The sequence below is a fragment of the Kiloniella sp. EL199 genome (assembly GCF_900313065.1).
Classification (GTDB): Bacteria; Pseudomonadota; Alphaproteobacteria; order Kiloniellales; family Kiloniellaceae; genus Kiloniella.
In genome coordinates this window covers 229,858-286,302 of the sequence record NZ_OMPU01000008.1, presented here as the reverse complement: position 1 = coordinate 286,302, position 56,445 = coordinate 229,858, and the positions used below count along the sequence as shown (strand labels likewise).

General features: G+C 43.0%; 61 protein-coding genes, 1 tRNA gene, 1 pseudogene and 1 riboswitch (2 of these 64 cut by a window edge). Of the genes and pseudogenes, 26 read left to right on the top strand and 37 right to left on the bottom strand.

Annotated features, from left to right (window positions below):
* The 4 genes and pseudogenes from D9A03_RS07940 to D9A03_RS07920 all read left to right on the top strand — a co-directional run.
* Window positions 1–537 carry the 3' portion of a response regulator transcription factor gene (locus D9A03_RS07940; protein ID WP_120496662.1) on the top strand. Its footprint begins 123 nt before the window's first position, so only the last 537 of its 660 coding nucleotides appear in the window; the start codon falls outside the window, past its left edge; it ends in the stop codon at window positions 535–537.
* On the top strand, window positions 534–1,952 hold the full coding sequence (locus D9A03_RS07935; protein ID WP_120496661.1) for a HAMP domain-containing sensor histidine kinase: 1,419 nt from the start codon (window positions 534–536) through the stop codon (window positions 1,950–1,952). Before D9A03_RS07940 ends, D9A03_RS07935 begins: the two co-directional genes overlap by 4 nt.
* A 175-nt stretch (window positions 1,953–2,127) precedes the next feature.
* A pseudogene (locus D9A03_RS20260) lies at window positions 2,128–2,876 on the top strand (IS5 family transposase).
* Between the two features lie 219 nt (window positions 2,877–3,095).
* On the top strand, window positions 3,096–8,561 hold the full coding sequence (locus D9A03_RS07920) for a DUF5801 repeats-in-toxin domain-containing protein (RefSeq protein ID WP_120496658.1): 5,466 nt from the start codon (window positions 3,096–3,098) through the stop codon (window positions 8,559–8,561).
* 81 nt (window positions 8,562–8,642) lie between these two features.
* Here the strand turns inward: D9A03_RS07920 and D9A03_RS07915 are convergent, their stop codons facing one another.
* Window positions 8,643–9,188, bottom strand: coding sequence for a gamma carbonic anhydrase family protein (locus D9A03_RS07915; protein ID WP_120496657.1), 546 nt, complete (start codon window positions 9,186–9,188; stop codon window positions 8,643–8,645).
* Window positions 9,189–9,358: 170 nt separating this feature from the next.
* Between D9A03_RS07915 and D9A03_RS07910 the strand changes: the two genes are divergently transcribed.
* A complete protein-coding gene (locus D9A03_RS07910; RefSeq protein WP_120496656.1) occupies window positions 9,359–9,706 on the top strand; it encodes a hypothetical protein in 348 nt (115 codons plus the stop codon).
* A 96-nt stretch (window positions 9,707–9,802) separates the two neighbouring features.
* Here the strand turns inward: D9A03_RS07910 and argC are convergent, their stop codons facing one another.
* From argC to D9A03_RS07895, 3 genes are all read right to left on the bottom strand, one after another.
* Window positions 9,803–10,750, bottom strand: a complete 948-nt coding sequence (gene argC / locus D9A03_RS07905; RefSeq protein WP_120496655.1) for an N-acetyl-gamma-glutamyl-phosphate reductase — start codon at window positions 10,748–10,750, stop codon at window positions 9,803–9,805.
* Between the two features lie 242 nt (window positions 10,751–10,992).
* Entirely contained in the window at window positions 10,993–11,478 is a 486-nt protein-coding gene (locus D9A03_RS07900) for a hypothetical protein (protein WP_120496654.1), read from the bottom strand.
* A gap of 63 nt (window positions 11,479–11,541) precedes the next feature.
* Window positions 11,542–12,468: a LysR substrate-binding domain-containing protein gene (locus D9A03_RS07895; RefSeq protein ID WP_120496653.1), complete on the bottom strand. Its 927-nt coding sequence runs from the start codon at window positions 12,466–12,468 to the stop codon at window positions 11,542–11,544.
* A gap of 149 nt (window positions 12,469–12,617) precedes the next feature.
* Between D9A03_RS07895 and D9A03_RS07890 the strand changes: the two genes are divergently transcribed.
* A complete protein-coding gene (locus D9A03_RS07890; protein ID WP_120496652.1) occupies window positions 12,618–13,529 on the top strand; it encodes a DMT family transporter in 912 nt (303 codons plus the stop codon).
* A gap of 46 nt (window positions 13,530–13,575) precedes the next feature.
* On the opposite strand, the gene D9A03_RS07885 is transcribed toward D9A03_RS07890, so the two are convergent.
* Window positions 13,576–14,490 carry a LysR family transcriptional regulator gene (locus D9A03_RS07885; protein ID WP_120496651.1) on the bottom strand — a complete coding sequence of 305 codons (915 nt, stop codon included), beginning with the start codon at window positions 14,488–14,490 and terminating at the stop codon, window positions 13,576–13,578.
* Window positions 14,491–14,603: 113 nt separating this feature from the next.
* Here D9A03_RS07885 and D9A03_RS07880 point away from each other — a divergent pair, with 113 nt between their 5' ends.
* A complete protein-coding gene (locus tag D9A03_RS07880) occupies window positions 14,604–15,203 on the top strand; it encodes a short chain dehydrogenase (RefSeq protein WP_120496650.1) in 600 nt (199 codons plus the stop codon).
* 212 nt (window positions 15,204–15,415) lie between these two features.
* Entirely contained in the window at window positions 15,416–16,000 is a 585-nt protein-coding gene (locus D9A03_RS07875) for a LysE family translocator (RefSeq protein ID WP_120496649.1), read from the top strand.
* Between the two features lie 40 nt (window positions 16,001–16,040).
* On the opposite strand, the gene D9A03_RS07870 is transcribed toward D9A03_RS07875, so the two are convergent.
* From D9A03_RS07870 to rplM, 4 genes are all read right to left on the bottom strand, one after another.
* A complete protein-coding gene (locus D9A03_RS07870; protein ID WP_162938029.1) occupies window positions 16,041–16,376 on the bottom strand; it encodes a hypothetical protein in 336 nt (111 codons plus the stop codon).
* Between the two features lie 73 nt (window positions 16,377–16,449).
* Complete coding sequence (gene mauJ / locus D9A03_RS07865) at window positions 16,450–17,862, bottom strand: methylamine utilization protein MauJ (protein ID WP_120496647.1); 1,413 nt, start codon at window positions 17,860–17,862, stop codon at window positions 16,450–16,452.
* 147 nt (window positions 17,863–18,009) lie between these two features.
* Window positions 18,010–18,495: a 30S ribosomal protein S9 gene (gene rpsI / locus D9A03_RS07860; RefSeq protein WP_120496646.1), complete on the bottom strand. Its 486-nt coding sequence runs from the start codon at window positions 18,493–18,495 to the stop codon at window positions 18,010–18,012.
* 2 nt (window positions 18,496–18,497) lie between these two features.
* Window positions 18,498–18,962, bottom strand: a complete 465-nt coding sequence (rplM, locus tag D9A03_RS07855) for a 50S ribosomal protein L13 (RefSeq protein ID WP_047765626.1) — start codon at window positions 18,960–18,962, stop codon at window positions 18,498–18,500.
* Window positions 18,963–19,248: 286 nt separating this feature from the next.
* Between rplM and D9A03_RS07850 the strand changes: the two genes are divergently transcribed.
* The 5 genes from D9A03_RS07850 (at window position 19,249) to D9A03_RS07835 (ending at window position 23,346) form a co-directional block, all read left to right on the top strand.
* On the top strand, window positions 19,249–20,457 hold the full coding sequence (locus D9A03_RS07850; RefSeq protein ID WP_120496645.1) for an FAD-binding oxidoreductase: 1,209 nt from the start codon (window positions 19,249–19,251) through the stop codon (window positions 20,455–20,457).
* Between the two features lie 202 nt (window positions 20,458–20,659).
* Entirely contained in the window at window positions 20,660–20,788 is a 129-nt protein-coding gene (locus D9A03_RS20195) for a hypothetical protein (RefSeq protein ID WP_256386291.1), read from the top strand.
* A gap of 57 nt (window positions 20,789–20,845) precedes the next feature.
* A complete protein-coding gene (locus D9A03_RS07845) occupies window positions 20,846–21,100 on the top strand; it encodes a hypothetical protein (protein ID WP_120496644.1) in 255 nt (84 codons plus the stop codon).
* 305 nt (window positions 21,101–21,405) lie between these two features.
* On the top strand, window positions 21,406–22,638 hold the full coding sequence (locus D9A03_RS07840; protein ID WP_120496643.1) for a polyhydroxyalkanoate depolymerase: 1,233 nt from the start codon (window positions 21,406–21,408) through the stop codon (window positions 22,636–22,638).
* 195 nt (window positions 22,639–22,833) lie between these two features.
* Entirely contained in the window at window positions 22,834–23,346 is a 513-nt protein-coding gene (locus D9A03_RS07835) for an SPOR domain-containing protein (RefSeq protein WP_162938028.1), read from the top strand.
* Window positions 23,347–23,368: 22 nt separating this feature from the next.
* Here D9A03_RS07835 and D9A03_RS07830 read toward each other — a convergent pair whose 3' ends face one another.
* Both D9A03_RS07830 and D9A03_RS07825 read right to left on the bottom strand, forming a co-directional pair.
* Window positions 23,369–24,145 (bottom strand): HpcH/HpaI aldolase/citrate lyase family protein, encoded by a 777-nt coding sequence (locus tag D9A03_RS07830; protein ID WP_120496641.1) that lies wholly within the window; start codon window positions 24,143–24,145, stop codon window positions 23,369–23,371.
* A 419-nt stretch (window positions 24,146–24,564) separates the two neighbouring features.
* Window positions 24,565–25,305, bottom strand: a complete 741-nt coding sequence (locus D9A03_RS07825; protein ID WP_162938027.1) for a cyclic nucleotide-binding domain-containing protein — start codon at window positions 25,303–25,305, stop codon at window positions 24,565–24,567.
* Between the two features lie 204 nt (window positions 25,306–25,509).
* Here D9A03_RS07825 and D9A03_RS07820 point away from each other — a divergent pair, with 204 nt between their 5' ends.
* From D9A03_RS07820 to ccoS, 9 genes are all read left to right on the top strand, one after another.
* Complete coding sequence (locus D9A03_RS07820; RefSeq protein ID WP_162938026.1) at window positions 25,510–25,995, top strand: hypothetical protein; 486 nt, start codon at window positions 25,510–25,512, stop codon at window positions 25,993–25,995.
* A gap of 161 nt (window positions 25,996–26,156) precedes the next feature.
* Entirely contained in the window at window positions 26,157–27,827 is a 1,671-nt protein-coding gene (gene ccoN, locus D9A03_RS07815) for a cytochrome-c oxidase, cbb3-type subunit I (RefSeq protein ID WP_120496639.1), read from the top strand.
* 15 nt (window positions 27,828–27,842) lie between these two features.
* Complete coding sequence (ccoO, locus tag D9A03_RS07810) at window positions 27,843–28,568, top strand: cytochrome-c oxidase, cbb3-type subunit II (RefSeq protein WP_085902223.1); 726 nt, start codon at window positions 27,843–27,845, stop codon at window positions 28,566–28,568.
* 10 nt (window positions 28,569–28,578) lie between these two features.
* Window positions 28,579–28,728: a cbb3-type cytochrome c oxidase subunit 3 gene (locus D9A03_RS07805; RefSeq protein ID WP_120496638.1), complete on the top strand. Its 150-nt coding sequence runs from the start codon at window positions 28,579–28,581 to the stop codon at window positions 28,726–28,728.
* Window positions 28,729–28,730: 2 nt separating this feature from the next.
* Window positions 28,731–29,600, top strand: coding sequence for a cytochrome-c oxidase, cbb3-type subunit III (gene ccoP, locus D9A03_RS07800; protein ID WP_120496637.1), 870 nt, complete (start codon window positions 28,731–28,733; stop codon window positions 29,598–29,600).
* Window positions 29,601–29,683: 83 nt separating this feature from the next.
* On the top strand, window positions 29,684–31,159 hold the full coding sequence (gene ccoG, locus D9A03_RS07795; RefSeq protein ID WP_120496636.1) for a cytochrome c oxidase accessory protein CcoG: 1,476 nt from the start codon (window positions 29,684–29,686) through the stop codon (window positions 31,157–31,159).
* On the top strand, window positions 31,156–31,686 hold the full coding sequence (locus D9A03_RS07790; protein ID WP_120496635.1) for a FixH family protein: 531 nt from the start codon (window positions 31,156–31,158) through the stop codon (window positions 31,684–31,686). The genes ccoG and D9A03_RS07790 overlap by 4 nt, the downstream gene beginning before the upstream one ends.
* Window positions 31,687–31,693: 7 nt before the next feature.
* The gene (locus tag D9A03_RS07785; RefSeq protein ID WP_120496634.1) at window positions 31,694–33,952 is read left to right on the top strand and encodes a heavy metal translocating P-type ATPase; all 2,259 of its coding nucleotides are present in this window, start codon (window positions 31,694–31,696) and stop codon (window positions 33,950–33,952) included.
* Window positions 33,953–33,955: 3 nt separating this feature from the next.
* The gene (gene ccoS, locus D9A03_RS07780) at window positions 33,956–34,231 is read left to right on the top strand and encodes a cbb3-type cytochrome oxidase assembly protein CcoS (protein WP_120496633.1); all 276 of its coding nucleotides are present in this window, start codon (window positions 33,956–33,958) and stop codon (window positions 34,229–34,231) included.
* A 52-nt stretch (window positions 34,232–34,283) separates the two neighbouring features.
* Here the strand turns inward: ccoS and D9A03_RS07775 are convergent, their stop codons facing one another.
* Both D9A03_RS07775 and D9A03_RS07770 read right to left on the bottom strand, forming a co-directional pair.
* Entirely contained in the window at window positions 34,284–34,781 is a 498-nt protein-coding gene (locus D9A03_RS07775; protein WP_120496632.1) for a GNAT family N-acetyltransferase, read from the bottom strand.
* 9 nt (window positions 34,782–34,790) lie between these two features.
* Window positions 34,791–35,252: an Lrp/AsnC family transcriptional regulator gene (locus D9A03_RS07770; RefSeq protein ID WP_120496631.1), complete on the bottom strand. Its 462-nt coding sequence runs from the start codon at window positions 35,250–35,252 to the stop codon at window positions 34,791–34,793.
* A 131-nt stretch (window positions 35,253–35,383) separates the two neighbouring features.
* On the opposite strand from D9A03_RS07770, the gene phhA reads away from it, so the two are divergent.
* Together phhA and D9A03_RS07760 are read left to right on the top strand one after the other, a co-directional pair.
* The gene (gene phhA / locus D9A03_RS07765; RefSeq protein WP_120496630.1) at window positions 35,384–36,187 is read left to right on the top strand and encodes a phenylalanine 4-monooxygenase; all 804 of its coding nucleotides are present in this window, start codon (window positions 35,384–35,386) and stop codon (window positions 36,185–36,187) included.
* A gap of 185 nt (window positions 36,188–36,372) precedes the next feature.
* The gene (locus D9A03_RS07760; protein ID WP_120496629.1) at window positions 36,373–36,642 is read left to right on the top strand and encodes a hypothetical protein; all 270 of its coding nucleotides are present in this window, start codon (window positions 36,373–36,375) and stop codon (window positions 36,640–36,642) included.
* Here D9A03_RS07760 and D9A03_RS07755 read toward each other — a convergent pair.
* The 10 genes from D9A03_RS07755 to D9A03_RS07710 all read right to left on the bottom strand — a co-directional run bounded on the left by D9A03_RS07755 (window position 36,629) and on the right by D9A03_RS07710 (window position 42,882).
* Window positions 36,629–37,192: a YigZ family protein gene (locus tag D9A03_RS07755; protein ID WP_120496628.1), complete on the bottom strand. Its 564-nt coding sequence runs from the start codon at window positions 37,190–37,192 to the stop codon at window positions 36,629–36,631. The two genes, D9A03_RS07760 and D9A03_RS07755, sit on opposite strands and share 14 nt — an antisense overlap.
* A complete protein-coding gene (locus D9A03_RS07750) occupies window positions 37,192–37,971 on the bottom strand; it encodes an ABC transporter ATP-binding protein (RefSeq protein WP_120496627.1) in 780 nt (259 codons plus the stop codon). The genes D9A03_RS07755 and D9A03_RS07750 overlap by 1 nt, the downstream gene beginning before the upstream one ends.
* Window positions 37,972–38,118: 147 nt before the next feature.
* A tRNA-Pro gene (locus D9A03_RS07745) sits at window positions 38,119–38,195 on the bottom strand.
* Window positions 38,196–38,296: 101 nt separating this feature from the next.
* Complete coding sequence (locus D9A03_RS07740) at window positions 38,297–38,734, bottom strand: MerR family transcriptional regulator (protein ID WP_120496626.1); 438 nt, start codon at window positions 38,732–38,734, stop codon at window positions 38,297–38,299.
* 76 nt (window positions 38,735–38,810) lie between these two features.
* Window positions 38,811–39,107 carry an integration host factor subunit alpha gene (locus D9A03_RS07735; RefSeq protein WP_371682945.1) on the bottom strand — a complete coding sequence of 99 codons (297 nt, stop codon included), beginning with the start codon at window positions 39,105–39,107 and terminating at the stop codon, window positions 38,811–38,813.
* Between the two features lie 154 nt (window positions 39,108–39,261).
* Window positions 39,262–40,236 (bottom strand): beta-ketoacyl-ACP synthase III, encoded by a 975-nt coding sequence (locus D9A03_RS07730; RefSeq protein ID WP_120496624.1) that lies wholly within the window; start codon window positions 40,234–40,236, stop codon window positions 39,262–39,264.
* Window positions 40,233–41,279 (bottom strand): phosphate acyltransferase PlsX, encoded by a 1,047-nt coding sequence (plsX, locus tag D9A03_RS07725; protein ID WP_120496623.1) that lies wholly within the window; start codon window positions 41,277–41,279, stop codon window positions 40,233–40,235. Before plsX ends, D9A03_RS07730 begins: the two co-directional genes overlap by 4 nt.
* Before the next feature lie 87 nt (window positions 41,280–41,366).
* Window positions 41,367–41,546 (bottom strand): 50S ribosomal protein L32, encoded by a 180-nt coding sequence (rpmF, locus tag D9A03_RS07720; RefSeq protein ID WP_120496622.1) that lies wholly within the window; start codon window positions 41,544–41,546, stop codon window positions 41,367–41,369.
* A 94-nt stretch (window positions 41,547–41,640) separates the two neighbouring features.
* The gene (locus D9A03_RS07715) at window positions 41,641–42,198 is read right to left on the bottom strand and encodes a DUF177 domain-containing protein (protein ID WP_162938025.1); all 558 of its coding nucleotides are present in this window, start codon (window positions 42,196–42,198) and stop codon (window positions 41,641–41,643) included.
* Between the two features lie 159 nt (window positions 42,199–42,357).
* On the bottom strand, window positions 42,358–42,882 hold the full coding sequence (locus tag D9A03_RS07710) for a ubiquinol-cytochrome C chaperone family protein (protein ID WP_120496620.1): 525 nt from the start codon (window positions 42,880–42,882) through the stop codon (window positions 42,358–42,360).
* Between the two features lie 157 nt (window positions 42,883–43,039).
* Here D9A03_RS07710 and D9A03_RS07705 point away from each other — a divergent pair, with 157 nt between their 5' ends.
* Entirely contained in the window at window positions 43,040–43,498 is a 459-nt protein-coding gene (locus D9A03_RS07705) for an outer membrane protein assembly factor BamE (protein ID WP_120496619.1), read from the top strand.
* A gap of 39 nt (window positions 43,499–43,537) precedes the next feature.
* On the opposite strand, the gene D9A03_RS07700 is transcribed toward D9A03_RS07705, so the two are convergent.
* The 13 genes from D9A03_RS07700 to D9A03_RS07640 form a co-directional block, all read right to left on the bottom strand.
* On the bottom strand, window positions 43,538–44,734 hold the full coding sequence (locus tag D9A03_RS07700; protein ID WP_120496618.1) for an MFS transporter: 1,197 nt from the start codon (window positions 44,732–44,734) through the stop codon (window positions 43,538–43,540).
* Window positions 44,735–44,840: 106 nt separating this feature from the next.
* A complete protein-coding gene (locus D9A03_RS07695) occupies window positions 44,841–45,290 on the bottom strand; it encodes a hypothetical protein (protein ID WP_120496617.1) in 450 nt (149 codons plus the stop codon).
* 93 nt (window positions 45,291–45,383) lie between these two features.
* Window positions 45,384–46,370, bottom strand: coding sequence for a thiamine-phosphate kinase (gene thiL, locus D9A03_RS07690; RefSeq protein ID WP_120496616.1), 987 nt, complete (start codon window positions 46,368–46,370; stop codon window positions 45,384–45,386).
* 25 nt (window positions 46,371–46,395) lie between these two features.
* Window positions 46,396–46,872: a transcription antitermination factor NusB gene (gene nusB, locus D9A03_RS07685; RefSeq protein ID WP_162938024.1), complete on the bottom strand. Its 477-nt coding sequence runs from the start codon at window positions 46,870–46,872 to the stop codon at window positions 46,396–46,398.
* Window positions 46,873–46,884: 12 nt separating this feature from the next.
* Window positions 46,885–47,331, bottom strand: coding sequence for a 6,7-dimethyl-8-ribityllumazine synthase (gene ribH, locus D9A03_RS07680; RefSeq protein ID WP_120496614.1), 447 nt, complete (start codon window positions 47,329–47,331; stop codon window positions 46,885–46,887).
* Between the two features lie 53 nt (window positions 47,332–47,384).
* Window positions 47,385–48,527 carry a 3,4-dihydroxy-2-butanone-4-phosphate synthase gene (gene ribB / locus D9A03_RS07675; RefSeq protein WP_120496613.1) on the bottom strand — a complete coding sequence of 381 codons (1,143 nt, stop codon included), beginning with the start codon at window positions 48,525–48,527 and terminating at the stop codon, window positions 47,385–47,387.
* Window positions 48,520–49,134 carry a riboflavin synthase gene (locus D9A03_RS07670; RefSeq protein ID WP_120496612.1) on the bottom strand — a complete coding sequence of 205 codons (615 nt, stop codon included), beginning with the start codon at window positions 49,132–49,134 and terminating at the stop codon, window positions 48,520–48,522. Before D9A03_RS07670 ends, ribB begins: the two co-directional genes overlap by 8 nt.
* A gap of 35 nt (window positions 49,135–49,169) precedes the next feature.
* On the bottom strand, window positions 49,170–50,285 hold the full coding sequence (gene ribD / locus D9A03_RS07665; RefSeq protein ID WP_254054991.1) for a bifunctional diaminohydroxyphosphoribosylaminopyrimidine deaminase/5-amino-6-(5-phosphoribosylamino)uracil reductase RibD: 1,116 nt from the start codon (window positions 50,283–50,285) through the stop codon (window positions 49,170–49,172).
* 63 nt (window positions 50,286–50,348) lie between these two features.
* The gene (nrdR, locus tag D9A03_RS07660; protein ID WP_120496611.1) at window positions 50,349–50,828 is read right to left on the bottom strand and encodes a transcriptional regulator NrdR; all 480 of its coding nucleotides are present in this window, start codon (window positions 50,826–50,828) and stop codon (window positions 50,349–50,351) included.
* Window positions 50,829–50,898: 70 nt separating this feature from the next.
* Window positions 50,899–52,191, bottom strand: coding sequence for a serine hydroxymethyltransferase (gene glyA / locus D9A03_RS07655; protein ID WP_120496610.1), 1,293 nt, complete (start codon window positions 52,189–52,191; stop codon window positions 50,899–50,901).
* Between the two features lie 30 nt (window positions 52,192–52,221).
* Window positions 52,222–52,656 (bottom strand): ribose 5-phosphate isomerase B, encoded by a 435-nt coding sequence (gene rpiB, locus D9A03_RS07650; protein WP_120496609.1) that lies wholly within the window; start codon window positions 52,654–52,656, stop codon window positions 52,222–52,224.
* A gap of 518 nt (window positions 52,657–53,174) precedes the next feature.
* Window positions 53,175–53,417 carry a hypothetical protein gene (locus D9A03_RS07645; protein ID WP_120496608.1) on the bottom strand — a complete coding sequence of 81 codons (243 nt, stop codon included), beginning with the start codon at window positions 53,415–53,417 and terminating at the stop codon, window positions 53,175–53,177.
* A 110-nt stretch (window positions 53,418–53,527) separates the two neighbouring features.
* The gene (locus D9A03_RS07640; RefSeq protein ID WP_046509100.1) at window positions 53,528–53,998 is read right to left on the bottom strand and encodes a MarR family winged helix-turn-helix transcriptional regulator; all 471 of its coding nucleotides are present in this window, start codon (window positions 53,996–53,998) and stop codon (window positions 53,528–53,530) included.
* Between the two features lie 201 nt (window positions 53,999–54,199).
* Window positions 54,200–54,273: riboswitch (SAM riboswitch) on the top strand.
* A gap of 85 nt (window positions 54,274–54,358) precedes the next feature.
* On the opposite strand from D9A03_RS07640, the gene D9A03_RS07635 reads away from it, so the two are divergent.
* The gene (locus D9A03_RS07635; protein ID WP_120496607.1) at window positions 54,359–55,657 is read left to right on the top strand and encodes an O-acetylhomoserine aminocarboxypropyltransferase/cysteine synthase family protein; all 1,299 of its coding nucleotides are present in this window, start codon (window positions 54,359–54,361) and stop codon (window positions 55,655–55,657) included.
* A 72-nt stretch (window positions 55,658–55,729) separates the two neighbouring features.
* Here D9A03_RS07635 and groL read toward each other — a convergent pair whose 3' ends face one another.
* Window positions 55,730–56,445: the 3' portion of a chaperonin GroEL gene (gene groL, locus D9A03_RS07630; protein WP_120496606.1), read on the bottom strand. 943 nt of this gene lie beyond the right edge of the window; 716 of the gene's 1,659 nt are visible here — the last part of the coding sequence; its start codon lies off the right edge, out of view; its stop codon occupies window positions 55,730–55,732.

The following is a 56,445-nucleotide window of genomic DNA, read 5'->3' as shown; positions in this document are numbered from 1 at the left end:
GTTAGTGTTTTTGACCTGATTATTCTTGATTGGATGCTGCCTGATCAACAGGGCATTGATTTTCTGAAAGAAGCAAGGAACAAAGGTATTACACTACCAGTACTTATGTTAACGGCGCGAACCGCGACTTCGGAAAAAATTGAAGGTCTTGATAGTGGCGCAGATGATTACCTGACCAAACCCTTTGATCTGGACGAGCTTTTTGCGCGACTTCGTTCTTTAGGACGGCGACGGGAAGTTCGTGTGTCAAGTATAATCACCATAGGTCAATTAAGCTTGTGTCCAGATCGGCACGAAGTCAAACTAAACGACACAGAAATTCAATTGTCTAAGACCGAGTTTATTATTCTGAAAAAGCTAATGGAAAACGCCGGGCGTTACGTCTCTAAATCTCAATTGGAAGAATACGCCTATACTTGGGATAACTGTGTTACACCCAATGCAATCGAGGCTCAAATATCGAGATTAAGGAAGCGACTTGGGTCGGATATAATTTCTACTCTGCGTGGTGTGGGATATAAGGTTGAAAGTGTATGAAGCTTTTTTCTGTCAAAGGGCGGCTGTATTTTTTTACATTTTCAATTACGTCATTAACTTGGGCACTGGTTTTTGCCACGGTTATCTTTGGCTTAAAAGGTCTTATTATTAGCTTGACTGAAGACGCCCTTGAAATCAGAAGTGAGATTTTGGCAAGTGCCCTTCCCTTAAGTTATTTTCATGAATCTGATCCTGCCTTAACAAAATGGCTGGAACAGGTTGCCCAAACACCACCAAATTTTGTTGATGCTGGATTTGATTCCGATAGTAGTTATCAAATTTGGTATAACGGTAAGGTTATTATCAAATCCTATATCAGTCCCATGATGCCCGAACCAACACAGGAAGGGGCAAGTTCTTTCTTTGATCAAGAGCAGGATGATGACATTGTATGGTTGACTTATGCCACCAAAATTAAAGGAAAAAATGCCTGGGCTGTTGCGACCGAAGACATGGAACTTGCCTTTGAAGGTATCTTTCCTTTTACTTTGGTTATCTTCATTTTTATTAGTGAAAATTTTCCTTATATTTTTGTCATTCTTCCTCTGAGCTTTATTGGTCTTTTCTTTGGAATCAAAAAAAGTATTGCCCCGATTATTGAAACTTCTGATAAAATTGAAGTTAAAGAAGATAGAGATAATTCAACTATTAAGTTTGATAAAAACCCGATAGAAATCAAACCATTAATAGACAGAATTAATTTATGTTATGAGATTATTCGTCAAAATGAAAATGAATTGAACACATCGCTTGAAAGTGAAAAAAAGTTCACGGCGAATGCTGCTCATGAACTTCTAACCCCTTTGGCAGCGATTAAGTCTGAAGCACAGTTAAGAGAACGCCAAACGAATGATCCTGTTCAAAAAGAAGGTCTTGCAGCCATTTCTCTCAGAGTTGACAGGGCTACACATACCGTCGAGCAACTAGTAACGCTTGCGCGACTTGATCCGAAAACAGCGCAAGAAAAACTTAAGGATGTCAATTTGTGCCATGTTATCCAGAATATTTCTGCAGAACTTGGCAATAAAATAAGTGAAAAAGATATTGATTTCAGGGTATCCCTTCCCGAGCAGTGCAATCTAAGAGGACTTTCGTCAGCAATTGGTGTCTTGTGCCGCAACCTGATAGATAATGCAGTGCGGTATTGTTCTGAAAATGGTGTAATCTCCATTGAGGTATTTTCTGATACTTCAAAATTGACATTACGGATTAAAAATACCGGACGCCCGATACCTGATTATATGCGGGATTATATCTTTGATCGGTTTGTTCGTGGTGCCGGAGAAGAAGAAACAGGCTCTGGTCTTGGTATGTCAATTGTCAAACGTGTTGCTGAAATTCATAGAGCCGAGGTGTTGTTAAGCGACCCAGAGGACATAACAGGTGTGCAAGTAGATGTTGTTTTTCCTGTTTAGTATTTATTGTACTTGATATTATATTCCCTGTTACTGAATTTTTAGAATGCCCGGCATTTTTTGAGTTGAGCGAACATTTCAACCTATAACTTTTTAATTAGGGTGTGAACCCATTTTAATGTCTTGCAGAATATAACTTTTTGTGATTCATAGCTCTCGTTTTAGGGAGTTTTACATGGCCCGATTTGATTTAAGTGATGAAGAGTGGCAGGTTATTGAGCCTTTACTACCGAAGAAAGGTCGCGGGCCAGCCCGTCGTGATGACCGTGTTATTCTGAATGGTATCTTCTATATCTTGCGCACAGGTGCACCCTGGCGTGGTCTTCCGGAACGTTATGGCCCTCACACAACGGTTTACAATCGTTATGTTCGTTGGGGTGAGCGTGGTATCTGGAAAGGTATCTTTGATGCGCTGGCAACAGAATGTGAAGACGCTTTGATTTTTATAGATGGCTCCATTGTAAAGGCTCACCGCGCAGCGGCCGGGTCAAAAAAGGGGAACTGGCGGAAGGTATTGGCCGCTCACGCGGAGGTCGCACAAGCAAAGTTCACGTGGCTGTAGATCAGAAAGGCCGCCCGGTCCGTCTTGCCATTAGTGGTGGTCATGTTCACGATAGTAAATTAATGCCTGAATTTCTGGACTGGGAGGTACCGCCTCTGGCTATTGTTGCCGACAAAGCCTACAGCAGTGGTAAAATCAGACAGGATATCGCTGATGAAGGTGCTTTGGCGGTTATCCCCTCAAAACGAAATGCCAAAAATCCCGTTCCCCATGATAAAAATCTCTATGCTATGAGAAATATTGTTGAACGGTTCTTCTGTAAAATGAAAGATATGAGGCGGCTGGCAACACGATTTGAGAAAAAGGGAGCAAACTTTTTAAATATGCTATACCTCTTTTCAATGAAATTATGGATCAATTGAGTCCACACCCTAAAAATTTCTGTACTTTAGAGTGGATTGCCCTCTCTACACCATAAATTACAGGCAATGATTCAATCTTTTTAAAAAAATTTTGAACCATTCGTTTTAACCCTGCGACTGATTTCCAAGTTAATCGCGCTTGGGGTCAATTCAGTCACTAGATCCTGAGACATTTTAAAACATCTGCACACATGATCATGTGCTAATAAGGGGTTTAAGATGACTGAAAATTATATTGATAGAACAAATGCTAACGACATTCTGATTACTAAACAATCAGACGTTCTGCGAGATGAATCAGCACAAAACATTCTTGTGGGACAGGCTTCTCAAAGAACGATTAATGTTCTGGAACCCACAAGAGGTGAAGTCAGATTAATTACAACCAATCAAGGTGATGTTTTTGACCTTCAGTTCGACCCTGGCCTCGCAAGTTCAATTATTCAGGAAAACGATTTTATTCTTGAATTTGATACAAACGATGATGGAACGTCCGATGCACAATTGATTTTCAGAAATCTTGTTATACAGGCAAATACAGATAATAGCCCGACGTTAATTATTGGCGGTATCGAGGTATCAGCTGATCAGCTTTTATCCAGAATTGTTGCTCTATCTCAAGATGAAGCAACACTTGAGACGGCTGCAGGTACTGATAGCGATATCTCTGGCGGAGGAAATAGTCTTTATAGTGATAATCTCGGAAATATTATTGACCTGTTGATTGCACAGGGAGTGATTGATCCCACTGAGTTGGCTTTTGGACTGTTCAGTTCAATTGACGAGAATACAGATCCCGCCCGAGGTTCTTTCTCATTAAGCTTTAACACACCTGGGTTCGAACTGGTTGGCGGATTTGAAGATACTCTTCCAAATCAACACCTTGTTGGTGGCGACGTAGGATATGATGATAGCCCATTTACGCCAGGAGAAACAGAAGCTGCTCCTCTACAGCTACTATTTAATTTCGTGCCACAAGATAACGAAGTGCTTCAATCGGTTTCGATTGATCCCTTTCCAATTGCTGTAAAGCTTTTTGTTGGTGGTTTTTCTCCGGTTAATGAAGTGCCTGGGCCATTCCCGGTTGTTATTGCACCGGAAAACTTTGACAAGGTCTTCCTTTTACCCCCGGCTGACAGCGACCAGGATTTTATCGTAGCTGGTTCCGCAACGATTGTTGATCCCGATACCAATCAAGCTTCTGTTATTCCATTTGCTGAAGAAGCGATCATTGATGCAGTAGCTGATGTTCCTGAGCTTATAATCAAAAACCTGCCGGAGGAAGACTTTATTATTAAGGATGAGGAGGATTCATTATCACTTCGTATACAAGCTTCATTAAGAGATACGGATGGATCAGAAGCGCTTTCTCTTGAAATATCCGGTGTCCCGGAAGAAGCAACAGTTAATCTCCTTGTACAGCCAAATGTCTGGGACCTCGTACCCGGAGATCCTGTCGATGGTTTTATTACATATAGCGTTATTTATACAGGTAACGGCCCAGCACCAACATCTATTTTTGGTACTGCTGAAATAAAATTTAATGATTATACAACTCACAACGCGAGTTCTGGAGCTGGCCGTGATGCTGACGGTACCGCCAATAGTGATGGTCCACTACATATTACAGTGAGTGCTGTTGCTACAGAACTTGAAACCGATCTTGGAACAGATGAATTAACACTGGAAAACAATGTTGCGATTGCCAGTGAGACCGTTGTCGTTCATATCCATGAAGATGTTCCGACAGTGGAAAAAACAGTCAAAATATGGGTTGATGAAACTGAGGGAGATCAAGGCGGCGCAGAAATTCATGTCACAAACAATGTGGCAGGTGTTGCAGATGCTATTGATGCTGTGGATGCTGCTCTCAATACAGATGGATTGACCGTTGATCGTGACAATGCACTTACACAGGGATTTGTTAAAAGGAATGCATCTGTAGATCTGTATAGTGACGGGAAAGATGATGAACTGGACCTATCGGATGTAAATCCGGTTAACAATGATGATCTGAGTGGGCCGCAAAATAATACCGATGATCAGGAAGGTATAGAGTTTGTTTCCTATAATGGCGATCCGGCGGTGAGTAATGGTCCTGCAAACCACATGCATACAACGGGCGGTGAGCCAATTTATCTTTATTCTTCGAGTGAAAATCCCAGTGTGGTTTACGGTGTTTTCGGAGATGATGCCGCCAATAACCTTGATGGGACAACGGTCGCATTCATTGCTTACATAACAAGTGATCTGAATAATGGCCTGAACGCTGTCGAAGTTTATCTGGAACAGTTTGTTTCACTGGACCATCCTAATCCGTGGATTGATTTTGAACACATTCGTCTAGACCTCGAATTCGTCGTTGTTGATGACGAAGGTGATATCAGTGATCCAGGTACACTTAATCTATATTTTGCTGACGATGGCCCCTTTGTCGAAGTTGAGAATGTTGTCGATGCCGATGGGAATATTCTCGGTGTTTCTTTCCCGAATATGGACGAAACTTTATACGACGTACCCGGTGATTTAAACGCGACAGACGATAATGTCGTTCCCAATATTCTTTCAGATCCTACAGGTGTTCATCCTATTGGACGTATTTCAACCCTGGAAGATACAGGGGCGTTAGGGGACCTGTTCAATATTGACATCAATGTTGGCGCGGATGAAGACGGTGCAACTGTTGAACATATTTTTGAGTTGACGCTAGACGGCCTGACAGAAGACCTGGTTGGTGAACCTACCTTGGCAAAGGGTATCGAAACCATGCTTTCTGTCACCCAGGGCACCAGTGGTGCAGATTATGAGGATACGACAATATTCCTCTTTCTGGAGGATGGACAGATTGTTGGACGGTTCGATCAATTTGCAGATCAGGACGATATCCTTGAAGGCATCGCATTCCGCATCTTTGTTGATGATGTGAATGATCCTGATAATACTGACTTGGTATTTGAGCAGTACATGGCACTGGATCATCCGGATAAGACAGATACTGACGAAGCACTTTCTCTTCTGACAGAGGACGATGTTGAAGTCGGTTTGAAGCTCACTGTAAAAGTGACTGACGGCGATGACGATACAGCAGAAAGCAGTGCATCAATTTTATTATTTGATGACAAAACCAGTGTCTTTACAATTGAGGACGATGCACCACGTTTTACACCTGTTCAGAATGAAGAACTCATTATTAATGGCAGCTTTGAAACCAACCCGCTAAATGGAAATGGCTGGGATACTTTTGATGTTATTGAGGGATGGGGCAGCGGATCTGGCAATCAGTTTGAAGTTCAAAAAGGTAATATTGGGGGTATTGCCCCCAAAGAGGGTAACAGTAAAATTGAACTGGACGGCCATAATGGACCCGAGAGTAACGCAACTCTGGAGCAAACAGTCGAAGGGACAAATGTTGGTGAAAATTATGTATTAACCTTCTGGTATGCTCCGCGCCCTAATGATGGGCAATCTGATAGCAGTAGCTTCAAGGTTCTTTGGGGTGATCAAGAGGTTATTGTCAAGAATTCTACCAATGCCAATGAGGGTTGGCAAAAGGTCACCGTTGTCGTGTCTGGTACAGGTGAACCTACGAACCTGACATTCCTCGGCACAGGGCAGGAAAATACGCTCGGTGCCTACATTGATGGTGTAAGCCTGATGGCAGCACATGTGGTGGATGAGGATGATTTGCCAAATGGTAGTGACCCTGAAAAAGAAAGTTTGGTTGCTTCTGGCGATCTGAACGTGAATTTTGGTACTGATGAGGCTGGTTCGGTTTATGTTTCGGATGAACAGCTTGCCGATTTACTTCAACTTGGATTGAAATCCGGTGGTGTTGATCTGGATGATTACAGTTTTAATGCCAACACGGGGGTTTTAACCGCCAGCGCAAATGGGGAAGCTGTCTTTACCGTAGAATTTAATGCAGAAGAAGGTACCTTTGAATTTACCTTGATCAAAGCTTTGGATCACGCCGATATTGCTGGTGAGAACATCTTGTCCCTTACCATACCTTTCACAGCAACGGATGGTGATGATGACCCTGTCGAAGGCTATATTGATCTTAAGATTGTTGATGACGTTCCTGCGGCAGTTGACGATGCAGATCTTGTTTTGATTGACGATGGACAAGCCCGTTATAACATTGCATTTGCACTGGATGAAAGCGGGAGCGTCGGTCAGGAACAATGGGATCTACAAAAAGATGCCGTTAAGAATGCTGCAAAGCAGTATTACGATAATGGCATTACCAAGATATCAATTTTCACCTTCTCTTCTGATGCAGAATTTGACGGGATTTTTGATAATTATTCTGATTTTGAAACCTTCATCAATGCGCTTGCTTATGAAGCAGGATCAACAGATTATGTTGATGCTTTGAACGTTATTCAGAATGATTTTAACGTTGATCCCAACGCAGTCAATCGTATCTATTTCCTAAGTGATGGTGAACCTTGGGGAGAAAACAATACACCATCAGACCAACAATATGATGACTGGAATGATTATCTCAGCACCAACAACATTGATATTGTTGGTGTCGGTATCGGCGATGATCTTGACCACATCAAAAAGGTTGATACAGGAGAAGACGAAGAGGCCCCTATCATAATTAACAGTTACGATGACCTCAATGCAGCACTGATTAATAATCAGCAAGATGGAGGGAATGCAAATGGTAACCTTTTTGCCAATGATTTTATCAGTGCGGATGAACCTCTGATCATTACCGAAGTTGTTTATAATGGTCAGGCTTACACAGATGAGAATGATGATGGGCAGGAAGATGATAACATCATAACAATTCTGACCGATAAAGATGCAAAGCTGGAGGTCAATACACTGACCGGTGAATACTTCTATAATGTTGAAGAGTTTACAGAGGCATTTACTGAAAGTTTTGTTTATACGGTTCAGGATTTTGATGGTGATACATCACAAGCAGTCTTGAACATTGATGGTAAAACCTGGATTGCTTCTGATGACAAAGTCATTACCAATATCACTGACGAGATTGTTATTCCCGATAGTGTCCTGTTACATAATGATGGACTGAAATCTGGTCATGAAATTACCAGTGCTGATAATGCACAGGGTGGTGATGTTAATCATGATGAACAAACCGAAAGCATTTTGTTTTCCATGGACGATTCCGGCAATCTGCCTTCTTTCGAATATGAAGTGACAAATGGAGAACAGACAGAAAATGCGTCCGTTGAGATCACGATCCAGGAAGGTTCTGATCTGACAGGATCAAATCAAAACGATATCCTTATTGCCGGTGATGGAGATGATACCCTTATCGGTAATGCCGGGGATGATATTTTCATCGGTGGCGGAGGTAGTGATGTTTTCATTTTCACGACAGAAGATCTTGGCTTTGATAATACTATAACAGACTTTAATCCAAATGAAGGTGACAGAATTGATCTGACAGATTTATTTGAAAATGCCCCTTTGGGTAATGGATTGGAGAATGACGATCTGGCCGCGCTTTTGAATGACTATCTGGATATCAGTTATGATGGCAATGATACTTTGATTAAAATCGATCCTGACCAGTTTGGTGAAGGTATGGAAACAACAACTTCTATCGCACTGGAAGGAATTGATCTGCTAAATGGTTTTTCAGATAGCCAAGAACTGGTTAACTCATTGCTTGATAATGATAACTTGATCATTCAATAGCCTTTGTTACTCATCAACGGTTACAAATGTTTGTAACCGTTGTTTTAGGTAACACCTAGCGAAAGCTACTCTATTTAATTATCATGAGTAGCTTTCACTCAATTTTTTATAGTTTGCTGCGGAGTATTTTATTTCTTCGAGTTCGGCTGGTTTTAAAACGCGGAATTTTTTTGCGGGTGAACCGGACCAGAGCTCTCCTGTTGGCACAACTTTACCCGGGGTAACCAACGCCCCCGCAGCGACCATGGCGTTTGTTTCGACAATAGCCTTGTCCATGACGACGGACCGCATACCGATAAAGGCATCATCTTCAATTTCACAGGCATGTAGTAACGCCATATGACCAACGGTAACGCCGCTTCCAATGCGTGTTGAAATGCCGCCACCTGTTTCCCGGTAATCACCGCCAGTCCGGTCGTGATTGACGTGTATGATTGTGCCATCCTGTATATTGGTGTTTTCACCGATGGTAATAGAATTGACGTCACCGCGCAGAACACAGTTGTACCAAATTGACGTCCCTGCCCCGATTTCAACATCGCCAATAATAACTGCGTTCTCTGCTATGAATGCATCTTTGGATATTCTGGGTGATATGCCGCGATAGGATTTTATAAGGCCAGACACGTTATTTTCGCTTTCTATAGAGATGTTTGCGCAAAATATTTAGTTAACAAAAACAAAAAAGTGCGATATAAAAAAATTTCTTTGTCTCATCTTTACCATTTTTAAATCACCTGGAAACCATATATAAGATCTCGTGATCAAGTTTTTACCTTTGCTGGAGAGCAGAAAATATGCCTAAAGGCACCAGATGTATTGTTACTTTTGCACTTGTTGCCGCTATTGGCATTAGTACGCTTTTTGTTTCTACACCAAGTCATGCACAGTTTAACGAGCCACGTTGGTATCAACAGCAAGTATGTCTTGCCAAAGCTTATACCAAGGTGAATCAACTTCAAAAATCTGCGGCTCATAAAGAAAGGGCAAAAAAATCCCGCTCTAAATTAAGTCGTGCAGGTGTTCCGGAATCTCATATTCGTGAACTGGCAAACAGAACATTGAAGATGCTGCAGTTTGGTATCAATGGTAATAAAGAAGCCCGTGGCCCTCGTCTTTGCCAACAATGGTACCCTGTCGGGTAAGAGCGAAGAACGATTATCAATCGGATAAATAAAAGGACGGTTTCCCGTCCTTTTTTATTGTCTTCAATTTGTCAAAACTCTAAAGGCTCTTAATCTCTATAGACCGGCATCTTCTGCCAGACCAAGCATCAAGTTAAGGTTTTGTACCGCGGCCCCTGATGCGCCTTTACCCAAATTATCAAGACGCGCGATCAGAAGCGCTTGCTCTGCGGTATCATTCGCAAAAACGAATAGCTCTAGTTCGTTACTGCCATTCAAGGCATCTGGTCTTAAGAATGCAGCGCGTTCAAGATCGTCTGTATTGTTAAGGGCTTTGACCTTTACAAATCGACTTCCCCGATAGTGTTCGGCAAGGCCTTCTTGAATCAGGGTGCCATTCACGCCACTTTTCATCTGCGCATAGTGTAGCGGTATTGATACCAGCATTCCCTGGGCATAGTGACCGACTGATGGCACAAACAATGGTTTATGTGTCAAACCGTTGTGCAGGGTCATTTCAGGCACATGTTTGTGCTGTAATGAAAGTCCATAGGTGCCAAAGGGTTCAACCTCACCACTTTCGTGAATTTCGATGAGGGCTTTGCCACCACCACTATAGCCGGAAACCCCCTGTACGTTGATCAAGGCATCCTTGGATAGAAGGGTTCTTTCAATCAAAGGCCGCAATAACGCAATGGCACCGGTCGGATAACAGCCGGGATTACTGACCCGTTTGGAGTTTGCAATTTTTTCCCGATGACCTTCTGTCATTTCCGGGAAGCCATAAATCCAGTCCGGATCAACACGGTAAGCTGTCGAGGCATCGATAACGCGCACATCCGGATTTTCAATCAGAGACACGGCCTCAATTGCTGCGGCGTCCGGCAGGCACAAGATGACAAGATCTGCAGAGTTTAACAGCTCTTTTCTTGCAGCTTGATCTTTCCGTAATTCATGTGCGATGGACATTATTTCAAGGTCTTGCCGATTTTCCAGGCGTTGACGGACCTGCAGGCCAGTAGTGCCAGCTTCGCCATCAATAAATATTCTTTTGCCTGTCGACATTGGATTAACCTCAAAAAGTAATAATACGTGCCCTAAAACTACACATTATTTTTTGTATTTCAATACAGAAACTTGGATATCCGTATGCATATGAAGCAAGTAACTGGGCACAACAGGTTTTGGTTAGCATTGCCACGATGAATGTCAAAACTTTACCGTCGTTAAATAAACTGTCGTCAAAATTGGCTTCTATAACTTTTCATAAAGCCAGTTAACGCTTCTCTCATCAAACAGATCTACTGTTATTTTAGTTCCAGCCCTTCCACATTACCATTTTTGCGACCCAGAACGGTTGTTACAACATCACCCGTTGTCTGTTGTCGGGTTGAAATAAAGAAGTGCCGATCGCCCAGACCATAGACAACAAAACAGTTCTCTGGTTGGGGAATTTCAAACTGGTAGTTAAAGCAGATCAGGTTTGTTCGTATTTGCCATGTGCCCTGAACAAGTTGAGTGAAATCGTAATAGGCAACACGGCCATCGCCTGAAACAAACTCTACCCAATGATTTTCATTGGGGTTCTGTTCTGATTTTGTATGATCAACATATCTGCCGTACAGGGTGTTTCCAGCAAGTGCTCCGACAATATCAGAGCCCATTAACTGCGTTGCCCCTGCGGCGATAAGCTCTTGATCGCTGAAGTAGATTTTTGTGTCATCGACAACTGGTGTTGTGACGCAACTTGCTAAAGAAAAAGAAAGCAGCAACAGAATGATTTTCGCGTACATTTTCATGTTTCCTTTGTTAAGCGAACAAGCAAAAAAAACTATGCATTAATCAAGCCAGTTAACTTAACCGGGTACTCTCAGAGAATCAGGTAGCTGTTTCTCAAATTTCTCGACTTCCTCGAGCAACCATCGCCGGAAATGTCTTGCGGTTGCTGAAAGCCCGCGAATATCTGAATGGACCAGATAATAGCTAAAAGGAGATTGTTGCCAGTCGGACATCACAGGAACAAGATCTCCTTTTCGTATATCATCTGCTATCAGAACAGAACGCCCCAACATGACTCCCTGCCCTTGTCTTGCAGCACTAATCAACAGATGTGTATCGCTAAAGGCTATACTGTCATCATGATTACCCGGTCCATTAGATGTGTTGTTTAACCATCTCTCCAGGGATAATTTTATCCCCTCAGGCCCCCCGGAATCTCTGAGCAAAGTGTAATCAGAAAGAATTTTATCTGTTTCCCAAAGGTCAGGATGACAAGCAGGACCAATCATTTCATCCATAAGTTTTTCTTCATTCACACCCTTATATCCCCCCGGTCCATAGCGAATAGCAAGATCAATCTCCTCGCTTGCAAGATCAGTGAGATAATCTGATGTCAATAACTCCAACTGTATTTCCGGGTAGGTTTCACGAAAACTTTTAATCCGAGGCGAAAGCCATTCCGCGGCAAAGGACTGGAGGGTCGATATCCGCAATTTTGTTTTTTTAAAGTTATGAATGACTTTGGCTGTTTCAATATCAAGCTTATCAAATAAAACAGTGAGCTGTGTCAAATACCTTTCCCCCTTGTCTGTGAGGGTAAAGCTATTGGGGCCACGTTTTAACAATCTAAACCCCATCCACTGTTCCAGAGTTTTGATTTGCTGACTAACAGCTGATGCCGATACGCTTAACTCTTCTGAAGCGAGTTTAACGCTACGGGTACGCGCTGCAGCTTCAAAAGCTTTTAAGGAGTTTAGTGGCGGCAGTTTTCGCTTTTTTAGCATTAGATTATCTTATTCAGCCTAATATCTTCTTGTTTTACAGAAATTATATATCAACCCATATTGAAGACAACGCCGTAAATTGTTCTGTTATCATATAGCGGGATAAAGCGGGAAAACTTCTAATTTATCGTCTATGAAAGTTTAAGAAAATGGCCCCGGCTTTTCGTTTGAATATTGGTGTCGCCCAGATGTCTCTGGCGATGTTCCTTTCCGGCTTTATCGGCTTGTTCGTTTTTGAATCCGGACAGACGCCATTTAATATTGTCTTCTTCAGATGTGTCTTCGGGGCAATCGGGCTGGGCTTGTTTTGCTGGTGGAAGGGCTATTTTACCGCAGATGTGTTGAACAAAAAGAATATAACCCTTGCTCTGTTGAGCGGTTTTGCCCTGGTTTGTAACTGGATCCTGCTTTTTACATCTTTCAAGCTGTCACCTATTTCAATCAATACAGCCATTTATCACACGCAGCCTTTCTTTCTTGTTCTTTTTGGGGCGTTGTTTCTGGGTGAAGCGTTTAATCTTCACAAGTTTGCATGGCTTATTCTGGCTTTCCTGGGCCTGATCTTTGTCATTGAGCTGGACGCCAATAGTTTTCAAGGCGATACTTCTATGATTGAAGGGGCAGGTTTTGCCTTGGGTGCAGCTATTCTCTATACGATAACAACAATCATCACCAAGCGATTAACCGGTATGCGCCCCCATCTGATTGCTTTTATTCAGGTAACTCTGGGGATTGTCATGTTGAGTCCCTTGGTTGATTTCTCAACGGCTCCAACGCTTTCCGATACCAAGGTTTGGGGGTATCTGCTTGCGCTTGGATTGATCAATACCTGTTTCATGTACATCATTCTCTATTCTGCGTTTCAGAAACTACAGACACCGGTTATTGCTGTTTTATCCTTTATCTATCCGGTAGTTGCTTTGGTTGTTGATTATATCTTTTATGATCAAAAACTGAGTGCTCTTCAGTTCATTGGTATTGTGTTTATCTTGCTCAGTGCTGCCGCGGTGAATCTGGGCTGGAAAGTCTTTCCATCACGGGTGAGAACGAAAGAAAGCTGATCCTCGAACTTAAAATAGCAAGAGATGTGGTCATACCCTTCTCTTGCTATTTCAAAAAATGATCCCGTTCAGAAAACCAGTTTTTCACAAAATCTATAAACTTCCTGACCTTGATTGGCAGATGTGTTTGATAGGGATAGACAAGAAAAATGGGGTGAATTTTGGTGCGGTATGATGGCAAAAGACGAACCAGTTTTCCCTCGGCAATTTCTGTTTCTGCCAAATAGGATGGCAGCTTGCCAACCCCGCCGCCCGATAAAATAGCTTTTTTAAGCATGGGAAAGTGATGGACGCAGAGTTTGGCCTCTATGGAAACTCGATGAGATTCTGTTTCATTTTGAAAATGCCATAGTGTTGGCACTTGTTTGGGCGCGTTTAACAAACACCGATGATCCAGCAAATCTTGCGGACGTATAATCGGACTTTTGTTTTCAAGATATTCAGGCGATGCACAGATATATTCTGTCCAATCCCCCACCTTAATTGGCACAAGATTATCATCCATTTGTGTCGTGGCACGAAACGCCAGATCAATGTTTTCCGATTGCAGATCCTTGATTTTATTATCAAGTTCCAGTTCAAATTTTACATCGGGATAAAGATCGTTGAACCCGAGTGTAATATCACTCAAAAAAGCTTCCCCGAACGAAATGGGTGCGGACAGGCGTAGAGAGCCTGAAACCGTTCCCTTTATGGCCTCAAGTTCCTTTTGGGCCTTTTCCACACTTCCTGCGATTTCTTTGCAGTGACCGTAAAAGATACTTCCGGCTTCGGTAAGATCCAGCTTGCGGGTCGTTCTGAAAAGGAGCTGAGTGTTAAAGTGTTTTTCCAGCCGGGAAACAAGTTGGCTCACATGGGCTTTTGAATGGCCAAGGCGCGTTGCTGCACGGGTAAAGCTGCCCTCTTCCACAACAACAGCAAAAACCGCCATAGCTTCTAAATGATGATAATTGGCATTCATTTGAAAACAATATGTTCATAAAATTTCATCTTATCAACATAAATAAAAACAATATATTTGCCAACAGTGAATGAATAATGTCCAGCAATGACTTGTTAAATAAGGATACGATTATGAAAATAATTTTAGTCGGCGCAAGCGGTACAATTGGTAAAGCTGTCCACAAAGAACTTTCCGTGCGTCACGAAGTTATAACGGCAGGGCGTTCAACAGGCGACCTTAAGATTGATATTACGGATAAAGAAACGATCAAAAAGGCACTGGCATCTGTTGGAACCTTTGATGCCTTGGTTTCCACGACCGGCTCAGTTCATTTTGGTGAATTTATGGAAATGAACGACGAAGACTATATGGTCGGGATCAAAAACAAATTAATGGGTCAGGTAAATCTTGTCCTGATCGGACGTGATTATATTACCCCGGAAGGTTCTTTTACCTTGAGTACGGGCATACTGAACCGCGACCCCATTCGTCTGGGCAGTTCAGCCGCAATGGTCAATGGCGCAATCGACAGCTTTGTTAAGGCCGCCGCGATGGAAATGCCAAACAGAGTTCGCATTAACTCTGTCAGCCCAACGGTCATCACAGAGGCAATGGAAAGCTATGGCCCTTATTTCAGAGGTTACGTCCCTGTTGATGCGAATAAAGCCGCCCTCGCCTATAGCAAATCTGTGGAAGGTATACAGACAGGTCAGACCTATATTGTGGATTAAATAGCGTGCACCATTAACAGCGATTATACTTTGACCTATCAAAGCCGATTGCCTGTCAGTAGCGGGATATTGTTCTGAAAACGCTCTGATTGAGCAAAGAGCTTTTAATTTCTCATTGCATAAGAATATCGAACAGTTAAATCAAATTGCGGTACATAGTGCGCTGTAAGTGACCGGGGTATAGTCTCTGAACTAAGGAGTATTATAAGCTTATGTCTATTATTATCGCGATGTGTACCTATGCCCTGACCATGTCGATTTCACCGGGGCCCGTGAATGTTATTACCATGACTTCGGGATTGAACCATGGGGTTTATCGAACCATTCCCTTTGTCGCCGGGGCCACAATTGGCTTTACCCTCTTGCTCTTTGCGATTGGGTTGGGCGCGGCAGAGCTTATAACGATGTACCCGCAAACCATGAAGGTGATCGGTTATGTCGGTGCGGCATTTATGCTCTATATGGCATATAAGATAGCTTTTTCTAAAGGGACAATCTCACTTGAAGAAAGGTCGGAGCCCGGATTTTATCAAGGGATGCTGCTCAATATTTTAAACCCAAAAGCCTGGATTGCTTCTATCTCTGGTGTGACCGCCTTTACCGCAAAGGGCGATGTCTCAAGTCTTGTGCTTTTTTGTTCCCTCTACTTTGTAATCTGCTTTATCGGTGTTGGTGCTTGGGCTGTGGTTGGAAAACAAGCCAAAATTCTGGTTCAAACAGAAAAGCACTTGCGCCTGTTCAACATCTTTATGGGAACAGGTTTGGCCGCGGTGGCTCTCTATTTGCTCGTGTTTTAGATGTAACTCCCCAAGGCGATAAAGGAATATCGCCTTGGGGTTATTCGACAGAGAGTTCGATTTTTTTTGAAGACAATATCGACTTCACCTTTAGATCCTTTGCGGCATAACTAATTATCCCTTCGTATCTCAACTTCTCTGATTTACGCACTATGCTTTCGGTGTACGGTGAACAAAAAACATCTGGATCGTTATCCCCCCCATCGATAATGCCATCGCCTACTACTACTCCATCAAAGTTGGAACAGCCTTTGGCCTGATGCAAAAACTCCTGATCGAAGATGACCTGAAGGCGGCAAACCTCGTTAAAGTTCCCGACGGCTTTAAGCTCAGAAACCTCGGCATCTATATGATGCTGAAACGAGAAGTCGGACATCAAGCCCAAAGAAGCCATTTTTAAGGATTTTGTTGAGGGGTATTTTAAGATGATGTTTTTATAGTATGTTATTTCAGTCAAAATATTGATCTGATAAGTTCATTTCAGTTCTGATTATATGGCGTGCAAGCATTCTCAAAACTTGTGCTGCAGTATGAAGACGAAATATTTGATGTTGGTCATCTGGGTTGATATTGCGAGGATTTCCTGCATGAGCTACAGCATGCCGACATAACACGGAAAGATACTTTTCAATTTTTTCATCTCCGCAATCTCTCTCTAATCTTTCCAGTACTTGTTTATCTAATTTTTCTTTTATAATCGGATAGTTTTCACGAAACCATTTTAACTCTTCTTTTTTATGATGTATTTCTACTATTTTATAATAAGAAAGTACTGCGAAGCTAATTAGAAAATTTTGTTCTGCATTTCGACCTTCTCGATATATAGCAATTGCCTTTTTTACTTCTGGGTTGTCTAATTTTTTCTTCGAAAAAATCCAATTATATGCAGTTGCAAAGGCTAAATCTCTCTTTCTGATCGGTATTGGCCTTGAACTTCCAGAAAAACCTTCCTCTAGAACTGCATGCTGATCATCACACCAAGTTAACATACTTAAAAATTGATTTATTATATTTCTTGCTTCTGTTTGATTAACTTGGTTTTTGTGCAAGTCGATATGAATAGATGTTGTATGTTCTTTGGATTTTGGCATAAGCACTATTTGGCAATTATCGAATGTAACAACTGTCTCATGCTTAGGCCATGTTACTTGGCAGTCTACGCCCATGTTTATAAAATTAGAATTTCCCGTAATACCTAAATATTTGTCTCTTGCTTCGGTCTCTATTTCTTCTGATGTGTCTGGTTCTTCTGGGTATTGAACTGGAGATCTAGCGGCTTCAAGTTTTAAGTTCTTGTTTATTGCTTGAAAAAATGAAGGATAAAAAACGATATCGTTGATTACTGAAGATGTAATTTGGGTGGGATTATAATTTATTTCGGCATCTTTTTGAAAAAGCGATGAGGCATTTTTGTCAACATAATAAGTTATCTTTACTTTATCATTTACCTTATAATGGATAGCAGCCCGGCAATAGCTATTAGTATAAATTTCACTGTCAGAAATTGTTACTTTTATAAGGCTATTAAGAGCATTTTCATTGATATTCAGTAAGGTCTCTAAAGCCTTGCATAAACTCTTTGTACCCATGAAGGAAACTTTATCTCCTCCTACAGGCTTGAGGGATTTTATAATTAGTGAAGTATGTCCTGCGAAATCGGCCCTAGAAGAGATAATAGATAGTACACCGGATACAATTTGTTCCAAAGTTAAGTGTTGTGAGTTTCGTATTTTACCACTAGGTAATAGTCCAAAGGATCTAAGGCTTTCAAAACGTTGAGCTATATGGCCTTGTGGTTGATTTGATATACTAAACTTTGATATCTGGTTTTCTATAATTCGTTCTAATTGACGTGCGATCATGGAATCCCTGTATTTTAGTAAAATTTGTATCAGCGTTTATGTGAGTTTAAATATCGTGAGCTATTTCAGGGCGGAACACAAGATACACAAAAAGGGCCGCCAAAATGGCAGCCCTTTTCGAATTTCTGAACTTCTGTTCTTCGAAGCTTAACGCTTGGAGAACTGGAAGCTACGACGGGCTTTTGCCTTACCGTATTTCTTACGTTCAACAACACGGGCATCACGTGTAAGGAAGCCGCGTGCTTTAAGCGCAGGACGAAGGCCTGGCTCGAAGTAAGTAAGAGCTTTTGAGATACCGTGACGAACAGCACCAGCTTGACCAGAAAGACCACCGCCTTTAACTGTGCAAACGACGTCGAACTGACCAGTGCGCTCAACAGTCTCGAAAGGCTGTGCGATCATCATACGTAGAACTGGACGTGCGAAGTAAACTTCCTGTTCGCGATCGTTTACGATGATTTTACCAGTACCTGGCTTGATCCATACGCGAGCAATGGCGTCTTTACGCTTACCAGTAGCATAAGCACGACCTTGTGCGTCCAGTTTTGGCTCGGCAACAACTGCGGTTGTATCTTCGACTGCAGGTGCTGCACCGCCAAGATCACTCAAAGAGTTGAGGGTTTCTTCAGCCATTGTTACTGGCTCCTCTTGTTCTTGGTGTTTTTAGAAGCAAAATCCAGAACTTCTGGCTGCTGAGCTTCATGATTGTGGTCAGGACCAACAACAACACGAAGGTTGCGCATTTGCTGACGACCGAGAGGACCTTTTGGAACCATACGTTCGATAGCTTTTTGAACAACGCGCTCAGGGAAGCGACCATCCAGAATCTGACCAGCTGTACGTTCTTTGATACCGCCAGGGTGGCCAGTATGCCAGTAGTACTTTTTGTCAGCCAATTTGTTACCTGTAAGGGCGACTTTCTCGGCATTGATGATGATAACATTATCACCACAATCCATGTGTGGTGTGAATGTTACTTTGTTTTTACCGCGCAGGATATTTGCGACTTCGACAGCCAAGCGACCGAGAACAATGCCTTCAGCATCGATCACGAACCACTTTTTCTCGATATCTGCGGGTTTAGCAGAATAAGTTTTCATTTAACAGAGCCATTGCATACTGTTGTAATAAGGGGCAAGACACACGTTAGTGCTCTTGCGTTGGTGGGTTCTAATACAGTGAATAACAGCTGTCAAACAAAAATATTACACATCGATTTTATTTTATCAATAAAAACAATGCGTTAAAAATGCGGTAATATAATACCCCATTAATTTCAACTTTTTATCCACATATAAATTTTCGAGGAAGAAACAAATCTATTGTCTGTATCAGATCCGCGCGTAAAGATGCTGCTTCGTATATAATATTAAATATGGAGTATGTATGACCAAGACATCAGATGTCGTTATTGTCGGTGGAGGCATTATCGGAAGTGCCGCAGCCTTCTTCCTGGCAAGTGATACGACATTTAATGGGAAAATTACCGTCATAGAAAAGGACAACAGCTATCAAGGATCATCAACAACCTTGTCCGCTGCGTCAATTAGACAGCAATTTTCAACACCAGAGAATATCAATATATCTCTCTTTGGTATTGAGTTCCTCCGTAACCTTTCTGAGCATTTGTCTTTAGACGATGAAAAACAGTCTGCACTCGATCTGGATATTGGCTTGCAGGAAAAGGGATATTTACTTCTTGCCAGTGATAAGGGGCGGGAAACACTTCAAAACAATAACTGGATACAAAAGGAACTTGGGGCAGATATATCGCTTTTGACCCCTGCCCTTTTAAAGAAACGTTTCCCCTGGATGAACTGTGACGATATTGCTCTGGGGTCTTTGGGACTTTCCGGTGAAGGCTGGTTTGATGCCTATAGCTTGCTACAGTTGTTCAGGGCAAAGAACAAGGAACTTGGTGTTATATATAAAGACGGCGAAATCACTGGGTTTGAAAAATCCAGCGGCAGGATTGTCGCGGCTGAATTGAAAGGTCCTGAGAGTATTACCGGCGAAAAAATTTCCGGCGAACACTTTATAAATGCTGCGGGTCCCATGGCGTCACGTATTGCTGGTATGGCTGGTATTGATATTCCCATTGAAAGCCGCAAACGATGTGTCTTTGTCTTTAACTGTCGCGAAGAGATACCCAACAGTCCGCTTGTGGTTGATACCAACGGGGTTTATTTCAGGCCAGAGGGCGAGCACTTTATCTGTGGCACTTCGCCGTTAGATGGCTATGACCCCGAGTGTTTTGACTATGATGTGGATTACAACCTTTTTGATGAACACATCTGGCCCACTCTTGCCAATCGGGTGACGGCCTTTGAATCTATCAAACAGGTCAATGCATGGGCCGGACACTATGCATACAACCTGTTGGATCAAAACGTTATCCTTGGAACACATCCGGATGTTGGCAATTTATACTTTGCCAATGGCTTTAGCGGGCATGGCCTGCAACAGGCCCCGGCTGTCGGACGTGCTTTGTCAGAACTGATTGTCTATGGAAAATACAGAACTCTGGATCTGTCCATCTTTGGCATGGAAAGAATTATCAATAAAACGCCTGTTAAAGAGCTTAATGTGATCTAGATATTAACGTTAATTAACCATGGTAAGATATTGTTTTTAAACAATAAAAAGGACGTACCTCACCATGTTGACGTTTCATCATCCATTCTGTTCACATTCTTACCACTTTTTTGCCCCACCACGGCTTTGTTTTTTTCCTTATATTAAAGTCATGGGAAACTTTAATAGAATATATCGCACAGATATGCGGGCCAAGATTTCAATGTCATCACATGCCGACAAGAATGACGATATTGATATTGATCGTCTGGTTTGGGACGTCGAGTACAGAGAAATCGTTAAACGGCTTTTGCAACCCAAGGGTAATACCTCCGTTTCACTTGGTGCTTAATCTCCGTTGGTAGGGCCATAATCGCAATTCTATCCATCTTGTGTTAGAATTGCGATTATGGCCGAGAAGAGAAAGCAATCCAAAAAACCAAATTCCAAACAACTTAAATGGCTTAAACGCGGCCTTGGTCAAGCGGGTGGAAAACTACCCCTTTTTGATGAACACGGCCAACATTATGATGTCCGCCTTATAAGAGCTTGTATTGATCATGGTTGGGCTGAACCTTGGTTCAGTAATGCCCTGAAACCCGACTGGATTGTTTGTAAATTGACAAAAAAGGGCAGAGATTTTTGTATCTCAGCCTCTCATTAACCCCTCCTTCCCTATACGCATTTCTGATTTTACCTTTTCTTGCATTGGTTTTCTTTGTTGACGCTTTCATGAAACATCTGTGAAAAACCAGACAATCATTGACTGTTTAATCAAAAATGCTTAACTTTTGATCTCATTGTGCGCCGCACAATGAATTAATTTTGAATAATTTAGGCCCGACTGACGATTGCCCAACAGGAAACTTGTATTTGTTAAGATTTTTTTGTTGGCCGGACGTTTGAACAAAAGGTCACACCGCAGCCTTTCATCGGATAAAGCTGTTTTATTTGTAAGGGATAGATAACGTGTTATATACATATTTTGATATGCAAAGCGCTGCGTTGGGACCAATGCGCGCTATGACACAGCTTACAAAAACCTATTTTAACAATCCTCTGTTCCCTCTTTCCCAAACCTATATGGGAAAAATAATGGCAGCCAGCGCTGACGTTATCGAAGGTGTTATTCGGCATCGCGGAAAACCGGAATGGGGTTTTCAGGCAATTCATCGTGAAGATGGGATTCACCCTATTGATCTTGCCAGGATCGACCACCGACCTTTTGGAGACCTTATCCGCTTCAAGTGTGATCTGGCAAAATCACCAAAAAAAATCCTACTTGTTTCCCCGATGTCAGGACACTTTGCGACTTTGTTGCGCGGGACCGTAAAGACCCTTGTCGAACATCATGAAGTTTATGTCACGGACTGGACCGATGCCAGCAAGGTGCCGACATCTGATGGCGATTTCGGGCTTGATGAATATATTGAATACCTTGTTGACTACATGAGGTTGCTAGGCCCTGATTTACACGTTATTGCCGTGTGTCAACCTGCTCCGTTGGTTCTTGCGGCTATTTCAATTCTGGCGGCAAACGATGATCCGGCACAGCCAAGTACCATGACCTTGATGGGTGGACCTATTGATCCGGGGGCCGCAGAAACCGAGGTAACAAAATTGGCGGATAGCAAATCTCTTTCATGGTTCAAGGATAATTTGACCGCAACAGTCCCGCTTCAATACGAAGGATCTGGTCGACGTGTTTATCCCGGTTTTCTGCAACTGGCTGCGTTTATATCCATGAACTCCATGCGTCATGTCGATGCACACATGCAGCATTTTAATAACCTTGTGAAAGGTGACGGAGATTCTGCTGAAAGTCATAAGAAGTTTTATGATGAATATCTCTCTGTAATGGATGTAACTGCCGAATTTTATCTGGACACAATTCAACACATCTTTCAGGAAAGAAGCTTGCCCAACGGCACAATGACCTGGAAAGGACAGTCGGTTGATCCGTCAAAAATCAAAAAGACAGCGCTTCTTACTGTAGAGGGTGAATTGGACGATATTTCAGCACCCGGACAAACCGAGGTTGCGCATGAAATGTGCTCGTCGCTTGTGAAGAGCAAACATAAAAATCACGTTGAAGCGGGTGTCGGACACTACGGTATTTTTAACGGTCGCAAATGGCGTGAAAGTGTTTCTGTTGTGATAAATGACTTTATTGAGAAACATCACCCCAAGGTAAAGGGATAAAAATTGATCAAAATTCTTAAGTCTCGAAATTCTTAAGTCATAGAATTAATTATCTTTTTATAAATATGTAGTATTTAAGGTTGGATGTAATTTACATCTAACCTTTTTTGGTGCTCGCTCATGCCAATACGACGTTATTCTTCTCTGTTTGTTGTTATCTTGTGCTCGTCTTTGATTCTCGGCGGTTGCGGTAGCGTGTATGATGATACAAAAGGTTGGGGCGTTGATCTGTGGGAAGATATCAAAAAGGGTTCAAAAAAGGCTGCGAATTCCACAAAAGAAGCTCTGAATTCGCTTGCTGAAAAGGACGATGATACTAAAAAAGTTAAAGAAGATAAGATCGAAACAACGGCGCTTGATCCTGATACAGTAAAAGATGGTCAAAAAGAGCCAATGATAACCCCTGCCCCGTTAAAGAGTTCAGAGAAAAAAGCACAACCACCAGTCACAAAAACAAGTGTCACCTATGCGGTTCATTTGTCTTCTAATAAAAGCAAGGCAAGTGCGAAAAAAGAATGGGCAGAATTAAAGAATGCTTTCCCAAAAGAAACTGACGGGCTCAGCTTAAAGCTAAAACCCGTTAAAATCATTGGTAAAGGTACTTTTTACCGGGTGTTAGGTGCCAGTTTCAAAAACAAAACAGAGGCCAATAAAGCTTGTGAAGCTTTCAAAAAGAAAAAACAATACTGCCTATCTATAAAACTTTGATCTTTTCTGTCATTAAAGCAATTTATCGATCCAGTACACGTTTTAAATGTGCGGCTTTATCGCGTGCGCCTTTGACAACAAACCCAATATCACCGCCATCAAGGACCATATCGTACCCTGCTTTATAGAGCGTTTCTGCATCTCTTTTAGGGGTAGGTATTGCGCCCAGAAGTTTTCCAGCATCTTTAACAATACGTTCAACTTTTTCTATGGCTTCCAATACGACTGGATGATCTGTTTCACCCGGATAACCAAGGTCAGCAGAAAGATCAGATGGTCCAATGAAAATCATATCGACCCCATCGGTATTGGCGATCTCTTTTGCGTTTTCTACACCTTCTGCATCTTCGATTTGACAGATCAAGAGCACCTGATCATTAAAGCTCTTCAGGTAACCTTGAGAATTAACCCCGTAATCAGCGCCTCTGACAATTGTTGACGCAACTCCTCTCTTGCCTTGTGGGGCATAATGAGATGCGTCAACGGCGTATTCAGCTTCTTCTTTTGTCGAAACAGATGGAACCATCACACCATCTGCGCCGGCATCAAGAACGCGTTTGATCTTTGCATTGGAATTACTTGAAACCCGAACATAGACTTTTGGGCCATAGGCTCTGGCTGCCTGCATCTGGGTAATAGCATCCATTACTGAACCAGGACCGTGTTCAAGATCAATCATTAAACAGTCATTCCCCGCCTGTGCAATAATTTCAGTAGCAATCGGGCTAAACATATCAATCCAACAACCAAACATAGGATGGTGATTGCCAAGTTTTGTTTTAAGCTGAGGATTAGCCATTTTATATATCCGTTGTCTCGTCGAAATGGGTATGAATAACACACGTTTATGCAAGCAGGGTGCTTCGTAAAGTCAGAGTAAGGGAAGTAAAAGGTGATGAAAAGTTTAATTAAGTCAGAGGGCTGAGAATAAGCAAGCTCGCCGAGGATGCACGATAAAATGCACCCTCCCGGAACACTATTGCCAGGTTCCGGATCACGACTTACACATCGCGTGATAAGCGGCTCGCTTTGGGAAGTGCGTCCAATCGCGCCCAGAGATCGCTCTCCGTGGCAGCGTACAAACCCCTTTTCCCAAAGCTTGTGAGCATTGATGTTATAGATTACTACGGGACTAATACAGTAAGATGACTGGAATAGATATAGGAAATACCTGATTTATTTTAAAGATATAACATCAATAGGTATTGGGTAATCTAATCAGTCCATACCTTCGGCTAGGTCAGTCAATTCTTCTATATCGTTAATTTCCAACTGCCCATTTGTCGGAATGGAAACGATCCCTTTTTTCTTCAGATTGGTCAGTGTTCGACTAACAGTTTCTGTGGTCAGCCCCAAATAATCGCCAATATCAGAACGTCCCATGGGCAGAGATATTATATTACCAGCACCGGTTTTGCTTTTTGTCCGCTTGGATAAGGAAAGAAGGAAACTGCTGACTTTTTCTATGGCTGTTTTTCGGCCAAGCAGCAGCATCTGATCCTGCGCCAGAACCAACTCGTTCGAAACCATATTAAGAAGTCTGTTTTCCAGATCAGGAATTTCTTTCAGAAGCTCTTCAAGTCTGGAGCGGGGGAATCTACAAAGCCGACAATCTTCTAATGCTTCTGCTGAATAGGCATAACAATCGTTCATGGCAATGCCAAGGAAATCACCGGGGAAAAGAAAACCGGTCATTTGACGACGACCATCGGGGAGCAGCTTGTATAGTTTGATAGAACCTCCAGTCACATTAAACAGGAAATCTGCTGAATCCATTTCATTAATAATTGTGACACCTTTGCCCACCTCTATTCCTGTTGAGATCGATGACAATCTGCGCAAATCATCACAGGAAAGAGCATGACAGAGGCTCATTTCTGCAATGTTGCATTTTTCACAAGGAGAGTTCACCAAAGGGGTCGAAGAGACCGTTTGGGCAAAGTGTGAGCCACTTCTCATTCGTATATCATTCCCGACATAATCTTTATTATATAACAAAGTTTTGTTAGTGATAGGCTGATACTACTACAAGAGTGTTAAAGAAACACGCAACAAATTATTTCTGTTTGCTATTTCTGTGCGTCATATTGACCTACATCAAAGACTTATTTTTCCGACGCGACTTCAATAAAATCAACAAAGTTATATGTGGATTATAAAGCCGTGCAATTTGCTATCAAACCATTAAATCAATCAAACACTGTTCAGGTATTACCACTGATACAGACATTAAAAAGAGATATCACCACCGATCAATGGATGAATTATGTTGATAGTTTTATTGGTCGAAATAATCGTGAATGCGGCATTATCACTGTAAAAAATTCTGCCGGATACTATATGGGCATCCTCTGCTATAAAATTGTAGAAGATGTTACACATCAGATAGTTATGGACGTTTCTAACTACGTCACGGCAGATATGCTTGGCCGAAATGATATTTCAGAAACCCTTTTGGAATGGCTGGAAGATCAAGCCTCAGAGCGTGGATGTCAGGCAATACACCTAACAGTAGATATTCAAAGCACAATTATTCCTGAAAATGGTTATACTAAATCCATTCCGAACCAGCTTATCAATAAAGGGTATGTTTGTGACGCAGTCAGGCTTTGTAAAAAATTAAACGAAAATCCAACAACTCAACACTAAGCCGTAAACAAAAATTACGACTGTTTTTTTGGGGTGCGTCAACCCGTATCATTGACCTAGATCAATGCTCTTTTGTACTTGAGAGGTAGGTTACGGGGTACTGTGAGGTGTTCTATCTCACGGTGTTATCACGTTTTTTATGATAAAAGGCGACTTCAGGAATGACTCGGGAAACTACCGCAAAAGCGAAAATGCCCCTCGACGGATGGGTAATAGCTGCGGCTCTGGTGATTGGCACGTTTTATGCCACATTAACCGCCGCGCGAACCGAAGATCCGGTAATGTCTGTACATGCATATATTTTTGCAGGTGCATTCTTACTTGGGATTTTTGGCATTATTAAGGCTTATTTTGATACATCAGAAAGCCTTGCTACACAATCAGCCGACGCACCAATTGAATACGACCTCAAGGTTGTGAAGGCGGGGGTTATTGCCTCTGTTTTTTGGGGGATTGCCGGCTTTGTTGCCGGTGATACAATTGCATTTCAGTTGGCATATCCAGACTTGAATTTTGATACATCCTTTATCAACTTTGGTCGGTTGCGTCCTCTTCATACATCAGCAGTTATTTTTGCTTTTGGCGGTAACGTTCTGTTGGCGACGTCTTTTTATGTGGTACAGAGAACCTGTAAAGCTCGCCTTCCCGGTGTTTTCTCATCATGGTTTGTATTCTGGGGATATCAGCTTTTCATCGTTGTTGCTGCGACTGGTTATTTAATGGGCGCAACGCAAGGTAAAGAATATGCTGAACCAGAATGGTATGCGGACATTTGGCTGACAATTGTCTGGGTGGTTTATCTTCTGGTGTTCTTGGGTACACTTTGGAAACGTCGTGAACCACATATCTACGTTGCCAACTGGTTCTATCTGGCCTTTATCGCAACCGTAGCCATGCTGCATATCGTCAATAATCTTACCGTTCCTGTTTCATGGACAAGCTCAAAAAGCTATATACTTTTTGCGGGAGTTCAGGATGCTCTGACACAATGGTGGTATGGCCATAATGCGGTTGGTTTCTTTCTGACAGCTGGTTTCTTGGCGATTATGTATTATTTCGTCCCCAAAAGAGCGAACCGTCCGGTTTATTCCTATCGCCTTTCAATTGTTCACTTCTGGTCCCTGATTTTTATGTACATCTGGGCCGGGCCGCACCATTTGCACTATACAGCACTTCCCGATTGGGCTCAGACATTGGGAATGACTTTCTCAATCATGCTCTGGATGCCATCCTGGGGCGGGATGATCAACGGTCTTATGACGCTGTCAGGTGCATGGGATAAACTGCGTACTGATCCAGTCTTGCGCATGCTTGTTGTATCTATTGCGTTCTATGGCATGAGTACCTTCGAAGGTCCTGTGATGTCTATCAAAGCTGTGAATTCACTCAGCCACTATACAGATTGGACTGTTGGACACGTTCATTCTGGTGCGTTGGGTTGGGTTGCGTATGTCAGCTTTGGTGCTCTTTACTGTCTTGTTCCATGGCTTTGGAACAGAACACAGCTCTATTCCTTGAAGCTGGTAAGTTACCACTTCTGGATTTCTACCTTTGGCATTCTGCTCTACATCACATCAATGTGGGTATCCGGTATTCTACAGGGCCTGATGTGGCGTGCGTATGATGATCTTGGCTTCCTGGAATATTCTTTCGTGGAAACTGTCGAAGCGATGAATCCTTTCTACTGGATCCGTGCAATCGGTGGTGCCTTCTTTGTGATCGGTTCTCTGATCATGGCTTATAACCTATGGCGGACAGCCCGTGGAGACGTGAGAACGGAAAGTCGTTCACTTGCTCCAGAAGCTGTTCCTAGCCCCGTAGCTGCAGAATAAGGAGGTTTTAAGATCATGATTAAACATGACGTATTTGAGAAAAACTCAATCGTACTATTGATCGGGATCCTGATTGTTGTCTCAATCGGTGGTCTTATTGAAATTGCGCCACTTTTCTTTCTTGAAAGTACAATTGAGAAAGTAAAAGGCATGCGCCCTTATTCACCTCTGGAGTTGGCCGGACGCAATATTTACATCCGTGAGGGCTGTTATAACTGTCACTCACAAATGATCCGCTCTTTGCGCGATGAGGTAGAGCGTTATGGTCCCTACTCTCTTGCGGCTGAATCAATGTATGACCATCCCTTCCAATGGGGATCAAAACGTACAGGCCCTGATCTGGCACGTGTTGGTGGAAAGTATTCCGATGAATGGCACAAGGAACACATGGTTAATCCACGTGGAATTGTTCCTGAGTCTGTTATGCCGGGTTATCCTTTCCTTTTGGATGCGCCGCTTCGGTTTAATGACATCAAAGAACATCTGGAAGCAAACCGTATGGTTGGTGTTCCCTATACAGATGAGATGATCGAGTTGGCAGAAGAAGATTTGCGTGCCCAGGTTGATCCGGATGGTGATACAGATGGCTTGCTTGCCCGTTATCCCAAAGCACAGGTTCGTAACTTTGATGATAATGCCAAAGTCATAACAGAGATGGATGCTTTGATTGCTTACCTGCAAATGCTTGGCACCCTAGTGGATTTCTCAGCCTACAAGGCTGAAGGTCCGGAACTGCGATAAGGAGATAGGTATGGATTACAACGACATTTCTACTTTTTCGCAAACTTGGGGGCTTGTGTATCTGGTTGTGATGTTTTTGGGGGGCGTTGCTTATGCGCTTTGGCCCAAAAACAAAAGCAAGTTTGATCACGCCGCTCAAATTCCATTAGAGGATGACTAGTCATGGCAGGAAATCCAAGAAAAGACGAGATCTCTGGTGTCGACACCACCGGTCATGAGTGGGATGGCATCGAAGAGCTAAACAACCCCCTTCCCCGTTGGTGGTTGTGGGTGCTGTATGCATCTGTAATTTGGTCAATTGGTTATTGGATCGCAATGCCTGCCTGGCCTGGTATCAGCGATTATACCAAGGGCATGTTGGGATATTCTCAACGCCAAACAGTTATGGATGAACTTGCTGAAGTGAAAGCCGGACGCGCTGATATAGAAGCAAAGATTGTGGCATCCAGTTTGGAAGATATCGCAAAAGATCCAAACCTTAATCAGTATGCTCTGGCTGCCGGTCAGGCTGCATTTGGTGATAACTGCGCCGGGTGTCATGGTAGTGGTGCACAAGGGGCCAAAGGCTACCCGAACCTGAATGATGATCATTGGTTATGGGGGGGATCACTCGAAGATATCCACTACACCATTAACTATGGTATTCGTTCAACACATGATGAAACCAGATTTAATGATATGACAGCATTCCTTGCTGATGAAATTCTTGAAAGGCAGGAAGTTTCAGACGTAGCGGAATATGTTTTATCCCTGTCTGGCACATCAAGTGACAGTGAGGCTGCTCAGCGCGGTTTGCCTATTTTCGAAGATAACTGTGCTGCCTGTCATGAATCAGGCGGTGTTGGTAATCGCGAAATGGGGGCCCCAAATCTGTCCGATAAGCTCTGGCTCTTCGGCGGTGACAAGGAAACCGTCGTTCAGTCCATTTCTTATGGTCGTAAAGGTGTAATGCCGACATGGGAAGCCCGTTTGGACCCTGTGACGATTAAAGCCCTGAGCATTTATGTTCACTCCCTTGGTGGCGGTGAATAATACAAAAGGCCTGTGTACGGGAGGGCTCGGTCTCTCCCGTACCATAAAAAACAACTTAACGTCAGAAAAGAACGTCTGTAGAGATGAGCACCAAGCTGGAACAGATCGTTAAGGAAGCCACTGTTGAAGTGGAGGCCGTTAACAAAAAAGAGAACCGTCCTCTTTATAAAAAACGTGAACCCATATTTCCTAAAAGGGCAGTTGGTCAATTCCGCCGTTTAAAATGGCTGATCATGATCATTACACTCTCAATTTATTATTTAGTTCCTTTTATTCGTTGGGATCGTGGTCCCGGCGCCCCGGATCAAGCCGTTTTAATTGATTTTCCGGGCAATCGTTTTTATTTCTTTTTTATCGAGCTCTGGCCTCAGGAAGTTTACTACATTACCGGTATTCTCATTGTTGCCGGGCTCGTGCTCTTCTTCTTTACCAGTCTTTTTGGTCGCGTCTGGTGTGGTTACGCCTGTCCGCAAACGGTCTGGACTGATTTGTTTATCGCCGTTGAACGTTGGGTCGAAGGTGATCGCAATGCCCGAATAAAATTACACCGTCACAAGTGGAATTTTGAAAAGGTATGGAAGTATACTCTGAAACATACAATCTGGTTGATTATCGGAATGGCAACCGGTGGTGCATGGGTTTTTTACTTCGCTGATGCACCGACGCTTCTGGTTGAACTCTTTACGCTCCAAGCCGACATGATGGCCTATACCTTTGTTGCGCTGTTGACCTTTACAACCTATACACTTGGCGGGTTATCACGGGAACAGGTCTGTATCTATATGTGTCCATGGCCGCGCATTCAGGCCGCAATGATGGATGAAGATTCCCTACAGGTTACCTATCGAAAAGATCGAGGCGAACCAAGAGGCCGCGCTAAAAAAACACAAGACGACAAGGCTTTTGGAGATTGTATCGACTGTAAGCAATGCGTTGTCGTTTGTCCGATGGGTATTGATATCCGTGATGGCGCTCAACTGGAATGTATTAACTGTGCGCTTTGTATTGATGCCTGTGACGGCATTATGGACAAGATGGGAACACCCCGTGGTTTGATTGGTTATGATACCGATGCCAATATGGCCCGCAGGCTAAAAGGTGTTCCACAAAAATTTAGCCTCTTGCGTATGAGAACAATTCTTTATGCTGTGGCGATTTTTGCAGTTTGTGCCTTTATGGTCTATTTGCTTGCCAGTAGATCTCCTTTGGATCTCAATGTCTTGCGTGATCGTAATCCACTGTTTGTGAAATTATCGGATGGCAGTATTCGCAATGGTTATACCGTTAAAATCCTGAACAAAGAGCGTGCGCCGCAACAGTTCCTGGTGACGGTTACTGGTCTCGACTTTAAAGAGATTAAAATCAACGATATTGAAAATGTTGGCCCTGCACCAATTGTTGATGTGAAGTCGGATAACTTGCGAAGTGTTCATCTGTTTTTATCCGTTGATGCGCAAGATCTGAAAACAGCTTCTGAGCCAATTACGATTACAGTTACAAATAAAGAGACTGGTTATAGCGTCTCTAATGATAGTGTCTTTATAGGTCCGAACAAATGAGCATGATAGAAAGCACATCTGTAATGAATGAAGTCCCTACACCTCAGAAAGAAAAAAAGTTCACAGGAAAGCATTTTCTGATTTCGATCTTGTCTTTCTTTGGCGTCATTATCGGTATGAATGTCGCGTTTATTTACTTTGCGACCAACACCTGGACCGGACTGTCCAAGGAAAATGCCTATGTTGATGGTTTGAACTATAATCAGACAATTGAAGCCGCAAAAATACAGAAAGACCTCAATTGGCAAAGCTCTCTTGATCTGGAGACTGTGGGAACTCAAAAGTTGATTTCTTTTGTACTGAAGGATGCAGATAATCAGAATCTTTCCGGCTTTGATGTAACAGTAAAGGTCGGACGCCCGACCCTTCAGGGATACGATCAAACACTTGTTCTCGCAGAAAGCAGTCAGGGCAAGTACGAGGCTGCGGTTGATTTGCCTCTTGATGGGCAATGGCATGTCAGCCTTTCAGCAACCTCCCCTACAGGTACGCCTTTCAAGTTGGAAAAACGTTTTTTTGTGAAGTAGTGCGATCATGTCTAAGTGTTGTTCTGATCTCAAAAATCAAGATATTGAAGTACCTGCTGAGATGGCTCCCCCTAAAGAGGTGCCCGCCAGCATTGATCCGACGGCTTATGTCTATAAGAACGATGCAGGACTTTCTCAGCTTAATTTGATTGTAGATACAATTCATTGCCCGTCTTGCATCCGTCTGATTGAGGGAAACCTCAACAAAATGGACGGGGTGGAAACAGCGCGGGTGAATCTATCTACCAAAAGGCTTTATGTTTTGTGGGATGCGACCAAAACATCAGCAACTGCAATTGTTCGAAAACTCGATGATCTCGATTTTCCGCCGACGCCTTACAATCCGGATTTGATGAGTTCTGCAAGTGAACAGGAAGACAAGGCACTTTTAAAGGCAATGGGTGTTGCTGGTTTTGCCGCGGCAAATGTCATGCTGTTATCTGTGGCGGTTTGGTCTGGCGTTAATGATATGGGGCCAGCAACACGTGATTTGCTACATTGGGTGTCTGGTCTTATTGCCTTGCCCACCGTTGCCTATTCCGGGCAGCCGTTTTTTAGATCGGCAATTGCAGCTTTGAAAACGCGTAGTTTGAATATGGATGTTCCCATATCACTCGCTGTTCTCCTTGCCGTGGGTATGAGTGTTGCTGAAACCCTGCAAAGTGCAAAACATGCTTATTTTGATGCATCGGTTATGCTGTTGTTTTTTCTTCTGATCGGTCGCTACCTTGACCGACGGATGAGAAGCAAGGCGCAATCAGCAGCACAGAACCTGTTATCTCTGCGTGCGATCGCGGCAACGATTATCAGGGAAGACGGTACACACGCCTCTCTTCCTGTTGAGGCTGTCGAACCGGGCATGAAGGTTGCCATTGCTGTGGGAGAGAAAATTCCAGTCGATGGCACTGTTATAAACGGTGAAACCGAAATTGACAGCTCTCTTATTACAGGAGAGTCTTTGCCCCAGAAAGTGCTTGTTGGTAACGCTGTTTTTGCTGGCACGCTCAATATCTCTACCCCGATTGAAGTTGAAGTCACAGCACAAGACGATCAAACTCTGCTTTCTGAAATCGTCAAATTGATGGAAACCGCAGAGCAAGGACGGGCCAAGTATGTACGTCTAGCAGACAGGGCCGCGCAAATTTATGCGCCAGTGGTTCATATCCTTTCTGCACTGACGTTTGTCGCATGGTGGGCTTTGGGAGATGGCGGTTGGCATTTGGCACTTATGAATGCTATTGCCGTTTTGATTATTACCTGTCCTTGCGCTCTCGGACTTGCTGTACCAACAGTTCAGGTCGTTGCCAGTGGTCTATTGTTACGTCGGGGAATTCTGGTGAAAGCTGCGGATGGATTGGAACGATTGGCAGATGCTGACGTCGTGGTGTTTGATAAAACAGGTACCTTGACCAAGGGGCAACCTGTTCTGACCAATAAAGACACGCTATCTGCGGATGATTTATCTTTAGCAGCCTCCCTCGCCCTGTCCAGTAAACATCCACTCTCAAAAGCGTTAGTGACCGCAGCAATCGATGTACCAGTTGTTAAACTGGATAAGGTGCATGAAGAGCCAGGACAAGGACTGGAATGTTACTTGAATGATAACAGGGTTCGTATTGGTAATCGGAACTGGTGTGGTGTTGATGAGGACAGAATTGGTGATGACGCTGTCAGCGAACTTTGGTTATCAGATAGCTCCGGCAAAAAAGTACGCTTTACCTTTGAAGATCAACTAAAAGATGATGCTTCCAGTGCGATTTGGTATGCCAAGGAACATCTCCAGTCCGTAGAAATTCTTTCCGGCGATAGAGAAAAAGCCGTAAAAAAAGCTGCAAAGTTGTTGTCTATTGAAAATTGGACTGCCGGAGCTAATCCAAAAGACAAGATTGCCCATTTAGATAATTTGTCCAACCAAAAACACAAGGTTTTGATGGTGGGCGATGGATTAAATGATGCCCCGGCATTAGCAAGTGCTTTTGTATCTGCCTCTCCGGCAACAGCTTCTGATATAAGTCAGACGACAGCAGATTTCATTTTTCAGGGAAATAAACTGAAACCGATTATGGAAGCAATAACGATTGCCAGAAAAGCGCGGGAGCTGATTTTTCAGAACTTCGGATTAGCAATTGTGTATAATGTTATCGCGGTGCCTCTGGCGATGAGCGGATATGTGACACCTTTGATTGCATCTGTTGCCATGTCTGCGTCATCTATTGTTGTCACTCTTAATGCCCTACGGCTAAGACTATCAGAAAAGCGAGCATAGAAAATGACGGCTCTTACATTTTTAATTCCGATCGCACTTTTGTTGGGCTTGCTTGGGCTTGTTGCTTTTTTATGGTCCTTGCGTACAGGACAATACGACGACTTAGAAGGCGCAGCTTACAGAGCTGTTTTTGATGATGATCCGATTGAAAAAGATGAGATTGTCTCAAGGAAAAGCTCTGAGGTAGATAGTGCATATATTGTTCTGGATGATTCAGATTACGACACACAGCAAAAAGGACAAGATCCGCTCAACAAGTCTTTTCCGAAGTGTTGCTGATATAATAGTTTTAGGAAAATCATATATTTTCGTGTTCAATACAATATTAAAATTATAGCCCAAAGGCTTTTGCATAAATAACATTGCCGTCGGTAGGAAAGATATTTTTTCTAAATTCCAACCCCATAAATTCATTGCCTTTAAAGGGCGCATCCAAATTTTCTGTTGATGTGCTCGTAAAGCCAAATTTGGAATAATAAGCCGGATGACCAAGAACAATAATGCCTGATAGATCTTCGTTATTTCGGCAAGTTTGAATACCGCGTTCCATAAGCTGACTTCCTATACCTTTGCCCTGGTGAGCTGGTAAAACAGAGAGAGGTGCCAAGCTTGCTGTTTGTATTTGCAGGTGAGGAGATGTAATTTCCATCGTACTAAAAAGGATATGACCTAAAATTGTCCCCTCCTCTTCGGCAACCAAACCAAAAAGAACATCATTATCCATATATAGTTGTTTTACGAGATAACATTCATCCCACTGGCCAAATGCATCATGAATGACTTGCAAGACCTGTGCACGATCTTTGATCTCTTCTTTCCGGATGTGCATAACGTTCCTCTAGATTGGGAGTTCAGTAGAATATTTTACATTTCGTAAGGCGAAACGGGAGTTTACCGAATTAATAATCGGCAAATGAAGGAATTGTTCCGTGAGCATACGATCATAAGCTTCAATATCCTTTGCCACAATTCGCAAGAGGTAATCTCGGTTTCCCGTAATGGTGTAACATTCCATTATCTCAGGGCGTCGATCGACAATATCTTCGAACTGCCTGACTTGCTCTTCACTATGCTGAACCAATGTTACTGTTGCAAAAACAGTCACGTTTAGACCAGCAATTTTAGTATCTAGCAAGCATACTTCCTTTCGAATTAGCCCCTCGTCTCGGAAACGTTTTATCCGTCGCCAACAGGGAGACTGAGAAAGACCAACCTTTGCTGCAATATCCGCAGTGGAAAGAGACGCATCTTGTTGCAACAAGCTCAGTATTTTTACATCGAGTGTATCAAGGTCAATCATTTCAAGTTACAGCACATTATTGAATAAAACTGATTTCTAAAACTAATTTACGAGGTTTATTAGAATATAATACCCCATTTTTTAAGATAAAATAAACAATCAAAGCAGGGATTTAACAATGAGGTAAAAAAATGGGACATCATGGTTCAACTTATGAATCAAAAATACCGGATACGAACGGTTTATATCACTATACCCGATCAGAAAATGAAATCTGGGGGGATTTAATCACCCGCCAAAATCAAATCCTGGATGGTCGGGTTTGTAAGGAGTTTGTTCGAGGAAGGGAAATTCTTGGGTTAAATGATCGTCAAGTTCCCCAGTTAAAAGATGTCAGCGAGCGCCTCTTTGAGGCAACTGGGTTTGGCGTTGAATCTGTTCCAGCTGTTATCCCTCCGAAAGATTTTTTTGCAATCCTGGCGAACAGGCGTTTTCCGGCAGCAACCTTTATTAGAGTTAGAGAAGACTTTGATTACATCAAAGAACCTGATGTATTTCATGAAATTTATGGGCATTGTCCAATGCTGACAAACCAGTCCTTTGCCGATTATGTTCAAGAGTATGGGAAACTCGCGCTATCAGTTGAAAAGAAATACATGTGGCCTCTTCAAAGGCTTTTCTGGTTTACAGTCGAGTTTGGTTTAATCCAAACCACTGAAGGGTACCGAATTTACGGTGCCGGTTTGGCGTCTTCGTCTGGTGAGGCTATTTATTGTATGGATAGTCATGAACCTACGATAATGGAGTTTAATCCCTTAAGTATTTTCAGAACCAATTATCGTATCGATATCTATCAACCAATTTACTATGTGATTAGTAGTTTTGAGCAGCTATTCGAGACGATTACTTCTGATTTAATCCCTGTCATTGATCAGGCTAAGGAACTTGGTAATATAAACCCTCTTCCAGCAGCTCCCAATCATAAAACACATTAATTGGTAGATAGTATCTCTGTCATAAACACCCTCTGTTTTGAGGGTGTTTTCTTATATTTATGGCATAGTTTGACGGATGTATTCCAAATAGAGGCTTTATAGTAGCAATTTTAGATAAATTGTAGTAAGAGACTGTTAACCAATTATTTGAAGATGAAAAAGCTTATAGTACAGGGACAAGCTTGATGCATCAGGGGGCTATAAAAAATACCACAGATATTGAGGCTGTGCTCAAACGAGAGCAGCCCAAACATCTGTCATTGGTTCATGATCCTAACAGTAAATGGGCAGTGCTAACCAAACAAGCGCACCGCATTTTTCATTATCGTTTGACCCAGCATAATCTGTCGGAAAATGATCGAGAGGCCTTGATGCTTGCTCGCAATGAACTCATGGCTTTGGCAAAATCTTTAAAAGCTGTGTCATCTGTACAAAATGTACTTAACGAAGATTAAGTTTCCGCTGTAATTCGGATAATTTTTCTTCGATACTTTCCACAACAAATATTGCTCCGTTAGTGCCAAAATCCTTTTGCACGATTTCAATGCCAATTTGACTACATAGATATTCTGCATGTGTGATCGATTTGAAGGGGAGAGTAATTTTTAATTTATGTAGCTTTACATATGTAAGCAAGCAGGCTTCTTGAATAACTTGTTTGGCACTTTCGCTATAAGCCCGAACCAGTCCACCTGTACCCAGCTTTGTCCCCCCAAAATAACGTACTGTAATGACAGCCGTATTAATTAAGTCATTACCCTGTAGTACTTTGAGGGTCGGAGGTCCTGACGTGCCAGAGGGCTCACCGTCATCGCTGGCCCCCTCTTCGATTTGATCGTATTGATTTAAGCGCCTGAAAGCCCATACATGATGGCTCGCTTTTTTGTGCTCGTCCCGTAACTCGGCCAAACGATTTTCAAAACATGAAACAGGCATCAAAAAAGAGATAAAGCGAGATTTCTTCTCGTCTATTTCTGTGAAGTTTTCAGAAGAAACGTAAAGCATTATTCAGTCAGGACAGCAATGGGACCTTCTGCTGATTTATGGATAAACTGTTGAACATAAGGATTATCCGTTTTGTCCAGATCGGCTGTAGGACCATGCCACACAACTTTTCCTTCGTGTAACATCATGATCTTTGTTGAAATCTTTCGGGCAGAATCTAAATCACTGCTAACGATGATCGATGTTGAGAGATGCTCTTTAGCCTGTTGATTAATAAGCTGGCTTATCGAATTACTCATAATAGGATCAAGTCCGGCAGTCGGTTCATCCAGAAATAAAAAATCAGGATTTCCTGCAAATGCTCTGGCAAGTCCAACTCTTTTTTGCATGCCTCCGGATAATTCAGCTGGATATAGGTGGGCGACTTCTGGTTTTAACCCAACCTGATCCAGTAATGTGATAACGGCTGCTTTGATTTTGGTTTTGTCCGTACTCTGTTTTTTTAACTCTTTAAAAGCAATGTTTTCCCACACAGTCATGGAATCAAAAAGAGCCGACTGTTGGAAAAGCATGCCAAAACGATCAACGAAATTTTGAGAATTGTCTTCTAATTCTTCTTTTGAGTGTCCGTTGATGAAAATTTTACCCGTATCATGAGGGATAATGCCAAGCAGTATTTTAAGCAACAGTGTTTTACCGCTTCCTGACGGGCCGATAATGACGAGAGTTTCCCCAGAATCCAACGTTAAATCGTTAATATCTAGCGCTTTAAGACCATTAAAACTTTTGCTCAGATCTTTGATCTCCAAAGCAGTTTTTGTTTTTCTGTTGTCGATCATTTTGTCAGTAGGTCCTCAAAGCTCATATTTATAGGCAAAGATTATCATAGTGGAACAATAAAACCAGTGGGATAAAGCATTGAATTTATGAATAGATAGCGCACAAAAAAACCTCTGATCCTATGCAAAGATCAAAGGTTTTTTATTTGGTCGGAGTAGCAGGATTCGAACCTGCGACCCCTTGGCCCCCAGCCAAGTGCGCTACCAGACTGCGCTATACTCCGTTAGAAAGAAGCTTCAGACTTTTGTCGTCATCGCTCTTCTTCGCACTATATACATTCGCTATATGTGCAAAGCAATGGCGTTAACCGAAAAAAACAAAAAATTACCCTAAGAGAGCACGAATGGATTTTAATTCGTCCAAAACTTCTTTTTGACTCTTAGGAGACAGGCCAAGAACTTGATTTACTAGACTCTTTTCGTCATTTGTATTGTTCGTCTTTTTTTCATTGGTAGTGCGCTTTGGGACTGATTTTTCTTCATCAAGAGAAGCATTTGCTTTCAAAGCCCCTTCTTTAAAGAGTTTCTGTACACCTTTTATGGTATAGCCGTCTTTATATAAAAGATCTTTTATCTGACGAAGTATTTTCAAATCTTCCGGGCGATAATAACGTCTGCGTCCTGCACGTTTCAATGGCTTGACCTGAGGGAACTTTGTTTCCCAAAACCGCAGCACATGCTGAGGAACATCCAAGTCGCCAGATACTTCGCTTATCGTCCGGAACGCAGCCGCAGATTTGCTCGAGGTTTCCGCAGCACACATTTGCAGATTAAACTCCTGCTTTTTCTAGGTTTTGTCAGTATTTTACCGACGCGTTCCGATCAAAATAAAATCTTTTTTAAGAAAGAGATGTATTTATTTTATTTTTCAAAACATGAGATGCTCGGAACACGAGAACTCTGCGTGGTAAAATTGGAACTTCTTGCCCAGTCTTTGGGTTACGTCCAATACGTTCGCCCTTTTCACGAACGGCAAAACTCCCAAAAGATGATATTTTAACCGAATCACCTTTGATCAAGGTGTCAGAAATTTCATTCAGCACAGATTCTACTAAATCTGCAGACTCATTTCTGGACAGGCCAACTTCTTGATATACGGCTTCACTGAGATCAGCACGAGTGACTGTAGTGCTCATAATGAAGTTCCACTCCCCTTGTTATCGTTATGTGAATTTCCCGGAATAACCAGTAACTCATATGATATACAAGGCGATTTTGCTAAACTTTTCAGGAAATTACAAGTTTTATCTCGAAAAGATGTTATATAACATTATTTCGAATAGAAACTAATCACCACCGTATAAGAGCAGATCCCCAGGTAAAACCGCCACCCATAGCTGCCATCATGATCATATCACCACGTTTAATTCGTCCGTCATAAACGGCCTCTGTCAATGCAAGTGGTATTGAAGCAGCCGAGGTATTTGCGTGCTTATCAACAGTAACGATAACTCGCTCTTTGGGCAGTTTCAGCTTCTTGCCCATTGCTTCAATAATACGGATATTGGCCTGATGAGGAACGAGCCAGTCGATGGCTTCTGGTGATAGCTGAGATTTCTTTAGTGCCGCATCAATTGCTTCTGGCATTCTTGTCACAGCCTGTCGGAAAACTTCTTTGCCTTCCATTCGAAGAAAACCTGTTGTACCAGTTGAAGATGGTCCACCATCAACGTATAGGGCATCGTGACAACGACCATCCGCGTATATGTGTGTGTTTAGGATGCCGCTGTCGTTTGTATCACCGTTACCTTCTTCGGCCTGAACGACAATTGCCCCTGCTCCGTCGCCAAAAAGAACACAGGTTGAACGGTCTTCCCAATCAAGAATGCGAGAGAAGGTTTCTGCGCCAATGAGTAATGCTGTTTTGGCTTGTCCTGTTTGAATCAGACTGTCGACAACAGATAAGCCATAAACAAAACCACTACAAACCGCTTGCAAATCAAAAGCTGCGCCTCTGGTTACGCCAAGGTTTTTCTGGACGACAGTTGCCGTAGCAGGGAAGGTTTCGTCAGGTGTAGCGGTAGCACAGACAATCAGGTCAACTTCAGAAACATCAACATTGGCGTGTTCCAATGCGGCTAAAGCTGCTTTTGTAGCCAAATCTGATGTTAATTCGTTATCTCCGGCAATGTATCTGTGCCGAATTCCTGTGCGTTGACGGACCCATTCATCAGATGTATCAACACGTTCAGCCAATTGATCATTTGTCAGAATACGCTCTGGTAAATAAGAGCCACAACCCTTGATATTTGCACGTATTATCATTCAAACCCAGCCTGCTCATTAATCGGTTCACGTGTCAACGAATCGAAATCTTGACGGATTTTTTTGACGATATCCTGATCACGCATATCAACAGCAACACCGATTGCATTGGCAAATCCAATTGCGTCTGTACCACCATGGCTTTTAACGGCAATTCCGTTCAGCCCCAGAAAGATAGCCCCATTATACAAGCGGGGGTCAACACGTTTCTTTAATTTATTAAGGGCAGAACTCGCCAGCAAATACCCAAGGCTGGCCAAGATACTGCTTTTAAATGTTTGCCTGAAAAATTCTGAAATGAGTTTGGCTGTACCTTCGGCTGTTTTCAGCGCAACATTACCGGTAAAACCATCTGTAACTATAACATCAACAGTGCCTTTACCAATGTCATCGCCTTCCACAAAACCAACAAAATCACCCGGTAGATCTGCTTTACGCAACATAGAACTTGCGACTTGAAGGTATTCGTGTCCTTTTACATCTTCTGATCCAACATTAAGAATGCCGACAGAAGGTTCCTGCACACCAAGAACACAACGAGCAAAGGCATTGCCCATCACAGCAAAATCAACCAAATTATCAGCGTCACAGCTAAGATTAGCCCCCAAATCCAACATGAGGGACTCACCACGCAATGTCGGAAAAAAAGAAGCAATCGCCGGACGGTCAACACCGGGAAGTGTTTTGAGGACAAACTTTGACATGGCCATCAAAGCACCGGTATTTCCGGCAGAAACGACACCGTCTGCACGACCATCCTGTACTGCATTTATGGCAAGGCGCATCGATGACTTACGCCCAGAGCGTAAGGCCACGGCAGGTTTATCATCACTGAGAACCTTGTCCTCGGTATGAATAAACTCAACAACGTCTTTTAATCGGGTCGTCTTCTCCAGCAGAGGCATAACCTCTTGCTCTCGTCCAAACATGAGAAATCTGACGTTAGGATATCGCTGTGAAGCAATTTCTGCTCCATGAACAACAATATCCGGTGCGTCATCACCTCCCATTGCATCTAAGGCTATGGTTATGCTAGCGCTCACTGGTTTCCCGCTTGTCAAATTGATCCATAAAAGAAAGGCCGACCATCACAATGATCGGCCTATCACAAAAGACTATTTTGACAAGCCTTAGGCTTCAGCTTCTGCTACATCACGGCCATCATAAGTGCCGCATGAAGCGCAAACATGGTGTGGGCGCTTCAGCTCACCACAGTTTGGACATTCTTGTGAAACGCTTGCACGAAGCGCATCGTGTGACCGACGCTGACCGCGACGGGAATTACTAATCTTACTCTTTGGAACAGCCATTGCTCTAACTCTCGCATTTAGCTTTAATAAAAAACTCGCCGCTTCTTAACGAATAACTACGCCCACGGCAAGCCCTAACTAAGGTAAAGATACCTTACTTTTTAATTTGCAGATCTTTTAATACAGAAAACGGGCTTGTTTTCGCTGCCTCCTGTATTTCTTCTTCATCTGGCGCTTCGTCCACAGAATCGCCATCCCAAGTAGAATTTGGTGCTCTCGGATAAGGGTCTAACATAACAGCTAGCTGCTGAACAATAGCCTCTCCAAAATCAATCCCTGTTGGATCAGCCAGTTCAGGCGGATCCTCGGCATCAATATCAATCAAGATTTCTTCAGCTGTTTCCCGGATTGGTTCGAAGCTGTACATTATTTCAAAAGGTTCATCTATCACCGAAGGCACAGGTTCAGCAGATACAATGCAGGATTGTGTTACTTCAGCCTTTAAATGACCTTTAACATCAAGTAAAGAGCCCTTCCCCTTTGGATCAAGTTCAAGTGTTGCGGAAAGCGACTTTAATTCAATTAAATCAAATCTCTTAGCCACAGCATTACATTCTTCAGGTTTAGCTTTTAAATTTAAAACCTGTGAACGGGCCTGAATTTTATCAACGGGATAACGACGCGAAAACTCATTTTCGCACGGCGTTTCCATTGCTGAACTCCTGATCATATTTTAACGATGTTGCCCTTTATCAAGTGTATATATGAACAAATAACAATCCAGATTTACACTCAAATTCGAGATCGCGCACAATAATCGAGGCTAAATCGCGGGTCAATTTATTTTATTGCAGGGTAGCTATACCAAATCCTAAGTACAAAATGTAATCCTGCCAGACATTATCTGTGCAATATCCTGCTCTTTAAGGCACTCAATTTGACCAATAAGATACTCCCTCATGTATTGAACAGAGGTTTGGTCTGCTTCGATTGTTCCATAAAGATTACGCACTAATGCATCTTCGAGAGATTTTTCCCCTTGCTGTAACGCGTCTTCATAGGCCGCTAACCGTCCATAGAAACCTTGCAGCATTGCTTTGACACGCTTGCCTACACCCACATCGCCCACCCCCATTTCTCTCAAGCTGAGGTCCATGTCATAGAACATAAGGTCAAAAAGCTTTTGCGAAAATGATTCGGTTGTCTCTTTCTCGGTTTTCAATCTGTGTAAAACCAAAAACATGTGTAACGTGATCATATCAAAACGTCCGTCCAGACTGTCCGGAACGGAATGGTTCTCATAAAAATCTTTGTGACGTGCCTGTTCAATAAGACAGGCATACAGATCGTGTACTGCATCAGATTCGCTATCGCGACGAAAAAGCTTCCTGAACAACTACTGAACCCCTTGATATAATCAGCTTGGATTTATGACTCGAAAAAAGTATATAGACGAGTATAGTGCCTGTTTAACGCGTATGGTTTAACAAAAACTTGCTTTATGTTAAATAGCCAAACATTCATGGTTAGATCAATAAGGTCAGAATATCGGTATGTCTTATAAAGTTTCCTCAAAAGCCAAGACCCTTTTGGCTGCAATGCTTTTTCCCGTTGCGCTAAGTGCTTGCGAAAGCCGTGTCAATGTTCGGGGAAACTATCCTGATCCTGAAGAAGTCAGTAAATTAGAAACAGGGGTCTCCAGCCGCAGGGATGTTGCTGAACTACTGGGTTCTCCTTCTACTCTTTCTACTTTTAAAGATCAGGTATGGTATTACGTTGGGGAAAGAGTTGAAAAAACCGCATTCTACGATCCAGTTGTGCTGGAACGGAGCATTCTGGTTGTTAAATTCTCCGAAGATGGGAAACTTGAAGAATCACAACAATTTGCATTGGAAGACGGTCGCGTAATTGACCCGGTTACGCGTGAAACGCCTACAGAAGGTCAAGATCTGACAATCCTTCAACAATTGCTAGGCAATTTGGGGCGTTTTACACCGCCAGGGACAAAGTAAAAGATATTTCATATACCCGACAGTACGCTCTTTTAAGCGTTACGCAATCGCTTCTTTGCGTAGTTGTCCACGGTATATCAAGTGGATAGCGATGAAAATGCCTACTGGTATAAATGCCAGGGTGTTAACTGCTATCCAGCCGAATTTATCGAACACAAAACCTGAACTGAAGGCGGTTGTTGCAACAACCCCAAAGACTAAAAGCTCGTTAAAGGCTTGAACCTTCGCCTTTTCTTCTGGTCGGTATGATTCTGTAAGCATCGCGCTGCCCCCAACATAGAGGAAATTCCAGCCAAGTCCCAGAGTAACCAACCCAAACCAGAAGTTCTCTACCTCAATACCAGTCAAATTTATGGATGCAGCCAAGGCAATTAACATTACCCCCGCAATTTGAATTTTGATCAGCCCAAACCGATTGATCAATGAGCCCGTAAAAAAGGATGGAGCGTACATACCAAAAACATGCCATTGAATGACGAAAGCCGCGGCATCAAAAGGATGGGCACAGGCAATCATCGCAGCTGGTGTAATACTCATGATAAGGTTCATACAGGCGTAACTGACAATACCGCTCAATACGGCGACAAAGAAAACCGGTTGTTTGGCTATTGTGAACATTGAGCGTCCGCCAGATTTCATTTGGTGAACGGCAAGTTTGGGAATATTCAAAAACTGTACGATTAATAAAGTTGCCACACAAAGCACTGTAATTGCATAAAAACTACCAACAAACAGAACTGGGCCAAAAAACTCTATATCTTTTGACCATTTAGCCAGTTCAGGTCCAGCAAAAGCTGATATCACGCCACCAGCCATAACAAGTGAAATGGCTTTGCTCTTGAAAACTTCTGTAGCCGTGTCCGCAGCTGCAAAGCGGTAATAGGCAACAGTGGACATAAAAGCACCAAACAAAAAGGAGCTAAGACAAAAGAGCTCTAAATTATTATCAAGAACAGCTTGCGCAGAGAAAAAACCAGACAGAGCGCCACAGATAGAACCAAGACTAAACCCTGCCCGACGGCCATAATGCTTCATGAAATAGGAAATAGGCAAAGCGCAAACCATCATGCCAAAAAACTGAAGAGATAAAGGCAGGGTTCCGTAAGATTTATCCTCGGCAAGGGTTGTTCCGACCAGCGAACTCATGGAAATAAGCATTGATCCACAGCTCATCCCCAAAGCCTGGCAAATTGCCAGAAAAATTACATTGGATTTTGTCGGGTCGCGATCAGACATATGCCTAGTATCTCACTTGATTGAAAGCAACCATACACAGGAGAAATAGATAATTCCAAGAGAGAATTATTTCGTGGGGAAAGAAAATTAATTAAAGGTTTTAATTTTAACTGTTTGAAGGTTTTGTAATGCTATCAACTAATAATTCTACATTACGTACAACACCCTTCCCCATAACCTTGTCAGCGACACCAATCAGGCGTTGGGTGATTTTTTCACTCGTATAACCATCCTGAGTGAAATACCTATAGTAATAAAGTGAATGAAGCTCTGTCATAAAGTCATTTTGCAAACGAATTTGCCAACGTTCAGCGTTAATTAGATCTTCACCTTCTGCGACTTCCATAATTATTTTTACCGTTACGTGATGAGTGACGATACCTTCTTTTATCAAGTGAATTACTGTTGGAGGAAATTCCAGAAAAGCAGAAGGTATCTCTGGGATTTCTTCTACAACTTCTTCGCTGTCTGGTGCTTTGAGAAAAAACCACCATCCGGCAAAACCGCCACCGCCAAGCAATAATAGTATTGCGATCAGTATGATAATTTTTTTCATTTAGTCACCAGTGAAATAAACCTTAAAATGTAATAGGGGTAATAAGGTTTAGTTTAAGTTAAACAACGCAAATTCAATTAATTGATGTAATTATTAAAAATGTGTCCAACCGCTTTTTGCAACAGTTATTTCCTTGTTGCTTTTATCCAATAGCAAAGTTCTATTTCCTTGCGTCAAGGTACCAATTTGAGTGATAGGAATGTCTAGTTCTTCTGATAATTCAAAAACTTGAGATCTGTTTTTCGATTTGGATGTGAACAATATCTCATAATCATCACCACCTGTCACGGCAAGCTGCCTGCCTTGGTCAAGTGCACCTTGAAAAACATCGCGAAAGGCATCGGATAAAGGTATATCAGATAAAAATATCCTTGCCTGTAGATTGGATCCTTCAGCAATGTGGTTGATGTCTGCAATAAGTCCGTCAGATACATCCAGAGCTGTTTGGCAGATATCTCGTTCGAGTAATGCGATGCCAAGTAAAGTTCGCGGTTGGGGGATTCTGTATCTATTGACCAAAAAAGTTTCAGCAGCAGAATTCTCGGTTTTGATTTCTTTTTTAAGCAACTTTAAGCCAGCAGCAGAATCTCCGATTGTTCCGCTTACCCAGATATCATCATCCAGTCTCCCCGTTGTTCGGTGCAAACATTTATTACGTGGCACAGAGCCAAAACATGTAAGGGCAATCGTCAATGGCCCAGGTGTCGAAACTGTATCGCCACCAATCAGGTGACATTCAAATATTTCCTGATCTGCCGCTAATCCCTTTGTAAATGCTTTTACCCACTCACTAGAAACAGACGTGTTGTATGAAATGGAAAGCGTATATCCTTTGGGGTTAGCGCCCATTGCCGCCAGATCAGAGAGATTAACCCTCAAGGATTTTCTTGCAATATCTTCTGGAGGATCTGTTGAAAAAAAATGGATACCCTCAACCAGAGTATCCATTGTAACAACTGTGGATCTATCTGAGCCTTCATTAATAAGTGCAGCATCATTTCTAAGGTTATAAGCCTCAGGATAATTGCAGGTAAGAGGTGCAAAGTAGCTTTTGATTAGATCAAATTCTGTTTTGTCCACTTAAAAAGCCCTGTCTTGCAACCGATTAAAACTCATCTTTGCGCAAGCTATGCGCCAAACGGTCCAGTACACCATTTACCATGGCAGTTTCTTTATCGCCGAGGAACGCATGTGCAACGTCAACGTATTCAGAGATAATAACTTTAGCCGGTGTTTCCACTCGTTGCTGAATCTCATAGGCACCAGCAACCATTACCAGTTTCAACAAAGGATCAAGCCTGTGAATAGGCCATGATTTATCCAAAACAGATACTAACATATCATCCAAAAGTTCCCGCTCTTGAATAATACCTTTGTATAGTTCAATAAACAGCTTCTGATCCATGGTGGCAATGTTAAGGCCATCGACCTCTTCATCTCTGCGCACGTTAAGAAACTCATCCAAAACCGTCTTTGAACTTGCCTGATTGAATTCAATTTGGAAAAGCGCCTGTATTAATGCCAGGCGAGCCATACTCTTTTTCAGGCGCGCGTTCGGCGCTTTTGTGTTTTCTTCAGTCACGGTCATAAATCCTTATGCAACACCGTACTGGCGTTTTAATGCAATCATATCAAGGCAAGCCCGTGTTACTGCGCCACCTTTGTTTTTCTCGGAAGCTCTTGCCCTTGCCCAAGCCTGAGCCTCGTTTTCAACAGTCAGAACACCATAGCCAATTGCCATATTGCTATCAACGGCTAGATCCTGAAGCTTCCTTGCGCTTTCTACACAAACATAATCATAGTGGCTTGTTTCACCGCGAATAACACAACCAAGGGCAATATAACCATCAAACTGGCGGCCGTTCTTGCGTTGTGATCCAAATTTAATTGCGGCAGGCAATTCAAAGGCCCCCGCAACGGCAACAACTTCGTAACTGCAGCCATCTTTTTCAAGCTCAGCAATAGCGGCATTCTTCATCTCATCAGCAATGGCGCTATAGAAACGTGCTTCAACAATCAGAACGTGGGGTTTGTCAGTCATTCTTTGCTACCTAATAAATCTATGCTGTCGTACGCTAATCCAAATCAACTGGATTATACGGTTTCAACTATTGGACGCTGTTCAACTACAGAAAGCCCGTATCCGTCAAGCCCAACAATATTTTTCTCTGCATTTGTGAGTAGAATCATCTTTCGTACCCCTAAATCGAGCAAAATTTGTGCACCAACCCCGTAATCTCTGAGGTCATGGTTGATTTCGACGGGTTCTCCTAATCGCGTTTTAATCGCATCGGAAAGGCTTCTGGGGGATGGTTCTCGGATAAGAACAATAACGCCCCGTTTTTCCTGCTCAATCATTTTCATTGAATTGTGAAGATCACCAGCTTTTCCACTGTGATTGTCAATTAATACATCATCAAGAATGTTTAATGCATGCATCCTGACAAGTAAGGGGGCATCCATTGAAATATCCCCTTTCCATAAGGCGATATGTTCGGCGTATGTTGTGTTATTAACGTAAACAGCCATATTGAATTCACCTGCAATTTTTGAATGCAGTGTGTCTTCGAGTGTTTTTTCGATTAAATGATCATGCTTTCGGCGATAGGCTATCAGGTCTGCAATTGTTGCAATTTTCAACTGATGGGTTTGTGCAAATTCAATGAGATCATCTCGTCGTGCCATCGTTCCGTCATCATTCATGATTTCACAAATGACGCCAGACGGGTTTAACCCTGCAAGACGGGAAATATCCACAGCAGCTTCGGTGTGACCTGTTCGAACAAGAACACCACCATCTCGAGCAACCAGAGGAAAAACATGCCCAGGCGTTACGATATCATCCGGGGATGCAGACGGATCAGTTGCGACAGAAATAGTGCGCGCTCTATCAGGCGCAGAAATACCTGTTGTAACCCCCTCTTTCGCTTCGATAGATACGGTGAAAGCAGTTTCGTGACGGGTCCCGTTCTTTTGCGCCATAAGTGTCAAGCCAAGCTCTTCGACACGTTCTTTACAAAGGGCCAGGCAAATAAGACCTCGACCGTATTTGGCCATAAAGTTAATGGCTTCCGGGGTTGCCATTTGCGCAGGGATAACCAGATCGCCTTCATTTTCGCGATTTTCATCATCGACGAGAATAAACATATGGCCATTACGCGCTTCTTCGATGATTTTTTCTGGTGGGGAAAGAATATCACTGAACGACTTTATATCATTAGAAGATGCATTAGCCATTGTTTTGCCTTTCCAGCAACTGCCCTACGTAACGGGCGAGTAGATCTATTTCCAGATTAACCTGACAGTCCCCGGCCTTAAAACTCCCGACTTGCCATTGACCAAGCGTTGTCATCTCGGCTGTGTGCGGAATGATATTTACACCAAACTGATTTCCGTTCACTTCGTTGACTGTCAGGGATACGCCATCAAGGACAATGGAGCCTTTTGGGGCAATAAATTTTGCGAGTTCTTTTGGTGCTTCAAATGTAAAGCGTTTAGAATCTCCATCAGGTACAATACTGACCACTGATGCAATGCCATCTACATGTCCGGAAACTAGGTGCCCGCCCAGTTCATCCCCCATGCGCAAAGCTCGTTCAAAATTAACAGGTGTGCCCTTGGTCCAAATACCCAAAGTGGTTTTTGACAGCGTTTCAGCTGAAACATCAGCACTAAACCAACCCTGCCCCTTTTCAACCACTGTCAAACACACACCTGAACACGCAATCGAAGCACCGATATCGACAGTATTCATGTCAAAAGCAGTGTTAAAAACAAAACGTTTATCGCCGTTATTTACGATCGATTGTACAAACCCGAGATCTGTAATTATACCAGTGAACATCTAAATGCCTTTTCCCTGCGCATTCGAGAATCAAATTAAAAGTCGCGACGATAACTCTCCATTATATCGTCGCCGAGTTTGGTAACATTGGACAGTGTAAATCTGGGAGCCTGGGTCAACTCTTCCAGACCAAATCCTGTCGTAACAGAAAGTCCATCACCGCCGATAATTTTTGACGCCCTGAACCACACAATACAATCAATGAGGTCTGCCTTAAACAATGATCCAATGATGTGACTGCCCCCCTCGACCAACAATCGGGTAATACCTTGAGATCCAAGTTCCTTCAGTACGGCAAGCGGGCTAATGTATCCGTCTTGGTCCTTGTCAATAAGACATACTTCGACACCAGCATCGCGATAGGCATTGAGGCGAGCGGCATCATTTTCCTGAAATGTCATAAGGATGGTTTTATGTTCTCTAGCTCTGACTACGAGATCATGTGTCAGGGGAAGCCTGAGACGCCCATCCATGACAACACGTTTGGGAGACTTATTTTCAAGTCCGGCAAGGCGGACATCGAGCCTGGGGTTATCTATAATAGCTGTACCGCTACCCACCAGAATGGCATCGTTCCGTACCCGCAGCATATGCCCTGCGCGCCGAGCTGCTTCGCCGGTCACCCATTTGCTTTGGCCTGACTTGGTGGCTATACGACCATCCAAAGACGTTGCAACTTTAAGGGTCACAAGCGGCCGTCCGTGTCTGTTTCTGGTGAAAAAGCCAGCGTTAAGTTCTTCGGCTTCATGTTGACGGATGCCGACGACAACCTCTATGCCGGCATCTCGTAAAGCTTGTAAACCGCGCCCTTGAACACGAGCATCATTGTCTTCCATCGCGACAACACAACGCGATATTCCCGCGGCAATTAACGCTTCGCAACAAGGTGGTGTCTTACCATGGTGCGAGCATGGTTCCAGGGTAACATAGGCTGTAGCTGCTTTAGCTGCTTCGCCCGCTTCTTTCAGAGCAACGGTTTCAGCATGTGGACGGCCACCGGGTTGAGTTCTCCCTCTGCCAACGACACGGCCATTTTTCACAATAACGCACCCGACAGACGGGTTCGGACTGGTTGTTCCTATTCCTCGTGCAGCCAAAGATAAAGCAGCATCCATATGTTGGAGGTCAACATCATGTTGTTCAGTGTGCATAACTGATTTCTATCGCTGTGTGTGGCGGTTTTGTGTGTAACAAAGTAAATTGAAATCTATGGATCAGGATGGGTCCGGATCCAGAATTTCGAGATCATCACCTAATTTACCAACAAATTCTTCGAAATCTCTTACTTCTTTAAAATCTCTGTAAACAGAAGCAAAGCGAACGTAACCAACCTGATCCAATGTGGCCAGGGCATCCATAACGAGTTCGCCAATAAGATCGGTTGCAATTTCACTTTCACCGGATGATTCCAGCCGACGAACAATACCGCTTACAACGCGTTCAACACGATCCCTGTCAACATCACGTTTTTGAAGGGCAATATTCATTGAACGGGCTATTTTCTCCCGATCAAAGGGTTCGCGCTGTCCATGTCCTTTTATGACAATCAATTCGCGTAACTGAACGCGTTCGAATGTTGTAAACCGAGCACCACAGCTAGCGCATTGGCGCCGTCTACGGATCGCGGTGTGATCTTCAGTCGGTCTCGAGTCTTTGACTTGAGTATCTTCACTACTGCAAAACGGGCAGCGCATATTCCCTCACAGTTTCCCCCAAAGGGGATCCGAGTTATAACAATTTGGAAATCATAACCCGGATATAACCTTAGATTTCCAAATCTTGGTAGATCGGGAATTCACGGCAAAGTGCTTCGACTTCTCCACGAACTTCCGCTTCGATTTTGGAGTTATCTTCGCGGTTTGCAGCAAGTCCATCAAGAACTTTAGTGATTAGTTCGCCAATTTTCTTGAATTCTGCATCTTTAAAACCACGTGTTGTACCAGCTGGTGTACCCAAACGGATACCGGAAGTAACCATTGGCTTTTCAGGATCAAACGGAATACCGTTTTTGTTACAGGTCAGACCTGCCCGGTCCAGGCTTTCTTCTGCGATGTTACCTGTTAGACCTTTTGGACGCAGATCAACCAGCATCAAATGCGTATCAGTACCACCTGTTGTAATCGCAAAACCGTTCTCAACAAGAGTTGCTGCAAGTGTTTGAGCATTGCTGACAACTTGTTTGGCATAAGCTTTGAAATCAGGATCCAGTGCTTCTTTCAAAGCAACCGCTTTGGATGCGATACAGTGCATCAAAGGTCCGCCCTGAAGACCAGGGAATGCAGCAGAGTTAATTTTCTTCCCAATATCCAGGTCATTGGAAAGAACCATACCGCCACGACCAGCACGTAATGTTTTGTGTGTTGTTGTTGTCACAACATGTGCGTGAGGCATTGGGCTTGGGTGGATACCAGCCGCAACCAAACCAGCAAAGTGTGCCATGTCAACGTGGAGGTAAGCCCCTACTTCGTCAGCAATTTCACGGAATTTTTTGAAATCAAGAACGCGTGGGTAAGCAGAACCACCAGCAATGATAAGCTTTGGTTTGTGCTCAACAGCAAGATCGCGGATCTCATTGTAGTTCAGCTGGTGAGTTTCTTTATCAACACCGTAACAAACGGCATTAAACCACTTACCGGAAAGGTTCGGACGTGATCCGTGGGTCAGGTGGCCACCTGAAGCCAGATCGAGGCCCATAATTGTGTCACCAGGCTTGATCAACGCAAGGGTAACGCACTGGTTTGCCTGTGCGCCAGAGTGTGGCTGTACGTTTACATATGCACAGTCAAAAAGCTCTTTGGCACGGTTGATCGCCAGTTCTTCGACAACATCAACGTATTCACAACCACCGTAATAGCGACGATTAGGATAACCTTCGGCATATTTGTTTGTTAGAACGGTTCCCAGTGCCTGCATAGTAGACAAGGAAACGATGTTTTCAGATGCAATCAATTCTATCTGATTTTGTTGACGTCCCAATTCTTTGTTAATTGCAGCAGCAATTTCAGGATCTGTTTGCGCCAAAGGTGCATTAAAGAAGGTGGTTGTATCTAAGCTCATGACAACTTCACTCTCTGGTAAAGGTGATTATTATCCAAGTTTCTCGATGCGTCCTTGATGGCGCCCACCGGCAAACTCAGTGTTCAAAAAGGTCTTAAGAGAAGCTTTTGCTACCTCAACACCGGTTGTTCTGGCCCCTAAAACCAGAACATTGGCATCGTTATGCTCACGCGCTAAACGAGCCAGTGTTTCGTCGTGACAAAGAGCTGCACGAATGCCTGTGTGTCGGTTTGCGGCAATTGAAATGCCGATACCGGAACCACAGACAAGAATACCTGTTTGTGCGTCACCATTATGAATTGCTTTTGCTAGCGCAGAACCAAAATCAGGATAGTCAACACGATCCGGGCTGTTTGTACCCAGATCAAGCACATCAAATCCAAGGGCTTTGACATCCTCTTTCAACAAATCCTTCAGTTCATAGCCTGCATGATCTGCAGCTAAGGCAATGGTCTTTTTACTCATTTGTCCGTACTTTTTTGTTATCCCGATAAAGCAAGTAGATCACATAACACACCTGATATGTTCCCGAAAGAGAATGACAGGTAAAGAGTACTTTCACAGTTAATTACCTTATGCGGTAAATCTCTATGAAAGGGGTCGTGTATGTCTCCTGAAATCAAGGCTTATCTTTTATCGCTTTATCGAGCCTTAAACAGGGTTAAGGTTATAATGTGATTCTTTTACCGCAGGCTAGACAATTTACGTACATTTTATAGAACATCTGCGGCATTATTGTACCAAGACAACTCATTAGCAGAACAGATCATTCGATTTGAGATTCAGTAATGTTTGCTATGTCTTTGATATTGCATCCTTTAAAATTATAATTTCTGCAAATATATATTATACAAAATGAAAATAAGTAATTGAAATGTCAGAATTATTTAAAACCTGATAAAAAGTGTGTGCTATTTTGTCGCAGGGTCAAAATGTTAAAACACAACGGTAGCTAGATCTAAAAATGTATCTAATTTTTTATATTAGATAATAATGCCGCCTTTATGATCTTTTTTGGGGGCATGGTCGGGCGATTTTCGGGTGTTTTCTTTGTTCAGAACATAGTTCAATTTCTTTATAACAGTCTGCTTTAGTTTCTGCTCTGTTTCTTTGGGGTCCCCTACGATAGAGACTTCAGTCATAGATGCTTCATGGAAAGCACTTACCTTTACGTAAGATCCCATTCTTAAAAATTCGATAATTACTCCGTGGTTTGGTGAATACATTTAGTCAAACCGTCAATAAAAAAGACCTCTGTAAAACAGAGGTCTAAAATAACAGAAGTTACATTGTTTTCAAAATCCCTGCAGATTAATCAAAAGACCATTTTCTGGCATCAGGCCGCAGGATTAACGCCTCCCCCCATTGGCATGGGCGAAGACCAGAAAAGTTGAAGGCGATGAAGCGTTGCTGTTGTAACTTTTAAATCTTCGTCGGATACAACACCGCCGCTTATCTGTTCGGCATGGGCATCAAAAAGTGTGGAAATGGAATTAAAAATTTCCAGTCCGGTATCAGAAGCCCGTACATGGAATGATCTACGATCATGGGGGGAGCGTTCTTGAATAAGGTATCCGTTCTCAACCATTTTCTTTACATTATAAGAAACGTTGGATCCCAGATAGTATCCACGATGCGTCAGCTCCCCGACAGAGAGTTCTTCTGTTCCTATATTGTAGAGGATTAAAGCCTGAATATTATTCAGGTCCCGAATGCCGCGGCGATCCAATTCTGCCTTTACGACTTCCAAACACTGACGATGCAAGCGTTCAACCAAAGAAATTGTTTGCAGATAAGCAGCCTTCACGATGTCCTCACAATAACCATAAACTTTAACAAAATTCGATGTTATTTTATGCAACAGGCGTTAACGGCGGATTAACCGGGAATCTAAATACGTTAAAAAAATAAATAAAATCATTGATACAAAACAATATTTTCCATTTGTTTTGTGTTGTTTAAGTGAATTCTTTCTTGCTCTGGTACCTTTATAAACGTAGGGTAAAAGACATTAATTAGCGCTGATTTGGAGCTCAGCTTGCGGGCGCTTAAAAAATGCAGCTAAATCGAGGGGAAACCCATCCGAATTAAGATTACGCATTTTCCCGCTTTTTGTACATCCAGATCGAAATCCCTCTTGAGGGAAATAAATTAAACGGGTGAAGCTATGACAATCGACACGAAAAATCCGGAAACTCTGGTTCTTCATTCTGGTTACAGAAATGATCCGCAGACAGGTGCTGTTGCCGTTCCTATCTATCAAACAACCTCTTATCAGTTCGATAGTGCTGAACATGCTGCCAATCTTTTTGCTCTTAAAGAGTTTGGGAACATCTACACACGGATAATGAACCCAACGACTGCTGTATTGGAAGAACGAATTACGGCATTGGAAGGTGGCGCAGCATCACTCGCTGTTAGCTCTGGGCAAGCTGCGAGTACTTTGGCAATACAAAACGTTGCCAAGGCTGGTGATAATATTGTCAGTTCAACAGAATTATATGGCGGCACTTATAATCTTTTTGCAAATACACTTCCCAATATGGGAATTGAAGTTCGATTTGTTGACCCGACTGATCCTGAAAATTTCCGACGTGCAACAGATGAAAATACCAAAGCTTATTACGCAGAAACACTTCCCAATCCGCGTTTGCGCGTTTTCCCGATAAAAGAAGTTGCAGATATCGGCAATGAAGTCGGTGTGCCCCTTATTATGGATAATACGGCAGCACCGATCCTTTGTCGTCCAATTGAACATGGGGCTCACGTCGTTGTCTATTCTACAACAAAATATATCGGTGGACATGGAACTTCTATCGGCGGAATGATTGTTGATGGTGGTAATTTTGATTGGGAAGCCAATGCAGCCCGTTTCCCGCTGTTGACCGAACCTGACCCTAGCTATCACGGCGCAGTCTGGACAGAGGCAGTTAAACCACTTGGCCCTATTGCCTACATTATCCGTGCTCGTGTTGTTTTACTCCGTGATCTGGGTTCTGCAATGTCACCAATGAATGCCTTTCAGTTTATCCAGGGAATGGAGACACTTCCCCTGCGTATGCGGGAACACTGTAAAAACGCAACGGCTGTGGCCGAATTTTTGAGTAATCATCCTTCGATAGAAACAGTTATTCATCCCAGTCAGGCAAGTGGTTCTGAACGAGACGTAGCTGATCAATATTTAAAAGGCGGCTATGGCGCCCTGCTTGGCTTTGAACTTAAAGGAGGTAAGGAAGCTGGCCGCAAGTTTATCGATAGCCTGAAAATGTTTTTCCATGTTGCCAATATCGGGGATGCACGCAGCCTTGCGATCCATCCAGCAACAACAACACATTCCCAGTTAAAAGCTGAAGAACAGGCACTTACCGGTATTTCTGAAAACTATGTTCGCCTGTCAATCGGGATTGAACATATCGATGATATTATCGCAGATCTGAGCCAGGCTTTAGAAGCTTCTGGTAGTTGATCAATACAAAATGAGGCACGGACATCGTTTATGATGTCCGTGCCTCGTAGCGAAACAGTGTGTTTGGCTGGCTTAGAAGCCCATACCACCCATGCCGCCCATACCACCCATGCCGCCCATGTCAGGCATTGCAGGAGCAGCTGCTTTGTCTTCTGGCTGATCAGCAACCATTGCTTCTGTAGTGATCATCAGACCTGAAACAGAACCCGCATCCTGAAGAGCAGTACGAACAACTTTAACCGGGTCAATGATACCAGCAGAGAAAAGATCTTTGTACTCGCCAGTTTGAGCATCAAAACCGAAACCGTCTTCGTTATTTTCAGTGATCTTACCAACAACGATGGAACCTTCGTAACCAGCGTTTTCAGAGATCTGACGGATAGGAGCTTCAAGAGCACGACGAACAACGTTAATACCAACGTTCTGGTCGTTGTTTTCACCTTTGAGATCTTTAAGAGCAGCAACAGCTGAAAGAAGTGCAGTACCACCACCGGATACGATACCTTCTTCAACAGCAGCGCGAGTTGCATTCATAGCATCTTCAACGCGGTCTTTACGCTCTTTAACTTCTACTTCAGTAGCACCGCCAACGCGAAGAACAGCTACACCGCCTGCAAGTTTAGCAAGACGCTCTTGTAGTTTTTCACGATCATAGTCAGAAGAAGTTTCTTCAGCCTGCGCACGGATCTGAGCACAACGACCTTCGATCTGATCACGGTCACCAGCACCGTCAACAACAACAGTCTCTTCTTTAGAGATGTTAACACGCTTAGCAGTACCAAGCATAT

What these genes read in the sequence shown, in the direction of transcription:
- D9A03_RS07935 (WP_120496661.1), top strand. Translation starts at nt 534, where the DNA reads ATGAAGCTTTTTTCTGTCAAAGGGCGGCTGTATTTTTTTACATTTTCA.
- D9A03_RS07920 (WP_120496658.1), top strand. Translation starts at nt 3,096, where the DNA reads ATGACTGAAAATTATATTGATAGAACAAATGCTAACGACATTCTGATT.
- D9A03_RS07910 (WP_120496656.1), top strand. Translation starts at nt 9,359, where the DNA reads ATGCCTAAAGGCACCAGATGTATTGTTACTTTTGCACTTGTTGCCGCT.
- argC (WP_120496655.1), bottom strand. Translation starts at nt 10,750, where the DNA reads ATGTCGACAGGCAAAAGAATATTTATTGATGGCGAAGCTGGCACTACT.
- D9A03_RS07900 (WP_120496654.1), bottom strand. Translation starts at nt 11,478, where the DNA reads ATGTACGCGAAAATCATTCTGTTGCTGCTTTCTTTTTCTTTAGCAAGT.
- D9A03_RS07895 (WP_120496653.1), bottom strand. Translation starts at nt 12,468, where the DNA reads ATGCTAAAAAAGCGAAAACTGCCGCCACTAAACTCCTTAAAAGCTTTT.
- D9A03_RS07890 (WP_120496652.1), top strand. Translation starts at nt 12,618, where the DNA reads ATGGCCCCGGCTTTTCGTTTGAATATTGGTGTCGCCCAGATGTCTCTG.
- D9A03_RS07885 (WP_120496651.1), bottom strand. Translation starts at nt 14,490, where the DNA reads ATGAATGCCAATTATCATCATTTAGAAGCTATGGCGGTTTTTGCTGTT.
- D9A03_RS07880 (WP_120496650.1), top strand. Translation starts at nt 14,604, where the DNA reads ATGAAAATAATTTTAGTCGGCGCAAGCGGTACAATTGGTAAAGCTGTC.
- D9A03_RS07875 (WP_120496649.1), top strand. Translation starts at nt 15,416, where the DNA reads ATGTCTATTATTATCGCGATGTGTACCTATGCCCTGACCATGTCGATT.
- D9A03_RS07870 (WP_162938029.1), bottom strand. Translation starts at nt 16,376, where the DNA reads ATGTCCGACTTCTCGTTTCAGCATCATATAGATGCCGAGGTTTCTGAG.
- mauJ (WP_120496647.1), bottom strand. Translation starts at nt 17,862, where the DNA reads ATGATCGCACGTCAATTAGAACGAATTATAGAAAACCAGATATCAAAG.
- rpsI (WP_120496646.1), bottom strand. Translation starts at nt 18,495, where the DNA reads ATGGCTGAAGAAACCCTCAACTCTTTGAGTGATCTTGGCGGTGCAGCA.
- rplM (WP_047765626.1), bottom strand. Translation starts at nt 18,962, where the DNA reads ATGAAAACTTATTCTGCTAAACCCGCAGATATCGAGAAAAAGTGGTTC.
- D9A03_RS07850 (WP_120496645.1), top strand. Translation starts at nt 19,249, where the DNA reads ATGACCAAGACATCAGATGTCGTTATTGTCGGTGGAGGCATTATCGGA.
- D9A03_RS20195 (WP_256386291.1), top strand. Translation starts at nt 20,660, where the DNA reads ATGTCATCACATGCCGACAAGAATGACGATATTGATATTGATCGTCTG.
- D9A03_RS07845 (WP_120496644.1), top strand. Translation starts at nt 20,846, where the DNA reads ATGGCCGAGAAGAGAAAGCAATCCAAAAAACCAAATTCCAAACAACTT.
- D9A03_RS07830 (WP_120496641.1), bottom strand. Translation starts at nt 24,145, where the DNA reads ATGGCTAATCCTCAGCTTAAAACAAAACTTGGCAATCACCATCCTATG.
- D9A03_RS07825 (WP_162938027.1), bottom strand. Translation starts at nt 25,305, where the DNA reads ATGAGAAGTGGCTCACACTTTGCCCAAACGGTCTCTTCGACCCCTTTG.
- ccoN (WP_120496639.1), top strand. Translation starts at nt 26,157, where the DNA reads ATGACTCGGGAAACTACCGCAAAAGCGAAAATGCCCCTCGACGGATGG.
- ccoO (WP_085902223.1), top strand. Translation starts at nt 27,843, where the DNA reads ATGATTAAACATGACGTATTTGAGAAAAACTCAATCGTACTATTGATC.
- D9A03_RS07805 (WP_120496638.1), top strand. Translation starts at nt 28,579, where the DNA reads ATGGATTACAACGACATTTCTACTTTTTCGCAAACTTGGGGGCTTGTG.
- ccoP (WP_120496637.1), top strand. Translation starts at nt 28,731, where the DNA reads ATGGCAGGAAATCCAAGAAAAGACGAGATCTCTGGTGTCGACACCACC.
- ccoG (WP_120496636.1), top strand. Translation starts at nt 29,684, where the DNA reads ATGAGCACCAAGCTGGAACAGATCGTTAAGGAAGCCACTGTTGAAGTG.
- D9A03_RS07790 (WP_120496635.1), top strand. Translation starts at nt 31,156, where the DNA reads ATGAGCATGATAGAAAGCACATCTGTAATGAATGAAGTCCCTACACCT.
- D9A03_RS07785 (WP_120496634.1), top strand. Translation starts at nt 31,694, where the DNA reads ATGTCTAAGTGTTGTTCTGATCTCAAAAATCAAGATATTGAAGTACCT.
- ccoS (WP_120496633.1), top strand. Translation starts at nt 33,956, where the DNA reads ATGACGGCTCTTACATTTTTAATTCCGATCGCACTTTTGTTGGGCTTG.
- D9A03_RS07775 (WP_120496632.1), bottom strand. Translation starts at nt 34,781, where the DNA reads ATGCACATCCGGAAAGAAGAGATCAAAGATCGTGCACAGGTCTTGCAA.
- D9A03_RS07770 (WP_120496631.1), bottom strand. Translation starts at nt 35,252, where the DNA reads ATGATTGACCTTGATACACTCGATGTAAAAATACTGAGCTTGTTGCAA.
- phhA (WP_120496630.1), top strand. Translation starts at nt 35,384, where the DNA reads ATGGGACATCATGGTTCAACTTATGAATCAAAAATACCGGATACGAAC.
- D9A03_RS07760 (WP_120496629.1), top strand. Translation starts at nt 36,373, where the DNA reads ATGCATCAGGGGGCTATAAAAAATACCACAGATATTGAGGCTGTGCTC.
- D9A03_RS07755 (WP_120496628.1), bottom strand. Translation starts at nt 37,192, where the DNA reads ATGCTTTACGTTTCTTCTGAAAACTTCACAGAAATAGACGAGAAGAAA.
- D9A03_RS07750 (WP_120496627.1), bottom strand. Translation starts at nt 37,971, where the DNA reads ATGATCGACAACAGAAAAACAAAAACTGCTTTGGAGATCAAAGATCTG.
- D9A03_RS07740 (WP_120496626.1), bottom strand. Translation starts at nt 38,734, where the DNA reads ATGTGTGCTGCGGAAACCTCGAGCAAATCTGCGGCTGCGTTCCGGACG.
- D9A03_RS07735 (WP_371682945.1), bottom strand. Translation starts at nt 39,107, where the DNA reads ATGAGCACTACAGTCACTCGTGCTGATCTCAGTGAAGCCGTATATCAA.
- D9A03_RS07730 (WP_120496624.1), bottom strand. Translation starts at nt 40,236, where the DNA reads ATGATAATACGTGCAAATATCAAGGGTTGTGGCTCTTATTTACCAGAG.
- rpmF (WP_120496622.1), bottom strand. Translation starts at nt 41,546, where the DNA reads ATGGCTGTTCCAAAGAGTAAGATTAGTAATTCCCGTCGCGGTCAGCGT.
- D9A03_RS07715 (WP_162938025.1), bottom strand. Translation starts at nt 42,198, where the DNA reads ATGGAAACGCCGTGCGAAAATGAGTTTTCGCGTCGTTATCCCGTTGAT.
- D9A03_RS07705 (WP_120496619.1), top strand. Translation starts at nt 43,040, where the DNA reads ATGTCTTATAAAGTTTCCTCAAAAGCCAAGACCCTTTTGGCTGCAATG.
- D9A03_RS07700 (WP_120496618.1), bottom strand. Translation starts at nt 44,734, where the DNA reads ATGTCTGATCGCGACCCGACAAAATCCAATGTAATTTTTCTGGCAATT.
- D9A03_RS07695 (WP_120496617.1), bottom strand. Translation starts at nt 45,290, where the DNA reads ATGAAAAAAATTATCATACTGATCGCAATACTATTATTGCTTGGCGGT.
- ribH (WP_120496614.1), bottom strand. Translation starts at nt 47,331, where the DNA reads ATGACTGACAAACCCCACGTTCTGATTGTTGAAGCACGTTTCTATAGC.
- ribB (WP_120496613.1), bottom strand. Translation starts at nt 48,527, where the DNA reads ATGGCTAATGCATCTTCTAATGATATAAAGTCGTTCAGTGATATTCTT.
- D9A03_RS07670 (WP_120496612.1), bottom strand. Translation starts at nt 49,134, where the DNA reads ATGTTCACTGGTATAATTACAGATCTCGGGTTTGTACAATCGATCGTA.
- ribD (WP_254054991.1), bottom strand. Translation starts at nt 50,285, where the DNA reads ATGCACACTGAACAACATGATGTTGACCTCCAACATATGGATGCTGCT.
- nrdR (WP_120496611.1), bottom strand. Translation starts at nt 50,828, where the DNA reads ATGCGCTGCCCGTTTTGCAGTAGTGAAGATACTCAAGTCAAAGACTCG.
- glyA (WP_120496610.1), bottom strand. Translation starts at nt 52,191, where the DNA reads ATGAGCTTAGATACAACCACCTTCTTTAATGCACCTTTGGCGCAAACA.
- rpiB (WP_120496609.1), bottom strand. Translation starts at nt 52,656, where the DNA reads ATGAGTAAAAAGACCATTGCCTTAGCTGCAGATCATGCAGGCTATGAA.
- D9A03_RS07645 (WP_120496608.1), bottom strand. Translation starts at nt 53,417, where the DNA reads ATGTATTCACCAAACCACGGAGTAATTATCGAATTTTTAAGAATGGGA.
- D9A03_RS07635 (WP_120496607.1), top strand. Translation starts at nt 54,359, where the DNA reads ATGACAATCGACACGAAAAATCCGGAAACTCTGGTTCTTCATTCTGGT.